The organism is Arcanobacterium buesumense, from assembly GCF_012563545.1.
GTDB lineage: Bacteria > Actinomycetota > Actinomycetes > Actinomycetales > Actinomycetaceae > Arcanobacterium > Arcanobacterium buesumense.
In genome coordinates, this window is record NZ_CP050804.1 from 692057 (window position 1) to 749727 (window position 57671).

At 47.5% G+C, this 57671-nt stretch carries 52 protein-coding genes and 1 tRNA gene (2 of these 53 running past the window's edge); 40 read left to right on the top strand and 13 right to left on the bottom strand.

Going from position 1 to position 57671, the window contains the following annotated elements:
* Positions 1–787, top strand: partial view of a tRNA (adenosine(37)-N6)-dimethylallyltransferase MiaA gene (miaA, locus tag HC352_RS03105; RefSeq protein ID WP_168917533.1) — the 3' portion only. Its footprint begins 155 nt before the window's first position; 787 of the gene's 942 nt are visible here — the last part of the coding sequence; its start codon lies off the left edge, out of view; its stop codon occupies positions 785–787.
* On the opposite strand, the gene HC352_RS03110 is transcribed toward miaA, so the two are convergent.
* Positions 753–1532, bottom strand: a complete 780-nt coding sequence (locus tag HC352_RS03110; RefSeq protein ID WP_369801272.1) for a class I SAM-dependent methyltransferase — start codon at positions 1530–1532, stop codon at positions 753–755. The two genes, miaA and HC352_RS03110, sit on opposite strands and share 35 nt — an antisense overlap.
* Between HC352_RS03110 and hflX the strand changes: the two genes are divergently transcribed.
* Both hflX and HC352_RS03120 read left to right on the top strand, forming a co-directional pair.
* Positions 1491–2996, top strand: coding sequence for a GTPase HflX (gene hflX, locus HC352_RS03115; protein ID WP_168918590.1), 1506 nt, complete (start codon positions 1491–1493; stop codon positions 2994–2996). The two genes, HC352_RS03110 and hflX, sit on opposite strands and share 42 nt — an antisense overlap.
* Positions 2989–4926, top strand: a complete 1938-nt coding sequence (locus HC352_RS03120) for an ATP-dependent DNA helicase (RefSeq protein ID WP_168917534.1) — start codon at positions 2989–2991, stop codon at positions 4924–4926. Before hflX ends, HC352_RS03120 begins: the two co-directional genes overlap by 8 nt.
* Positions 4927–4936: 10 nt before the next feature.
* On the opposite strand, the gene lexA is transcribed toward HC352_RS03120, so the two are convergent.
* Positions 4937–5659, bottom strand: a complete 723-nt coding sequence (gene lexA, locus HC352_RS03125) for a transcriptional repressor LexA (protein WP_168917535.1) — start codon at positions 5657–5659, stop codon at positions 4937–4939.
* Between the two features lie 257 nt (positions 5660–5916).
* Here lexA and HC352_RS03130 point away from each other — a divergent pair, with 257 nt between their 5' ends.
* Both HC352_RS03130 and nrdR read left to right on the top strand, forming a co-directional pair.
* A complete protein-coding gene (locus tag HC352_RS03130; protein ID WP_168917536.1) occupies positions 5917–6555 on the top strand; it encodes a LysM peptidoglycan-binding domain-containing protein in 639 nt (212 codons plus the stop codon).
* A gap of 54 nt (positions 6556–6609) precedes the next feature.
* Entirely contained in the window at positions 6610–7077 is a 468-nt protein-coding gene (gene nrdR, locus HC352_RS03135; protein WP_168917537.1) for a transcriptional regulator NrdR, read from the top strand.
* Positions 7078–7186: 109 nt separating this feature from the next.
* Here nrdR and HC352_RS03140 read toward each other — a convergent pair whose 3' ends face one another.
* The gene (locus HC352_RS03140; protein WP_168917538.1) at positions 7187–9259 is read right to left on the bottom strand and encodes an AMP-binding protein; all 2073 of its coding nucleotides are present in this window, start codon (positions 9257–9259) and stop codon (positions 7187–7189) included.
* A gap of 99 nt (positions 9260–9358) precedes the next feature.
* On the bottom strand, positions 9359–11605 hold the full coding sequence (locus tag HC352_RS03145) for a HelD family protein (protein WP_168917539.1): 2247 nt from the start codon (positions 11603–11605) through the stop codon (positions 9359–9361).
* Positions 11606–11767: 162 nt separating this feature from the next.
* Here HC352_RS03145 and HC352_RS03150 point away from each other — a divergent pair, with 162 nt between their 5' ends.
* Positions 11768–12781: a PAC2 family protein gene (locus HC352_RS03150; RefSeq protein WP_168917540.1), complete on the top strand. Its 1014-nt coding sequence runs from the start codon at positions 11768–11770 to the stop codon at positions 12779–12781.
* Here the strand turns inward: HC352_RS03150 and HC352_RS03155 are convergent.
* Positions 12778–13587: a spermidine synthase gene (locus tag HC352_RS03155; protein ID WP_168917541.1), complete on the bottom strand. Its 810-nt coding sequence runs from the start codon at positions 13585–13587 to the stop codon at positions 12778–12780. The two genes, HC352_RS03150 and HC352_RS03155, sit on opposite strands and share 4 nt — an antisense overlap.
* Positions 13588–13654: 67 nt before the next feature.
* On the opposite strand from HC352_RS03155, the gene dinB reads away from it, so the two are divergent.
* From dinB to dnaE, 23 genes are all read left to right on the top strand, one after another.
* Complete coding sequence (gene dinB / locus HC352_RS03160) at positions 13655–14875, top strand: DNA polymerase IV (RefSeq protein WP_168917542.1); 1221 nt, start codon at positions 13655–13657, stop codon at positions 14873–14875.
* Positions 14876–14942: 67 nt separating this feature from the next.
* Positions 14943–15338, top strand: a complete 396-nt coding sequence (locus HC352_RS03165; protein ID WP_168917543.1) for a DUF3040 domain-containing protein — start codon at positions 14943–14945, stop codon at positions 15336–15338.
* A gap of 315 nt (positions 15339–15653) precedes the next feature.
* The gene (gene mraZ, locus HC352_RS03170) at positions 15654–16085 is read left to right on the top strand and encodes a division/cell wall cluster transcriptional repressor MraZ (protein WP_168918591.1); all 432 of its coding nucleotides are present in this window, start codon (positions 15654–15656) and stop codon (positions 16083–16085) included.
* Positions 16086–16173: 88 nt separating this feature from the next.
* Complete coding sequence (gene rsmH / locus HC352_RS03175; protein ID WP_247645223.1) at positions 16174–17208, top strand: 16S rRNA (cytosine(1402)-N(4))-methyltransferase RsmH; 1035 nt, start codon at positions 16174–16176, stop codon at positions 17206–17208.
* Positions 17205–17603: a cell division protein FtsL gene (ftsL, locus tag HC352_RS03180; protein WP_168917544.1), complete on the top strand. Its 399-nt coding sequence runs from the start codon at positions 17205–17207 to the stop codon at positions 17601–17603. The genes rsmH and ftsL overlap by 4 nt, the downstream gene beginning before the upstream one ends.
* 18 nt (positions 17604–17621) lie before the next feature.
* Positions 17622–19511 (top strand): peptidoglycan D,D-transpeptidase FtsI family protein, encoded by a 1890-nt coding sequence (locus tag HC352_RS03185; RefSeq protein WP_168917545.1) that lies wholly within the window; start codon positions 17622–17624, stop codon positions 19509–19511.
* Positions 19508–20995, top strand: a complete 1488-nt coding sequence (locus HC352_RS03190; protein WP_168917546.1) for a UDP-N-acetylmuramoyl-L-alanyl-D-glutamate--2,6-diaminopimelate ligase — start codon at positions 19508–19510, stop codon at positions 20993–20995. Before HC352_RS03185 ends, HC352_RS03190 begins: the two co-directional genes overlap by 4 nt.
* Complete coding sequence (locus tag HC352_RS03195; RefSeq protein WP_168917547.1) at positions 20988–22406, top strand: UDP-N-acetylmuramoyl-tripeptide--D-alanyl-D-alanine ligase; 1419 nt, start codon at positions 20988–20990, stop codon at positions 22404–22406. The genes HC352_RS03190 and HC352_RS03195 overlap by 8 nt, the downstream gene beginning before the upstream one ends.
* On the top strand, positions 22407–23492 hold the full coding sequence (mraY, locus tag HC352_RS03200) for a phospho-N-acetylmuramoyl-pentapeptide-transferase (protein ID WP_168917548.1): 1086 nt from the start codon (positions 22407–22409) through the stop codon (positions 23490–23492). It begins immediately after the preceding gene.
* Positions 23493–23494: 2 nt separating this feature from the next.
* Positions 23495–24976 (top strand): UDP-N-acetylmuramoyl-L-alanine--D-glutamate ligase, encoded by a 1482-nt coding sequence (gene murD, locus HC352_RS03205; protein WP_168917549.1) that lies wholly within the window; start codon positions 23495–23497, stop codon positions 24974–24976.
* Positions 24973–26211, top strand: a complete 1239-nt coding sequence (locus HC352_RS03210) for an FtsW/RodA/SpoVE family cell cycle protein (protein ID WP_168917550.1) — start codon at positions 24973–24975, stop codon at positions 26209–26211. Before murD ends, HC352_RS03210 begins: the two co-directional genes overlap by 4 nt.
* A complete protein-coding gene (gene murG, locus HC352_RS03215) occupies positions 26208–27314 on the top strand; it encodes an undecaprenyldiphospho-muramoylpentapeptide beta-N-acetylglucosaminyltransferase (RefSeq protein WP_168917551.1) in 1107 nt (368 codons plus the stop codon). Before HC352_RS03210 ends, murG begins: the two co-directional genes overlap by 4 nt.
* Positions 27314–28666 (top strand): UDP-N-acetylmuramate--L-alanine ligase, encoded by a 1353-nt coding sequence (gene murC / locus HC352_RS03220; protein ID WP_168917552.1) that lies wholly within the window; start codon positions 27314–27316, stop codon positions 28664–28666. The genes murG and murC overlap by 1 nt, the downstream gene beginning before the upstream one ends.
* Positions 28663–29652 (top strand): cell division protein FtsQ/DivIB, encoded by a 990-nt coding sequence (locus HC352_RS03225; RefSeq protein ID WP_168917553.1) that lies wholly within the window; start codon positions 28663–28665, stop codon positions 29650–29652. Before murC ends, HC352_RS03225 begins: the two co-directional genes overlap by 4 nt.
* Before the next feature lie 119 nt (positions 29653–29771).
* Complete coding sequence (gene ftsZ, locus HC352_RS03230) at positions 29772–30998, top strand: cell division protein FtsZ (protein ID WP_168917554.1); 1227 nt, start codon at positions 29772–29774, stop codon at positions 30996–30998.
* Between the two features lie 110 nt (positions 30999–31108).
* On the top strand, positions 31109–31894 hold the full coding sequence (locus tag HC352_RS03235) for a purine nucleoside phosphorylase YfiH/LACC1 family protein (protein ID WP_168917555.1): 786 nt from the start codon (positions 31109–31111) through the stop codon (positions 31892–31894).
* Between the two features lie 56 nt (positions 31895–31950).
* Positions 31951–32364, top strand: coding sequence for a cell division protein SepF (locus HC352_RS03240; protein ID WP_168917556.1), 414 nt, complete (start codon positions 31951–31953; stop codon positions 32362–32364).
* Between the two features lie 2 nt (positions 32365–32366).
* Entirely contained in the window at positions 32367–32654 is a 288-nt protein-coding gene (locus tag HC352_RS03245; protein ID WP_168917557.1) for a YggT family protein, read from the top strand.
* 175 nt (positions 32655–32829) lie between these two features.
* Positions 32830–33411 carry a DivIVA domain-containing protein gene (locus HC352_RS03250; protein ID WP_168917558.1) on the top strand — a complete coding sequence of 194 codons (582 nt, stop codon included), beginning with the start codon at positions 32830–32832 and terminating at the stop codon, positions 33409–33411.
* Between the two features lie 82 nt (positions 33412–33493).
* Complete coding sequence (lspA, locus tag HC352_RS03255) at positions 33494–33982, top strand: signal peptidase II (protein WP_168917559.1); 489 nt, start codon at positions 33494–33496, stop codon at positions 33980–33982.
* A complete protein-coding gene (locus tag HC352_RS03260; RefSeq protein ID WP_256367958.1) occupies positions 33979–34902 on the top strand; it encodes an RluA family pseudouridine synthase in 924 nt (307 codons plus the stop codon). Before lspA ends, HC352_RS03260 begins: the two co-directional genes overlap by 4 nt.
* The gene (locus HC352_RS03265) at positions 34899–35360 is read left to right on the top strand and encodes a GNAT family N-acetyltransferase (RefSeq protein WP_168917560.1); all 462 of its coding nucleotides are present in this window, start codon (positions 34899–34901) and stop codon (positions 35358–35360) included. The genes HC352_RS03260 and HC352_RS03265 overlap by 4 nt, the downstream gene beginning before the upstream one ends.
* Before the next feature lie 57 nt (positions 35361–35417).
* A complete protein-coding gene (gene dnaE, locus HC352_RS03270; protein WP_168917561.1) occupies positions 35418–38966 on the top strand; it encodes a DNA polymerase III subunit alpha in 3549 nt (1182 codons plus the stop codon).
* 80 nt (positions 38967–39046) lie between these two features.
* On the opposite strand, the gene HC352_RS03275 is transcribed toward dnaE, so the two are convergent.
* Genes HC352_RS03275 through HC352_RS03300 form a run of 6 tightly spaced genes read right to left on the bottom strand, consistent with a single transcriptional unit; the run spans position 39047 to position 43016 of the window.
* Positions 39047–39274 (bottom strand): RNA-binding S4 domain-containing protein, encoded by a 228-nt coding sequence (locus tag HC352_RS03275; RefSeq protein ID WP_168917562.1) that lies wholly within the window; start codon positions 39272–39274, stop codon positions 39047–39049.
* A complete protein-coding gene (locus tag HC352_RS03280; RefSeq protein ID WP_211080707.1) occupies positions 39258–39905 on the bottom strand; it encodes a DedA family protein in 648 nt (215 codons plus the stop codon). The genes HC352_RS03275 and HC352_RS03280 overlap by 17 nt, the downstream gene beginning before the upstream one ends.
* The gene (locus HC352_RS03285; protein ID WP_168917564.1) at positions 39905–40303 is read right to left on the bottom strand and encodes a Fur family transcriptional regulator; all 399 of its coding nucleotides are present in this window, start codon (positions 40301–40303) and stop codon (positions 39905–39907) included. Before HC352_RS03285 ends, HC352_RS03280 begins: the two co-directional genes overlap by 1 nt.
* Before the next feature lie 29 nt (positions 40304–40332).
* A complete protein-coding gene (locus tag HC352_RS03290) occupies positions 40333–41214 on the bottom strand; it encodes a metal ABC transporter permease (RefSeq protein ID WP_168917565.1) in 882 nt (293 codons plus the stop codon).
* On the bottom strand, positions 41207–41929 hold the full coding sequence (locus tag HC352_RS03295) for a metal ABC transporter ATP-binding protein (RefSeq protein WP_168917566.1): 723 nt from the start codon (positions 41927–41929) through the stop codon (positions 41207–41209). The genes HC352_RS03290 and HC352_RS03295 overlap by 8 nt, the downstream gene beginning before the upstream one ends.
* A gap of 4 nt (positions 41930–41933) precedes the next feature.
* Positions 41934–43016 carry a metal ABC transporter substrate-binding protein gene (locus tag HC352_RS03300; protein WP_168917567.1) on the bottom strand — a complete coding sequence of 361 codons (1083 nt, stop codon included), beginning with the start codon at positions 43014–43016 and terminating at the stop codon, positions 41934–41936.
* Positions 43017–43209: 193 nt separating this feature from the next.
* Between HC352_RS03300 and HC352_RS03305 the strand changes: the two genes are divergently transcribed.
* From HC352_RS03305 to dusB, 3 genes are read left to right on the top strand one after another with little or no spacing between them, the layout of a single operon-like run.
* Positions 43210–44604 carry a glycine--tRNA ligase gene (locus HC352_RS03305; RefSeq protein WP_168917568.1) on the top strand — a complete coding sequence of 465 codons (1395 nt, stop codon included), beginning with the start codon at positions 43210–43212 and terminating at the stop codon, positions 44602–44604.
* The gene (locus tag HC352_RS03310) at positions 44594–45814 is read left to right on the top strand and encodes a YibE/F family protein (protein WP_168917569.1); all 1221 of its coding nucleotides are present in this window, start codon (positions 44594–44596) and stop codon (positions 45812–45814) included. The genes HC352_RS03305 and HC352_RS03310 overlap by 11 nt, the downstream gene beginning before the upstream one ends.
* On the top strand, positions 45811–47034 hold the full coding sequence (dusB, locus tag HC352_RS03315; protein ID WP_168917570.1) for a tRNA dihydrouridine synthase DusB: 1224 nt from the start codon (positions 45811–45813) through the stop codon (positions 47032–47034). The genes HC352_RS03310 and dusB overlap by 4 nt, the downstream gene beginning before the upstream one ends.
* 2 nt (positions 47035–47036) lie before the next feature.
* Here the strand turns inward: dusB and HC352_RS03320 are convergent, their stop codons facing one another.
* Complete coding sequence (locus HC352_RS03320) at positions 47037–48062, bottom strand: hypothetical protein (RefSeq protein ID WP_168917571.1); 1026 nt, start codon at positions 48060–48062, stop codon at positions 47037–47039.
* Between the two features lie 34 nt (positions 48063–48096).
* On the opposite strand from HC352_RS03320, the gene HC352_RS03325 reads away from it, so the two are divergent.
* From HC352_RS03325 to HC352_RS03340, 4 genes are all read left to right on the top strand, one after another.
* Positions 48097–49347, top strand: coding sequence for a deoxyguanosinetriphosphate triphosphohydrolase (locus HC352_RS03325; RefSeq protein ID WP_168917572.1), 1251 nt, complete (start codon positions 48097–48099; stop codon positions 49345–49347).
* A gap of 247 nt (positions 49348–49594) precedes the next feature.
* Positions 49595–50698, top strand: coding sequence for a substrate-binding domain-containing protein (locus tag HC352_RS03330; RefSeq protein WP_211080708.1), 1104 nt, complete (start codon positions 49595–49597; stop codon positions 50696–50698).
* 94 nt (positions 50699–50792) lie between these two features.
* Positions 50793–52301, top strand: coding sequence for a sugar ABC transporter ATP-binding protein (locus tag HC352_RS03335; RefSeq protein ID WP_168918594.1), 1509 nt, complete (start codon positions 50793–50795; stop codon positions 52299–52301).
* A 13-nt stretch (positions 52302–52314) separates the two neighbouring features.
* Positions 52315–53973 carry an ABC transporter permease subunit gene (locus HC352_RS03340; RefSeq protein ID WP_168917573.1) on the top strand — a complete coding sequence of 553 codons (1659 nt, stop codon included), beginning with the start codon at positions 52315–52317 and terminating at the stop codon, positions 53971–53973.
* Positions 53974–54041: 68 nt separating this feature from the next.
* Here the strand turns inward: HC352_RS03340 and HC352_RS03345 are convergent, their stop codons facing one another.
* Positions 54042–54380: a rhodanese-like domain-containing protein gene (locus HC352_RS03345; protein ID WP_168917574.1), complete on the bottom strand. Its 339-nt coding sequence runs from the start codon at positions 54378–54380 to the stop codon at positions 54042–54044.
* A 67-nt stretch (positions 54381–54447) separates the two neighbouring features.
* Between HC352_RS03345 and dnaG the strand changes: the two genes are divergently transcribed.
* From dnaG to HC352_RS03365, 4 genes are all read left to right on the top strand, one after another.
* On the top strand, positions 54448–56421 hold the full coding sequence (gene dnaG / locus HC352_RS03350) for a DNA primase (RefSeq protein WP_168917575.1): 1974 nt from the start codon (positions 54448–54450) through the stop codon (positions 56419–56421).
* A gap of 65 nt (positions 56422–56486) precedes the next feature.
* Positions 56487–56560: transfer RNA gene (locus tag HC352_RS03355), tRNA-Ile, on the top strand.
* Positions 56561–56737: 177 nt separating this feature from the next.
* Positions 56738–57349, top strand: coding sequence for a DUF6318 family protein (locus HC352_RS03360; RefSeq protein ID WP_168917576.1), 612 nt, complete (start codon positions 56738–56740; stop codon positions 57347–57349).
* Positions 57350–57351: 2 nt separating this feature from the next.
* Positions 57352–57671 carry the beginning of a PKD domain-containing protein gene (locus HC352_RS03365; RefSeq protein WP_168917577.1) on the top strand. It continues 463 nt past the right edge of the window, so 320 of the gene's 783 nt are visible here — the first part of the coding sequence; the start codon lies at positions 57352–57354; the stop codon falls past the right edge of the window.

Genomic DNA, 57671 nt, shown 5'->3' on the forward strand with positions numbered 1-57671 from the left:
TAAAGCCACGCCGGCTCAGCAATGCGGAATCACCCACCATCAACTAGATGTTCTAGATATTTCTCAAGCTGCATCGGTGGCGGCATACCAAAAATATGCTCGGCAAGATATTCGACAAATCCGCGAACGAGGGCGTATTCCGATGATCGTGGGTGGATCTGGACTGTATGTTAGTGCTCTGCTTGACGAATTAGAGTTTCCTGGAACTGACCCAAATATTCGTGAACAGTTGCAAAACCAGTGGGATCAAGATCAAGGTGCTGAACTGATCGCTGAGCTACGAGAAAAGGATCCAGTTTCGGCAGCAACGATCAATCTTGCGAATCCGAGACGCGTAATCAGAGCATTAGAAGTCGTGCGTCTTACTGGGAAATCATATACTCCAGTATTTCCTCGTCACACCAGTCACTACAGTAATATTATCCATCTTGGGGTGCGTCGAGAGAAAACTGAACTTGATCGCGCAATTATGCAACGCGCGCAGGCGATGTTTGCGGACGGCCTACTTGACGAAACACGTCGTCTTCTAGAAAATGGCCTACGGGAAAGTCCCACCGCGCGCAAAGCCACCGGGTATGCTCAAGCAATCGACGTCATAGATGAAAAGCTCAGTGTTGCCCAAGCGATTGAAAATGTTGCGTTCGCAACGCGTCGACTCGCCAAAAAACAGCGCACGTGGTTTCGCCCAGATCCGCGCATCACCTGGATTGATGTGGCGGATGGAAACTTAGATCAAGCAGTAGCCAGTGCTGTTAATTTTGTTTCTGGTGAGTGCGAAGGACTCTAAAGCCTTTCGCGGAGCCTATTTTTTCCGTAATATAGCCCTGAGAATTCAACCATACGGCTAACGAATCAGCGCCAAGATTTTTTTGAACAACAAAAAAAGCCACACCGTTCGGTGATAATAGCCCAAGCCATTGCATCAGTAATTCATGCAATGCCTTTTTTCCGATACGAATTGGTGGATTCGACCAGAGTAAGTCAATACCAGTATGCTTTCCAGCGGTAATATCTGCTGCTATCTGGTCAAGCATTTTTGGTGCCAAGTCAACACAGACATTGGTGTAGCCAAGTTCTGCAACATTTTGTTCAGTCAGCGCAATAGCTCGCTCATTGACATCACAGGCTAAAACTTGTGCCTGAGGATATGAGTGAGCGAGTGCCAGAGTGATAGGACCCCAACCACAACCAACGTCCACTGCAAGACTCTGCGCAGGAAGATCAATAAGTGGCACTTTGTGAAGAAAAACGGCAGTGCCCTTATCTAACCCAGTAGGTGAGAAAACACCAGCATCTGTTGTGACGTGCCATTCACGCCCAAGTGCCCAATAGCTATACGTCCGCGGGTCTGAAGGGACATGTGGCGAGTCAGAAAAATAATGATCATTCACATGAATAACGATACGTGTCCACTGAGTGAATGTCCACGGTGTAGAAGTGGCAAAGAAGTGAGATAATGAAAGTCGAAGAATCTGTGTTAGGAGAACCCTATTAGTACCCGAAAGCCGCAACAGCAAACTGGAAAGAATCACGATCAAGAATCTCATGCTGGACATGTCGATTTAACGTCATACGAAGGAACAGCACTACAAGCAAATCCCGCATACGGCGGAAGCTGGGCTGGTGAGGCTATAGAACGTGAAGAACGATCCTCATTACGTCGTGTTTCAAGTTTAGCTACTCAACGTGACGAAAAAGTCGACGTCGAATATCGCCAGCTTCGTCTTGAACGAGTTGTGTTGGTCGGATTATGGCGCGAAGGACCATTCGAGGGCGCACAAGATTCGTTACGTGAGCTTGCCGCGTTAGCTGAAACTGCCGGTTCTACCGTGTTAGACGGGCTTATCCAACGTCGTCAATTACCTGATCCAGCTACCTACCTAGGATCAGGTAAAGCTCAAGAATTAGCTGAGATTGTTCAATCCCATGAAGCAGATACTGTGATTGTTGATTCTGAGCTTGCTCCTTCACAACGCCGTGCGCTTGAAGATGTTGTCAATGTCAAGGTCATTGATCGAACTGCACTCATCCTCGATATTTTTGCTCAGCATGCAAAGTCAAAAGAAGGCAAAGCGCAAGTTGAACTAGCCCAACTTGAATATCTCTTGCCGCGGTTACGTGGCTGGGGTGAATCGATGTCCCGGCAGGCCGGTGGCCGAGTGGCTGGTGGTGCCGGCATTGGCTCGCGTGGTCCAGGCGAAACCCAGTTAGAGCTAGATCGTCGGCGTATCCGCACCAGAATGGCAAAATTACGTGCTGATATTAAGGCAATGGAACCGGCACGTGTTACTCGCCGAGCTTCGCGTAATAAAAATGCGATACCAGCCGTCGTCGTCGTCGGATATACAAACGCCGGGAAATCTTCCTTGCTCAACACACTTACCGGAGCAGGAGTGCTTGTAGAAAATGCGCTCTTTGCTACCCTTGATCCTACTGTGCGACGTACTCAAACCCGTGATGGGCGCCCATATACGGTTACTGATACGGTCGGATTCGTTCGTAACTTGCCCACCCAGTTAGTTGAAGCATTCCGTTCTACTCTCGAAGAAGTTGGATCAGCTGATTTACTATTACACGTTGTAGATGCTTCCCATCATGATCCGATAGGACAGATCGCGGCCGTACATGAAGTCCTAGCAGATGTTCCAGGAGCTAATCTAGTTCGCGAGCTTATTGTGTTATCGAAAGCCGACTTAGCTGATCCGATAGATGTAGCTACATTGCGTTCGCGTTACCCACAAGCAGTTCTTGTTTCGGCAGTGACTGGGCAGGGTATCTCTGAATTGGTGGAGGAAATAGATCAATTATTACCGCGCCCCAATATTCTCATTGACGTAACTATTCCATTCTCGCGTGGTGATATTGTCTCACGTATTCATGCTGACGGAGAGATTTTTTCGGAATCATTTACCGCAGAGGGCACTCATATTAATGCTCACGTGACCAACGAAATCGCCGGAGAGTTAATCGAGGCAGGATTGCTAACTCGTGAGTGAGCTTGATTCGGTACTGAATAGTGTTGTCAATGCGGTGGGCGGAAGCACGCGCGAGGGCCAGGTAAGTATGGTTCATCGAGTGGGGCAAGCACTTGCTGATGACGAACATCTCCTCATCCAAGCAGGCACTGGAACAGGTAAATCTTTTGGGTATTTAGTGCCAGCAATGGCGTGGGCAGCACAAACTGGAAAACGAGCAATTATATCCACAGCTACGTTAGCTCTTCAGCGTCAGATTATGCTTTATGATGCCCCACGAGTCAAAGAAGCGATACAAGAGCAATTAGGTGCTCATGTTGACGTGGCGTTACTTAAAGGCTGGCACAATTATGTGTGCTTGCGTAAGGCGACCGGTGGCTATCCAGAAGAAGGAACACTTCTTTCGCGCGCTGAAGGTGAAGTTGGGGCAACTGCTACTGGTGAGGAAGTAATGCGCGCTCGCCAGTGGGCAATGAGTACTGAATCTGGGGATCGTGATGATCTGGTTCCAGGAGTTTCGGATCGGGTATGGTCCCAGGTTTCTGTGCCAAAACGTGAGTGCATTGGGGAAAAGTGTCCAGTACGGCAAAATTGTTTCCCGTTTTTAGCACGGGAGTCTGCTGAAGATACTCACGTGGTGGTAACGAACCATGCGATGCTAGGTATCGCTGCCACTGGCACTCCAGTTTTGCCAGAAGGTAATGCTTTTATTATTGACGAAGCTCATGAGCTGGTTGATCGGGTTACTAGCCAGCTCACTCGCTCTTTGTCAAAATACGATATCGCTGGGATCGCACGGATGTTACGGCGATCGGGATTATCTGATGCGGATTTAGATGAGTCAGCTGATGAGTTAGGAACATTGTTAGCTGATGTTCCTGAAGGGCGTATTAGCCGCTGGGAAGAAGACCTATTTGACGCTATTGCGCGCCTGGCTGGGCGCAGTCAAGAAGCTGGTGAGAATGTTGCTGGTTTATCAGGTAAAGACGAAGAACAAGCTATCACGAAACAGATCTTGCGCACCCGCTTGGTAGAAGTAGTTGAGCTGTGCCAGGATTTACTTTCCGAGGCATTAACAAATGAAACTTTAGTGGTATGGAAAGCTGATTTCAGTGACGGTACGGGAGTGATTTATGCTGCTCCGTTAGATGTAGCGAGCTCGATAGCAGATGAGTTATTTGACGGAAGAGCAACGATATTAACTTCGGCGACACTTAAAGTTAACGGGTCTTTTGATGTTATGGCTAGTCGTACCGGACTGAATTTTCCAAGTCAAGGACCGTGGGAAGGTCTCGACGTCGGCACTCCTTTTTCGCCGGAAACTCAGGGTGTATTGTATGTTGCCCAGCATCTGCCGGTTCCCAGAAAAGAAGGGTATGGCGATGAACAGTTGGCTGAAATGGTTGAGCTTATTCAAGCTTCACAAGGCGGAGCTTTAGCGCTGTTTACTTCTAAAGTGGCTGCTGAACGGGCGGCGCGATTTGTGCGCGAACGTGTCGATGTGCCGATATTTCTCCAAGGTGAAGACCAGATTTCTACTTTGGTTGCGCAATTTGCGGAAGATGATGCGGCCTGCCTTTTTGGCACAATTTCCTTGTGGCAAGGTGTTGATGTTCCTGGGCGTACGTGCCGTTTAGTGATTATTGATCGCATTCCTTTTCCACGTCCCAATGATCCTCTTATGCAAGCGCGCTCGCATGTAGTTAGTAAAAATGGTGGTAATGGTTTTATGAGTGTTGCGGCTACTCAAGCAGCATTAATGCTGGCTCAGGGAGCTGGCCGGCTCTTGCGTCGCGTTACTGATAGGGGAGTTGTGGCTGTTCTTGATCCGCGGTTGCGCACTGCTCGATATGCAAGTTTTTTGTTAGCCTCGATGCCACCTATGTGGCCAACGACGGACCCAGCTACAGTGCGTGGTGTGCTACAGCGTCTTGCCCAAGATAATAACTAGTGTATGAAGACTATAAAGAACGCAAGACGGTGACTATACGGCCAATAATATGTGCATCATCGGCTGGGATTGGGGAATAATCTGGGTTTCGTGGCAGAAGCCATTGATGCCCGCCGGATCGTGAGAGTACTTTCACAGTTGCTTCTCCATCGATCATAGCCGCGACTATTTCACCTTGTTCGGCGTCAGGTTGACGGCGAACAACTACCCAATCACCGTCGCAAATGGCGGCATCAATCATAGAATCGCCGCTAACTTCGAGCATGAATAGTTCACCGGTACCAGTTAGTTGCCGGGGAAGGGCGAAGGTATCTTCGACATGTTGTTCGGCCAAAATAGGAGCTCCAGCAGCAATGCGGCCGACAAGCGGAACTGTGACAATGTTGCCTTCGAGATTGGGTAAGTTGGACTCTGACAAAGATGTCAGAGGGTTGATAGGCGTTGCAGATGAGCTCTGGTGTGACACGAGTGTTGCATCAAATTCTCCCGTTTGAGTATTGAGTCGTCTGCCCAGTTCAGTGAGATCAAGCGTGCGAGAGCGGCGCTGATCATAGGAGATAATACCTGCTTGGAGAAGTGAATCGAGTTGGTGTTTAACTGAAGAGGGTGATTTAAGACCAACCGCATCGCCAATTTCGCGCACTGTTGGCGAGTAGCCGCGTTCATCGATTAATTCGCGAAGCGCGTGGACGATGGAGAGCTGCCGCGGTGTGAGGGTGGGGAGTATTGGCATAGCTTTTCTCATTTCGCGAAGTGTGAGGTAGGTTTCTGAGCCCTGATCTGCCTTCACAACTTTATTGTGATGCTACTGCGGAGAGTGGACATTAAAGTGTGTGGGAGGCAGATGATTGTCTTATCTCAAAGCCTAATGCAGGACGGATAGATTTTCAAACATTTGTTCGGCTGCGTTCGTACAAATGTTCTAGACAGAATGAAGTTTTTCCGATAGCATTAGAACAGTTGTTCGATTGAGAATCTAAAGGAGCCCCGATGTCAGTTATCGATATCCGAGAGTATGAACGCGTCGCAGCGCCACATAAAATCGAACGGAAGGCATCTTTGCGTGCGGTTCCACAGCAGCAACGTCATATTAATGCGGTCCCTAAATACTCTGCTGGTCCTCAACGCAGTGAAAGGATTCGTCATGTTGTGCGTCCTGATAAACCAATTAGCTCCACCCTTCGTTCTCTTTACGCGGTGCCTACTGCTGCTAGTGCGGCGCAGGTGAGTGAATCGGACGTACATTGGCGTATAGAATCAGCTCGCACTGATGCGAAGTATCAGGTATCTCACCAGGGTGATGAGGGGGATATCCCTCGCCAGATTGTTATGGGTTTGGTCTATGCTCGTCGTTTGCTTGATTCTTTTTCAATACGTCAGGTACTTTCATTTATTGGTGTTATGGCAATGTCAGTCGTTGCTGGCTTAGCGGTGGTAACTATCTTTGGTCTATCGCCAGAAGCTGGCCAAACTCGAGTTGTCCAACCTGGTGATACTCTTGTTTCCATTGCTGAGTCGCTAGAAGCCCCAGTGCCTCAATCGCAAATCGTTTCGGATATCTATGCGCTCAATGTTATAGATGGAAATGTTGTCCAGCCTGGCCAACGTCTTGTGATGCCTAGATATTAATGCCTGTTGTATCCTGCCCTGCAAAAGTTTGGTATATCGCGCTATTATTGCAACATGCATTGTCCTTTCTGTCGCCACCCTGACTCGCGCGTTATCGATACCCGTACCTCTGATGATGGTATGGTGATTCGCCGCCGGCGGGAATGTCCAAAGTGTAAGCGTCGTTTTTCGACATCTGAATCTGCAACACTTATGGTGTTGAAACGTTCGGGAACATCAGAACCTTTTTCTCGAGAGAAGATCGTTTCTGGTGTTGGGAAAGCATGCCAAGGTCGGCCAGTAACAGATGACCAACTGGCAGTATTGGCTCAGCAAGTTGAAGAGAGTATTCGGGCTCAGGGGCTAGCGCAAATTGATGCGCACGATATTGGGTTAGAGATTCTAGAACCTTTGCGCCATCTGGACCGAATCGCCTATTTGCGCTTCGCGTCAGTTTATTCAAACTTCGATTCTCTTGAGGATTTTGAAGAGGCGATAGCTCAGTTACGCGCTGAAGGCGATACACAACTACCCGGCGACTAACGAAGTAAGTGAAGGTGTTGGGGTGCTACGTGCATCGTGGCACCCCAACACCTTCACTTATGATTGTTACTTTTTAAGTAGCGATCAACAAGAAGCGATAATGCTCTTACTAATCTGTTTCATCAGATTCCTGATTCTCCGGCACGGTATCGGTGGGTGCAGCATGATTAGGCTTAATATCAGATTTTGTGGTAAACAATTCCGATCTATAGTGAGCTACCCAATTCTTGAAATTTTCGACTGACAATCCGGATTGGCGAGCTGTTGTGTCAAGCTCTTCAACGAGGGTTGTTTTGTCAGCTCCTTTATTCATTTTATCAGCGAACTTTGCGCGCAATGCTTCAAAGGTCTCTGAGTTTTGCTCGGTCCAATTCTTCCAATCTTCTTTCGATGCCTCGGCGCGCTCACGCAGATTAGCAAGATATTCATCAATAATTGACGAAGCTGAAGAAGATGCTTCAGAGAGTTTTTCCCGCCACTGTCCAGAATTTAATTCAAAAGACGAAAGCTTTTCCCGCACGGATCGGCGCATTACTTTGCCTATTTGTGATCGCGGAAGTTCATCCAAAATAGCAATTGATTTAGGAATAGCGTAATGGGCTAGTTTATCTTCAGTCCATTGGCGCACTGCCTCTATATCGACCTTAGAACCTGGCTCAAGAACTAAAGCGGCGACAACCGATTCGGAAAAAGAATCAGTAGGCATGCCAACAACAGCTACATCGACAACACCGGGCATTTGCCGAACAGCTTCTTCTACCTGAGACGGATAGACGTTAAAGCCGCCGTTAATAATCATTTCTTTGCGACGATCGGCCATAACGATAAAACCATCATCCCAATAGCCTAAATCTCCGGTTCGCAGCCAACCATCAGGAGTGAACGCATGAGCAGTTTCTTCCTCATCTCGTAAATATCCTTGGAAAACCTGCGGTCCGCGGGCGCATATTTCACCGACTTCATGTTCGGGGAGGATTTCACGGGTTGGATCATCGGGATCGATGATCTTTACTTCGGTTGATGGGAAAGGGATGCCTAGCGTTGAAGGCCGCCGATCAGGGGATACTGGCGAAGCGGCAATAACTGGGGAAGCCTCGCTCATTCCATATCCTTCGATAATGTAACCTCCAGTGGCCTTCTCCCAACGGGCAGCTAGCTGCGGATCTAATGGCATAGCACCGGATACGGAAAAACGAATCGTCGAAAGATCAACTTTTTTACCTTCGTCAAGAGAGTCCAATATTTTCTTATACATTGGCGGTACGCCGCCAAAGAAAGTGATGGGGTGACGGGCGTGTCCGGCAAGTAGAATATCGACATCAAAGCTTGGCGTCATCACAATGGTTGCAGCTGAGTTGACACACACACTCAGAGATAGTTGTAAGCCGAATGCATGGAAGAAAGGTAATACTGCCGCAACGGTTTCTTTGCCGCGTTCATAAGTAATAAGCCAGGCTTCATTTTGCTTTGCATTCGCAACGATGTTGCGATGAGAGAGCTTAACCGCCTTGGGCGTGCCAGTAGTCCCGCCAGTTTGTAACAATACAGCGATCGAATCTGGAGAGACATTCGAGGCCTGTGCGATATTAGATGGGGTTGCATACTTGACCTGATTGTCCCAAGAATGGACCCCGGCAGGGACGCGACCGCGTAGCTTGGCGCGTTGCTCTCGAGCAGCCTTAATAGGTAGCTGTAACAGAAATTGAGATTTTGCTGGCAAAGCTTTCACAAGATTGACTGATAGATACGTCCGGCCACGGAAATCCCCGTCGCACAAAAGGCGCTCGATAGTTTGTTCCCATGCGATAACAACAGTAGAACCGACAAGTTCAATCTGATCGTTGAGCTGGGCGACAGGAGCTAATGGATTATGTTCGGCTATGGTGGCTCCCAGAGCGGTAATAGCGTAGAACGCAACGAAATGCTGTGGACAGTTAGGCAAAATAACAGATACGACATCACCTTCGCGCACTCCGCACATTTTTAGAACGGTGATTGCTCGCTCAACTTCGTTAGCGATTTCTTCATAGGTCCACTCGCGGCCTAGGAAATCTATGGCGACACGCTGTGGGAAGTCTGCTACCGCATCAATAAGCATCCGCTCGACAGTGTGATCGGGGATCGGCACGGATGGGTTGACGCTGTGAGGGTAATGCTCATGTGCTCGTTGCATATGGGTCATATCCGGGCTCCTTTGATGAGAGTTAGTGGATTATGGCAATCGCTCTATGAGTAAAGCTACCATACCGTAACTTGTGTGTGAAGTCTTATTTTATGCGTGTTATCTTAAGGAAGGTGGTAGTTGCGCGTCAGTAACTACCACCATGCGCCTCGTGGCGCGGGTCATTGCCACATACAAATCACCCGGTCCGCGCTCGCCAATGACCAATGGGTTGACCACAATGACAGTATCGAATTCCAGCCCCTTGGACTCGCGAGCGCTCATAACGTGGATACGTTGAGATACATCGGATCCAGTCCGATCAATGCCCCACCGAGATAATTGTTGAGCTGCGAAAACTGTTTCTTTAACATCACGAAGTTGATCGGTGTCGGCAATAATGGCCAAGGTGCCATGCTCAGAGCCATATTGGGTATCTAAGAGTTCGGATTCATGAGCAATTCGTTCGATGAGTACTGTGGTTAAAGAGTCACTTTCAGTGAGGTCATATGCGTAGGTATCGGGAAGATCACGTACTGCTTGGACCGGGCGTACGGGATGGCCAAGGTCAGCCATAAGATCAGTAGCGCGTTGGAGAAGTGATGCTGGTGTTCGGTACGACATTGTTAATTCGTCAATTCGGCTAAATTCGCCTAGTGTACCGAGTGCCTGGGCCCAACCACCTTGCGGGGCGCCTTGTGGACGTTGGTCAACATCCCCGACAATGGTCATTGATCGGGCTGGATTGCGTCGTGCAATCATTCGCCACTGCATATCAGATAATTCTTGAGCTTCATCGACGACGACGTGGCCATAGGTCCAAGTGCGATCCGCGGCAGCGCGTTCAGCCAAGGTATCTCCTGACGTATCGCCATAAAGACGTTCAGCCACATCATTAGCACGGACGATCCCGCCACCGAGGTCCATCGCGTTCATAGTGTCAGCAACGTAGGCTTGATGGCGGCGACGTTGTTGCTCGAGAGCTTGTTCTTGAGCCAATTCGGCGCTGGAAGAAAACTCACCTAAGTGTTCGGCGAGTTCATCGAGAATTGGAATATCTGCACGAGTAAAACCTGCAGACCTATCGCGGCGCAACAGGGCACGTTCTTCTTCGGTTAGTTCTGGTGCGATACGTGCTAGTAGCTCGGGGTAATGATAAATACGTGCGAGCAGGGCAGTAGCTGAGCTTGGCAACCAATGAAGATTAATTTCCCGGCGGGCATCAATGGATTCGATAATATCGCCATATAAGAAATCGTTATGTCCAAGATCAACCTCAAGTTGTTGGGCGAGTTGTTGAGCGAGCTGTTCGACTAGGTACTTGGCATAGGTGTCGCGAGCTTGATTGTGAGGTTTGTTAGTTCGCCGGGCGCGACGCTGAGCGGCTTCGACCATATCTGGTGTCAGTTTGAGTTTCTTACCAGTAATAACGATATATGCGGTTTCGCGGCGCGGTTTTTCAACAATTCGGCGGACAGCGCGCTGTGCGAATTCTGCCCACCTCCTATCACCTTTGAGTTTGGCGACGTTGGCGGGTTCTGTTGCGCTAACACGCACATGTGGTAACAGATCGTCAACAGTGGTTGAAACGACGTCGGATTCGCCAAGAGCGGGGAGTACTTGATCGATGTACCTTAAGAAAATTGGCGAAGGGCCAATAATAAGAACTCCTGATCGGGCAAGGCGCTCGCGGTGGGTGTAGAGAAGGTAAGCTGCCCGGTGAAGAGCTACTGCAGTTTTACCGGTTCCTGGTCCACCTTGAACTACGAGGATTCCGTTGACATCAGAGCGAATAATTCGGTCTTGTTCAGTTTGGATGGTTGCGACGATATCACCCATTCGCCCATCGCGTGCTTTACTCATAGCAGCAAATAGTGCGCCTTCTCCGGTGAGGTTAAGATCAGCAGAATCTGCACCGGCATCAGTTAAGAGTTCATCTTCGACGCCAATTACTTCGCGCAACCGCGTTTGGATGTGTCGACGACGGCGAATATTACCCGGATGGGCTGCAGTAGCTTGATAAAAAGGTTCGGATTGCGGTGCTCGCCAATCGGTGAGGATAATGTCATTATCGCTATTGCGTAATGTGGTTCGTCCAATCCGAACAATCGCGCCGTCATTAGTGTCTAGACGGCCGAGAACTAGTCGGTTTTCAACATTTCGTAGGCGGGTTAGATTATCTTCGTAGTGACTGGCGAATGAATCACGTTCGGATACTTGGCCCGGAGTACCCCCGCCACCTTGCGCGCGAACTTTCTTTAGTTGCTCACCGTAATAATTTACTTGAGTATCAAGCGCATCATATGCTTGGTAAACAAAATCTTGTTCTTCGGCAATTGCTTTGGTCTGCGTCGTTTGATTCGTCACTGGTGTCCTCCGATAAAATCAAGTCCCATAATTATTCCCCATTTTTGTGGTCCGCGCATAGCGAACCAGTCTATTGAGATTAGCGTTCTCACTATTCAATACAGGCGCAAAAGCGATCGATGAATTAAGGTAGAGACTAAGAAGAGCACATGAGGAGGGTCGATGTTGAATTACGCCAGATATGCAGAGAACCTAGGCGAACTTAAAGTTCCTACCCTGGTTATTGCCCTAGTTGATCATCTGGTTGATCCGGGTGCTATTGGTCAGGCAGTTAATGCGTGTATCGACTTATTGGATTCTGTCGAGGTAGCTGCCTTTGATTCTGATCCGCTTTATGATTATCGCGCTCAACGCCCTATCGTGACGTACAACGATGGTGTTCTCTCATCTAGTGCAGAACCAGGAATGTCACTCGATCTTGTGACTGATGTTAATGGTCAAACATTCCTTTTCCTCCACGGAACTGAACCCGATTTCCACTGGCCGCGATTAACCGCAGACGTTATGGAGATTATGGGGAAACTCGGTGTGGAAAAAGTCTTTTCGATCCATGGAATGCCGGCACCAATTCCGCATACGCGCCCGGCAGATATGCTCATTAGAACGACGACACATGTTGATAACCCAGCTGTTGTCCGCGGGCAAGTCACTCACCCAGCGTCGTTATCTGACTATATCGAATATCAACTAGGACAAAGCGGGTATCAGGCGATAAATATTCGGGTGCGCGTACCACTATATATGTCTCGTTCAGATATGCCTTTCTTCTCTGGTGCGCTCGCGGTAGTACGTCAGTTAGCAGCTCTCGGCGGGCCAACGATCCCGCTGGGCGATCTGGAACAGCATGAAGATCAGCAAGGGCTAGAACTGGCAAATATTGCTCAGCAAGATGATCAGTTTGCTGCGATGGTGGCCCAGTTTGAAGAAGAATATGATTCTTCGGAACAAGGGTTTGTTAAAACTCATGACGAGACTGGGCCGTTGCCTACTTCGGAAGAAATTGGTGCCGCGGTAGAAAAGTTCTTAGCGATGCAAAACTCCAATCCGCTGGAAGGTGTTCGCCCGGTTCAAGAGCCGCCGCAAAAAACGAAGGCTAAAGATGCCGATGCTCAAGATTTTCGTACTCATTTGCGAAATTCTCTTGCTCAACTTTTTAATCGTAAGCAAGAAGATTAATCAGTTTGCCACCCGGCTTCCTCATCTGTGAAAGGCGGATGCCCAATAGCTTGCCGTTCGATTTGTTCTTGCGGAATTAAGCGAGCTGGCATGGCTAACGCGCGAAGGTTGCGATCGATATTGGCTGTATCAATCGGATGATGGCTTGCGAGTAAAACAATGTTGCCCATGCGGCGTTTTTTCACAATAGCTGGATCCGCAATTGCCGTTATATGGGCAAATGTTTCGCGAGCAGATTGAACTTCACGATAGAGCGGGACTAACCCGTGCTGACCGGCAATATTCACGCAATATACACCGTCTTCACGCAATAGCCGTCCGGCACTAGCGTAGGCTTGGCTGGTTGCTAGATGAGCAGGAACTTGACCGCCTGCGAATGCGTCACGAATGATGACGTGCCAGCTTCCCTTATTAGTTTCTAAGGTCTGCCGGGCATCTTGGGTACGAATCCGTAATTCGGGGGAAGAAGGAAGATCAAAATGTTCCCGCGCAACTAAGGCAAGTTCTGGATCAATTTCGATTGCCAATTGCCGAGACTGCGGGTACTGGGCTGCGAAACAGCGAGCTAAGGCGCAACCAGCCCCGCCCAAATGTAAAATCCGAAGACTGGCAGGGGGCTGATAGGTGGCGGTGACGGCAACAGAAATATGTTGCATGTACTCAAATTCAAGATAAGTTGGATCGGATAAATCGATAGCCGAAGATTCAACGTCATCGATAAAAAGGGTACGTATAGTATCGCGAGTTTCAATACGCAAAGTCGACATTGATGTTTGAATGATTTCACTGGTAGGTTTGCGTGCCATTCTTTCAGCATAACGATGCATACCGCGCTACGCTAAAGATAACTCGTTGAAAGAACAGGAGGCGAATATGTCACGTGCACCGCGTTCTTCTGCTGCCCGGCGATTTTGGGGTGACGACGATTCGCAAACTCCAATCATGCATATGGACCTAGACGCCTTCTTTGTATCTGTTGAACTTATTGAACGGCCTGAGCTCGTTGGTCGGCCAGTTGCTGTTGGCGGCCAAGAACGTGGTGTTATTTCGGCTGCCTCATATGAAGCGCGTGAATTTGGAGTTAATTCTGCCATGCCGGTAGGACAGGCTAAACGGCGGTGTCCGCAACTGATAATCTTGCCGCCGAATCATGAAAAGTATGAGGAAATATCACGACGAGTGATGGATTTTTTGCGCACAATCACTCCGCTTGTTGAACAGCTTTCCGTTGATGAAGCGTTCCTTGATGTGGCCGGTGCCAGAAAGTTGTTTGGTAGTCCAGTTCGTATTGGTCACTATATTCGTCGCCATATTCAAGAAACTGAAGGTATTGTTGCTTCGATCGGTATAGCCGCAAGTAAGCATGTAGCAAAGATCGCTTCGGCCCACGCTAAGCCCGATGGGCTTTTGCTTGTCCCGCGGGATCGGACACTTGATTTTCTCCATACTCTGCCAGTAGGTGCACTGTGGGGCGTGGGAGAGAAGACTCGAGAAAATTTAGCCAAGCGTGGAATTACTCATGTGGCAGATATTGTTACCATTGGTCAGCAACGGTTGAGCGCTATCGTCGGGCAGGCTAATGGACAACATCTTTACAATTTAGCCCTAGGCCAAGATAACCGCCGCGTTGAACCTCAGCGCGAAGAAAAATCGATATCGCGTGAACAAACTTTTTTTGAACCGATTATGACTAGTTCGCAGGCTCATAAAGTTCTCTTATACCAATCTCATGATGTTGCTTCTCGGTTGCGAGCACACGGTAGTTATTCTAGAACGCTATCTTTGAAAGTTCGGTACTCAGATTTTTCTACCCTTACTCGTTCGATTACCTTGGGAGCGCCAACTAATACTGGGGCAGATGTGTACGAAGCTGTGTGTGCTTTATTCGATCAACTGTACGCCGAAGGGCGGGGAATTCGGTTATTAGGTGTTCGTGCTGGTCAGCTTTCTCGTTACGATGGTGGTGTACAACTGACCTTAGGTGACGATGGGCGGCGTTCGAAAGCTGAAGAGGCGATGGATTTAGTGCGTGCCAAATATGGGCGAAGTGTGTTGAAACACGGTTCACTATTGGAAAAAGATTCGGAAGTTTAGTTCAACTCTTGATACTGGCGTTACTTCGGGTATTGTGAAGATATACGGATATAGAAGGGAACCATTTATGGCTCTGTCGGATTATGAGCGTAAAATGCTTGAACAACTCGAAGCTCAGCTCAAGGGTGAAGACCCTAAGTTAGCTGAGTCCTTGGCCCCAGAAGATCTTCATCAGACCCGCATGGCGCTTTCTGCACGTCACCTAGTTTTAGGCCTTATTGCGGCTGTTAGTGGCCTGGGGATCGTCGCTGCTGGCGTGGCGACGGAGTTTATATCGGTTGGTGTAGTTGGTGCCGTTGTTGTGTGGCTAGGTTTAATGTACATCATTCAAGGGATGTCTCAAGTCACCGTAGAAACCGGTAAGGCTAGCAAGGTTCATAAGCCTACTGGGCGGCAAGCACAGGACTTTATGGAACGTCAAAAACGAGCGTTCGAACAACGTCGTGATGAAGGACGGATGTAACTGTTATTTTTTCCGTCTTTAGGGCGGTCGGAGAAGGGCCGGAGCTGAAAAAGCTCCGGCCCTTCTCTATTTTTTAGCGTTGACTTATTGGTGCTCCACTTTTCTCCACTGGGGATATGAGAGCGGCATTTTTGAGCGATAAAATTATTTGAATATCGGATAATATTGACATTAATATCTCCTTTAACAATATTCACTCCACTCGACTTTTTCCAATAAAATCAAAGCAATGTGATAATAATTTCGCATTTCATAAACAATAGTGGTGGGTTTTGGGGTAAAGTGGAGACAACGTTGTGAGGAGGGGGGTGAATGATGTTCCTTGGTACATACGAGCCACGGCTAGATGACAAGGGGCGTCTGATCCTGCCTGCCAAGTTTCGTGATCAATTAGCAAATGGTCTCGTCATTACACGAGGTCAAGAGCATTGCTTGTACGTGTTTCCATATGCTGAATTTGAAAACATTTTGGAACGCTTACGGCAAGCACCGATGACTTCAAAGGAAGCGCGAACATACACTCGCGTATTTCTGTCAGGCGCTAATGATCAGGTTCCTGATAAGCAAGGACGAATTACATTGCCGGCAATGCTGCGAAGCTATGCCGGATTGGAGCGCGATCTTGCAGTTATCGGATCTGGTGATCACGTAGAGATTTGGGACGCTAAGGCGTGGGAGACCTTCTTAACAACGAGTGAAGATGAATTTGCTGATCGAGAAGACGAACTAATTCCAGGCGTTTTCTAGCACGGTCTAGTGGCCCTCTTCCAACCCTCCTGAGGTAATTCCCCGATTTCAGGCGGTTGGCGGGGGACCAGTAGGTCCGTGATGAAGTATGGAAAAGAAGGGATGTGTTATGCGAGTAACTGCAGACAATAACGCGTTGCACATTCCTGTGCTAGTGCAAAATATTATTGACCTTTTTTCCCCCGCTTTCACTAATGATCAGCCAGTACTCATCGATTGCACCTTGGGTATGGGGGGGCACAGTGAAGCTCTATTACGTGCCTTTGATAACCTGTGCATCATTGGAATAGACCGTGATGAGCAAGCTATTGAGTTAGCTTCAGCGCGTTTAGCACCATTTGGTTCTCGGTTCATTGCTGTTCACACCACCTACGACGACGTCGATCTCATTGCTGAGCAATATGGTCACGATGGCTGTGTTGATGCTATTTTGATGGATCTCGGAGTATCGTCATTGCAACTAGATGAAGTTGACCGTGGCTTTTCTTATGCTCACGATGCGCCCCTAGATATGCGGATGGATACCACCCGAGGGGTAACTGCAGCTCAACTTCTTGCAACGGCTTCTCATGCTGAACTCTCACGAATTTTACGTGTCTACGGTGAAGAAAAATTTGCTTCCCAGATTGCGCGAGCTGTGGTCAAGCGTCGGCAGACTTCGCCACTAGAACGAACCGCAGAACTTGCTGAGCTCGTCCGTGAGACGATTCCCGCTCCGGCTCGCCGGAAGGGCGGAAATCCTTCCAAGCGCACATTCCAAGCTTTACGTATCGCGGTAAATAATGAACTCGAAGTTCTCGAAGCTGCGGTGCCTAGAGCGTTAGAAGCTCTTCGAGTGGGTGGACGTATCGTCGTCGAATCATACCAATCACTCGAAGACCGCATAGTTAAAGAAGCGTTTAACGTGGGACTAATTTCCACATCGCCGCCAGGTCTGCCTATGGAGTTGGAAGATCACGCACCGTATCTTGCGCCATTAACACGCGGAGCGCAAAAAGCAGATCCTTCTGAACAAGAGCAAAACCCGCGTTCGGCATCAGTGCGCTTACGTGCTGTCGAGCGTTTGCGTCCCACCCCAGCACATATTTATCAGCCCCATCGTCGTCAAGGAAGTGCATTATGAGTGTTCTAGCACGAGCAGTACAGCGTAATAGTGCACCCGCATCACGTCCGATTATCGAGGTGCCGGGATTAAGCGTTGTACCAACTCCGGCCGCTGCTCGTGGATTTTTTGGAACAGTTTTATTGTGCGCAATTTTATTTTTTGGGGCACTTGCCACAGCTTTTTATCTCAACACGCTGATGGTAGCTGGAGCTTACGAGCTTAAAGATATTAATGTAAAACATAACGAGGTGGCGGCACGCGAAGCGACGCTGAGAAGTGAAGTCATTTCCGTCTCCTCACCTGACCAATTACGGCATGCCGCTCAAGGAATTGGGATGGTGTCAGCTACATCACTTCTTCATATAGATATTGAAACAGGAGCGGTGACAGCACCAACTGAGGGCAATCAGTGAGCATGATGAGGAGTAAGAATGACGTCTCGATACGAGGAGTTCGAGCAGCTTACGCTTACTGAACGTTTAGCCGCTAGTTATCGCGCGGGAATGGGTAGTGGGCGTGGAGGCGGAGTTGCTGGCCGAAAACTCACAAACTCACGATTAACTTTGACGATTATCGTTATCCTTGCGGTCGCCTTAGTTCTGGGTGCTAGGTTATTTTATCTGCAAGTTGTAGTTGGCCCGCAGCTTTCGCAAACAGCGCGGTCGTTACGCAACCATGCTGAAACATTAGAAGCACGCAGAGGCGATATTGTCGACGTTCATGGTGCAATTTTAGCCACCTCGGTAGAACGTTATAACGTACGTGTTAATCAGGTGGAAATTGCAGATTATCGAGAATACGACGACGATGACAACCTCGTCGGCGTTGGCGCTGCGGCAGCGGCTAAAAAAGTCGCTCCAATCCTTGAGATGGATGAAGCTGAACTTGGAGGTATTTTTCTTGGTGGTGAAGAAAAATACCAATGGGAGCTCGTCAAGCGTGATATTTCGCCTGACACATGGCGTGAAATTAGCCAACTAGGAATTCACGGCATCTACCCAGATCCCTATATGCAACGAGTTTACCCAAATGGCTATGTTGCCGGAAATATTTTGGGATACACCGGAGTAACAGCAGACGATGACACTCTGGCTGGACGCGCCGGTATTGAATCAACCTATAACGAACTTTTAGCTGGAAAGAACGGCGAACTTAAAGTCGAAGTAGGTCCCTCCGGGACTGTCTTTCCACAATCGCCACGTAAAGAAATACCGGCGGTTGACGGCGGTAAAGTACAACTTACTATCGATCGAGATCTGCAATTAGCTACCCAAGAAGCATTAGATAAGTCCGTAAAACGTACCCATGCTGAATGGGGCGCAGCCGTCGTCGTCCAAATTGGAACTGGTCGGATATTAGCGCTCGGTGATTCTTCCGCTCCAGATCCATCAAACCTTGCCAATGTTGACCCAGCTGACTGGAATTCACGAGCAGTCCAAGCAATTGTCGAACCTGGATCAACTGGAAAAGTTATCACGCTTTCTGCCGCTCTCGATAAAGGAGTTGTCACCCCTACAGATACTTTCGTGGTGCCAGATTCGATTACCATGCCAAATGGCGAAGAAATCTCCGATAATGAAAATCACGCCACTGAAACGATGACAGCTGCCGGTATTATTGCGAAATCATACAACACTGGTTTGGTCCAAATTGGTGATCGAATGGATGACGCATACCGATATGATATGCTACGAAAATTTGGAATCGGAGAAAAAACAGGTATTGAACTACCAGGAGAAACTGCCGGTATCCTCAGCTCCTATGACACATGGGATAACCGTACTCACTACACCACAATGTTCGGACAAGCATGGGCTGCGTCCACACTCCAGCTAGGACAAATGATCTCTATTGTGGGAAATGAAGGAGTCAAAGTGCCATTGCACATTGTTGATGGAACGTATGACACAGATGGTAATTTCCAGCCAACAGTAATTGGCGCATCCCAACAAATAGTTTCAGCTGAAGCAGCGCGCACCGCAAATAAAATGCTCCAAGGCGTCACTCGCAAAGATTCTACTGGACAGCTTGCGTCCGTGCCGGGGTTTAATGTGGCTGGCAAAACTGGTACTGCTCAGGTGCCTGACGAAAATGGAAACTTAACCAAACGTGTGGGTACCTTCGTCGGATTATTACCTGCAGAAAACCCGCAAGTTGCCATTGCAGTTGCTATTTATAATGCTGCGGGAGCTGGCTATGGTGGCCAGACAGCCGCGCCTGTTTTTGCTGATATTGGAAAATTTGCGATGCGCTCAATGGGAGTTGCACCGTCCCAAGAACCATTGGTGAAATATCCGTGGACCCAAAGTGAGATGCCATGATTCGTCCGCGCCATGTTTTGTCCCAACCTTTAGGGAAGATCGTTACTGGAGTTGAACAACGGTATGCGAATATTCCTGTCACCGGGGTGACAACCGATAACCGAGCAGTTATTCCAGGAGACATTTTTATCGCCGTTCCCGGAGCTCACGTTCACGGAGCTAAATACGGTGATGCGGCAATGCATGCTGGGGCTGTTGCGATTATTACCGATCGAGAGGGAGCAGACTTTATCAGTGCCGATGTTCCGGTTATTGTCACTGCTCAAGTGAGTGAGAAAATTGGCCAGATAGCCGCCCGGGTGTACGATAACCCGGCGGATAAACTTACCACCTATGCGATTACTGGCACTAACGGTAAAACAACGACCGCTTATATGATCGATCATATTTTGCGTGCCCTGGGCGAAAAAACAGGCCTGATCGGCACAGTGGCTGTTCATATTGCCGGTCACGAAGTTCCTGCTGAGTTAACCACACCCCAGCCTGCAGATTTGCAAGCCATGCTGGCCGCATTGGTAGAACAAGGCGGAACGAGTCTCGTGATGGAAGTATCGTCTCATGCTATTGCACAAGGCCGAACAAATGCGATCTGTTTCTCAGTTGCCGGGTTTACTAATCTGACTCAAGATCATCTCGATTTCCATCACTCGCTGGAAGAGTATTTCGCGGTAAAGTCTCAGTTGTTCACAGCTGAACATTCACATCAAGGCGTAGCTGTGGCGAGCCAGACGTGGGGTGAACAAATTGTGGCCGCTCATCCAGAATATGTTGAGGCCTTAGTCGTAGGAAAAGAGCAACCAGGTGCGTGGATTATGCATCCGGGGGAACATCAAGCGTTTAATTTAACGAGTCCTACTGGTGAGACGATCTCCACCTATACAGATTTACCCGGTGACTTTAACGTCATGAATGCCGCATTAGCCATTGCGATGGTCAATAAGGGCGGTTACCGTCTAGACGATATCGCTCATGCCTTAAAAACACATCATGGGGTTAGTCCAACAGTCCCTGGCCGGATGGAGACCATTAGCTATGCACCCCGTGTAGTTGTTGATTTTGCACATAACGAAGCTGCACTGACTCAGGCAATAACAGCGTTGCGTCCCCAAACAGCTGGCCGCTTGATCGTGATAACTGGTTCGGCTGGAGACCGCGATACAACGAAGCGACCAGCCATGGCGAAAACTGTGGCACAGCATGCTGATGTTTTGATTATCACCGATGATGATCCGCATTCGGAAGATCCAGCTGATATTCGTGCTCAACTTATTTCTGGTATTCCACCCCATGCGACATGGAAAGAGATTGCTGATCGGCGAGTAGCCATTTTGACGGCAATAGCGGAGGCTGAACCGGAAGATACTATACTGATAGCCGGACGTGGGCACGAACGTTTTCAAGATATCGGTGGAACCTTATTTGAGCTTGATGATCGTGAAATCGCCCGTGAAGGAATAGCTAACCGGAGGCCACCCAATGATTGATACTACATTAGAACAAATTGCGGATATTGTGAACGGTAGCTTCGCAGGTACGCAGCCGGCTGGCGAAGAGGTCGTCACCGCAGTAGCAACTGACAATCGCCACATCAAAGGCGGCGAACTATTTGTTGCTATTAAGGGCGAGCGAGTAGATGGAAATCGATTTGCAAAAGCCGCCCTAGAAGCCGGGGCTACTGGAATTCTCACTGCTGATCGAGATGCAGTGTTAGCAAGTGGAGCAGACCCAAACCTAGTTATTATTGTAGCCGATCCAATTATTGCCCTCGGAAAAATAGCTCAATCGCAAGCACATTTGTTGCGTAGTCAAGGCGCACAAAATTTCGAAGTGGTCGGAGTTACTGGGTCAGTTGGCAAAACAACGACGAAGGATTTGCTCGCAGAAATTTTAGGCTGGCGTGGACCAATGATCGCTCCACCAGGCTCATTTAACAATGAACTCGGCTTGCCCTTAACCGTGTTGCGAGCTGATAGCGCGACGTCAACTCTTGTCTTAGAAATGGGGGCCGATCATATCGGAAATCTGAAATATTTAACGGATATTGTTCAGCCAGATATTTCAGTTGTTTTAGCTGTCGCCCGGGCGCATTTAGGTGAATTCGGCGGTATTGAAAACGTCGCTCAAGCTAAAGCTGAACTTGTTACCGGAACCCGAGAAAATGGTATCGTCATCCTAAATCATGACGACGAACGAGTACGTGCGATGGCTATCCACGCCCCCGGAAAGGTTGTCTTTTTCTCTGCTTCAGGGGCACATCAGTCGGGAGTGTGGGCCAGTGATATTGAGATATCTGCCAGTGGTCATGCCTCATTCATCTTGCATTACGGGGACGAAGAAGGACACGTAGATCTGAGTCTCGTAGGTGAACACCATGTGGCTAACGCATTAGCTGCTGCTAGTGTTGGCCTTGTTATGGGGATGACAGTGAATCAATGCGCACAGCTGTTATCCCAGGCACGTGCTGGCAGCCCGCACCGCATGGACGTGTGGCACTGGCGTGGGGCCACCATCATTGACGATTCATACAATGCAAATCCAGATTCGATGCGAGCTGGACTACGGGGTCTAGCTCATGTAGGTCAGGGCAAACGTACAATCGCTGTGCTCGGGCAAATGCTTGAACTCGGAGCAGCATCACATGACGAACATCGATCGATTGGTCAGGTTCTTATTGAGCTTGGAATTGACGTGCTTATCGCCGTCGGACCTGGATTAGAACCCACTGTTACTGCTGCAAAAGACGGCCAAGTGGTGGTCTTTGACGTGCCAGATGTGAGCAAAGCACACCAGTTGCTTGATACTCTTGTTTCAACAGATGACGTAGTCTTACTTAAAGGTTCTAACGGTTCTGGGGTGTGGCAACTCGCAGAGGCTCTAAAGGAGAAAGATCGCTAAATGCTCGCGATTCTTATTGCACTTGGAATATCGCTGATTGTGGCGTTGCTTGGAACACCTTTGTTTATCAAGGTGTTAGAAAAGCGTTCGTACGGTCAGTTTATTCGTGAAGATGGTCCGACCACGCATCTAGTTAAGCGCGGTACACCAACTATGGGCGGTGTCGTAATTATTGGGGCGACGATTACGGGTTGGGCAGTTGCTAACATCGTGATGCAACGTGTACCTCAAGTATCTGGTTTCCTTCTTCTCGGTTTGATGGTCGGAATGGGGATCGTCGGTTTTCTCGACGATTTCATTAAGGTAAGTAAAGAACGATCCTTAGGATTAACTCCGCGTGCAAAGATGCTTGGTTTAGGAACTGTAGGTATCGTCTTTTCTGTTCTAGCCTTACAATTTCGTAACGATATGAATCACACTCCGGGTTCTACCGCAATATCGTTTGTGCGGGATTTGCCGATTAATCTCTCCGCCGGGGGAGCTATCCTTGGTTTAGTCCTATTCGTGTTGTGGACAAACTTCCTTATCACTGCTTGGTCAAATGCTGTTAACCTGACCGATGGTCTTGATGGCTTAGCAGCTGGCGCTTCCATGCTTGCCTTTGGTGCATACACAATTGTTGGAATATGGCAGTATTACCAAACATGTCAGTCTGTTGTGGCCGGCAGTCCAGGATGTTATGACGTTCGTGATCCGCGAGAAATTGCAATTATTTGTGCCGCGATTGTTGGCGCATGCTTTGGCTTTTTATGGCATAACACCTCGCCAGCAGCAATTTTTATGGGAGATACCGGATCGTTGGCACTCGGTGGCGCATTCGCCGGAGTCTCGATTTTAACCCGAACAGAAATTCTCGCGGTTTTTCTTGGCGGACTGTTCGTCATCATCGTCATCTCTGATGTTATCCAAATCGGGATGTTCAAACTCACCGGCAAACGCGTATTCCGGATGGCTCCGCTCCATCATCACTTCGAACTTAAAGGTTGGAAAGAAGTTACGATTGTGGTGCGGTTCTGGCTCATCCAAGGCTTGTTTATTTCCGCGGGTATGTTTTTATTCTATGCAGAATGGTTGGCACATCAGTGACTATGTCTATCCCTGGCGCTCAACAATTTAACTCCCAACGCATTGCGATTCTTGGTCTGGGCGTTTCTGGGGGGGCAGCCCTGAGTGCTCTTGGCCAGCATACTAGTGCAATTCTTGGCGTGTGGGATTCATCGGCTAAGGCTATTGAACAGGTGGATTCAACAATCCTTGACTGTGCAATATCGGATGCCGAGCCAACTAAACTGATTGCCTCTTTACTTGCCTGGCAACCAGATCTAGTTATTATCGCTCCAGGATTTCCCCAGACGGGTATCGAATGGCAAGAATTGCGAAAAACACAGATTCCGGTGTGGTCGGAGATTGAACTTGCTTGGCATTTACGAGCACAAGATGACGATGGACATTTTGCTCCTTGGCTATGTGTGACCGGAACTAACGGTAAGACAACCACTGTGGATATGCTTCAAGCCATGCTTCGTGCTAGTGGTAAGCGGGCTTTAGCTGTGGGTAATGTGGGCACTGCGGCAGTAACAGCAGTTAGCGACCTTTCTGACCAAGCACCAGAAGTGTTTGTATGCGAGCTGTCATCTTTCCAGCTTGCGGCTACGTATTCGATGGAGCCTACCGCCTCTATTGTTCTCAATATCGCTGACGACCACCTTGAATGGCATGGGAATCGTACCGAGTATGCGCGTGCAAAAGCTAATATCTATGAGCGTACTCACCGCGCATGTATCTTCCCAGTAGGGGACAGCAATGTACAAGCAATGGTTGATAATGCAGACGTAGTTGAAGGTGCTCGTGCTATTGGGCTATCGCTGGGAATACCATCGCCTGGCGAATTAGGTTTAGTTGATGATGTGGTTGTGGATAGAGCTTTTGTACGTCAGATGTATTCGCAGGCAGAAGAGCTTTTTACCCTTGCTGATGTTGCGCATTTGGCTCCGCCAAGTTATGACCTCCCAGTGCATATCGTGAAAGATGCCATAGCAGCTGCGGCTTTAGCGCGTGCTATTGATACTCCGTCGTCAGCTATCGCTGCGGGACTTCGTGAGTTTCATGCGGATCGGCATCGAATCGAGTTTGTTGCCGAACACGGTGGTGTTACATATATTGATGATTCGAAAGCGACAAACGCACATGCAGCCCAAGCGTCACTTTTGGTTCAAAAGCCAGCTAATACGGTTTGGATTGTTGGCGGGTTATCAAAAGGTGCACAGTTTGATACGCTCGTTGAACGGGTTGCCGATCGGTTAGCCGGTGTTGTTGTGATCGGCCTTGATCAACGTCCGTGGCGTTCAGCATTAAGCGCGCTCAAAGCGCCCGTAACGTATATTGACGAACAGAGCCAGAATCCAATGCGTGAGGCAGTCACACAGGCAGCTGAGTTAGCTCAACCGGGAAATACTGTTTTGTTAGCACCAGCTTCTGCTTCGCAAGATCAATTTACTAATTATGGCGAACGCGGAGCGATATTTGCTGATATGGTCCGTGAATTGATTGTTACTGGCGGGGAGAAATGATGAGACAGAACGAGCCAGTGGAGGGCTTATCAGCAAAAGATCTGGTGCGTCGTAATGTTATTCTTCAATCTTTGCTTCTGATGATTGCTTCGGCGCTTATGCTGATTACTATTGGTGTTTTCATGGTATTTTCGGCAACAGCCCCGTCGTCGATTTCTGCGGTGTCGCGCGACCCGTCAACTCAACTTTTTGCGGTAGCTTTGCGCCAAACCATTTTTGCGGTATTAGGTATAGTTGGTGCAGGTTTCCTGGCGTTTATTCCGTATAAACTGTTGCAACGAGTTGCGCTACTGCCGTTGCTACTAGGCGTTGTGTTGCAAACTCTTGTTTTACTACAAGATGGTGATGGAGTTGCTGGTAATAACAACTGGCTAAGAATTGGTAACTTTGCTTTGCAGCCCTCAGAGTTTTTAAAACTGGCACTCATTATTTGGCTGGCTATGATGCTGGCTCGGCTAACCGTTGATGAGATTCAACATTACAAAACGATCATTATTCCAGTGCTTGGCTTTGGCGCGTCTATGGGTGTTGTTCTATTAGGCGGTGACGTCGGTACTGCTCTGGTCTTCGTTCTCATTGGGGCAGGAATGTTCTGGCTTGCTGGCTTGCGCAGTGGTCAGCTTGTACCACCAGCGTTTGTCTTCGGTTTTTTAGCAACTATTTTGATTGTTATCCGTCCATCGCGGTTGTATCGTGTGGGTGACTATTTCACTAATTTGTTAACTCTTCCGGACCAAATTACCCCAACTCAGTTAGATTATGCGCTTTTTGCATTCGGCTCTGGTGGGGTGACTGGTGTCGGAATTGGTGCTGGTAAAGAAAAATGGCGTGATTTGGCCGAAGCTCATACTGACTTTATTTTTGCAGTGATTGGCGAAGAGCTTGGAATGATCGGTGCGTTTACTATCATTTTGCTCTTTTTAGCATTGGGATGGTCGCTTATTCGTATTGCTATGAATCACCATGATCGTTATGCTCAATTATTGGCTGTCGGGGCGTTGTTGTGGTTATGCGGCCAAGCTTTCGCCAACATGTGGGTGGTTACCGGACTTTTGCCAGTTTTTGGTGTGCCGTTACCCTTTGTATCTATGGGCGGTTCGTCGATGATGGCGACGGTGTGGATGTTAGGCGCTGTCATAGCTACGACGCTTGACGTTCCGGGGGTGCGTGAAACATTCACTGCGCGCCGTGGATTAGTTCGACAAGCACGTGCTCTAATTCGGAGGAAATCATGACATTACGTGTTGTTTTATGTGGTGGAGGAACTGCTGGGCATGTCAATCCTTTGCTTGCTACGGCACGAGCAATCCGGGAAAGTGATGCGCAGGCACAGATTACTGCGGTAGGAACTGCAGGCGGGCTTGAAAATGATTTAGTCCCATTAGCTGGTTTTGATTTGCGGTTAATTGAACGAGTGCCTTTCCCACGCCGCTTATCGGTGGATGCGTTACGGTTTCCGGTTCATTTTCAGCGAGCAGTTCGCCAAGCGCGGCAGATTCTACGTGATACCCAAGCAACATGTGTTGTCGGTTTTGGCGGCTATGCGGCTACTCCGATGTATTGGGCTGCTCGTCAAGAAAGAATTCCGATTGTGGTTCATGAGGCTAATGCAGTTCCCGGGTTGGCTAATAAATTGGGCGCACGCTGGGCGCAGGTGGTTGGATTGACGTTTCCTTCCACGCCGTTAGTTGCTCGAAAAGGTAGAACGGTGACAGTGGGTTTACCGTTGCGTTCCGAAATTGCGCAATTAGCTACAAGCGATGAAAAAACCCGGCTTCGTCGTCGGCAGGAGGCAGCAGCTCGTTTTGGTCTTGACCCACTCCAGCCTATTATTGTTATTTCTGGAGGGTCTTTGGGAGCTTTGCGGTTAAATGAAACGATGCAAGTTGCTGGGCCTGATTTAAATGCTCAGATTTTACATTTGACCGGAAAAGGCAAGGACGACGACGTGCGTGCTGCTGTAGGAGAGCGCGCGCATTATGTTGTTCTTGATTATTTGACCGATATGGAAGAAGCCTACGCAGTGGCTGATTTGTTAATAGCGCGTTCTGGAGCAGGCATGGTTTCTGAAGCTGCGACATTGGGTATTCCAACTGTTTTCGTGCCGCTACCAATTGGGAATGGCGAACAAGCGCGTAATGCCCGTGATGTGGTTAGTGCCGGTGGCGGCGTGTTGGTAGATAACGCTGATTTTACACCGCAATGGGTTCTTACCCATCTTCCTTCGCTACTTGAACCGGAGCGTCGTTGCATGATGAGCATTGCGGCGAAGTCGGTTGCTCCTTCTGATGCGGCAATGAAGTTGGCACAGTTCGTGGCTGAAATTGTGGAGGCGTAATGAAGTTTCATCTTATTGGTGTTGGCGGGGCAGGGATGAATGTCGTGGCCCGTTTACTCAGCGCAGAAGGCCATGAAGTATCGGGCTCTGACCGTGATTTTTCGGCTGTTTTACAAGAATTAGCAGCGGAAGGAATCACAACCTTTGTGGGGCATAACACCAGTCATGTGCCGCAGGATGCAATTGTTGTGCGTTCGAGTGCTATAAAGAACACTAATCCAGAGTTGGCTATCGCATTTCAACGTGGTCAAGAAGTTTGGCATCGGTCGGAGGCGTTAGCATTTGCCGCCGGTAAACGAGATTTTATTGCTGTTGCTGGAGCGCATGGAAAAACGTCGACGTCGGCAATGATTGCGCGTGCATTATCTGCTTTGGAAGCTTATCCGTCTTGGGCTATTGGAGGCCATCTTGCCGGTGACGAGCCAGGTGGACATCTAGGTTCTGGAACGGTACTTGTTGCGGAGGCTGATGAATCGGACGGATCGTTTTTGAACTATGAACCACGGATTGCATTAGTAACAAATGTTGAACCTGATCATCTTGATCATTATGGTTCTGCCGAAGCTTTTGCACAGGCTTTTGTTAAATTTGCGCAACGGATAAAACCGGGTGGGTTGCTGGTATGTTGCACCGATGATCCGGGGGCAGCGCAATTGGCATATGCTGCACGTGCTTTAGGAATTCGCGTTACGACATATGGAATTAAGCCCTTTGAAGGTGACCATTGCTTAATCACCGATATTGTATCGTCTAATGATGCTGTTAGCGCACATGTTATGCGGGGTGAACAACTAGTAAAGATCGCGTTAGCGGTTCCCGGTGAACATATGATGCTTAATGGTGTAGGGGCATGGATAGCATGTTGCGATCTTGGTTTTGCCCCTGAAGATGTCGCACGGGCTCTAGCACATTTCCGCGGTACAGGACGGCGGTTTGAGCTTCGTGGTGAAGTGCGCGGAGTGCGAGTTATTGACGATTATGCTCATCATCCTACGGAGGTTGCTGCCACGCTCAACACGGCACGTTCAGTAAGCCAGGGTGGCGTTAGGGTAGTGTTCCAACCTCATCTTTACTCTCGAACAAAGAATTTTGCCAATGAGTTTGCTCATGCACTTGATCTTGCCGATGAGGTCATCGTTACTTCGGTATATGCAGCTCGTGAAGTACCTGCAGATGGGGTCGAAGGTGATGCTATTGTTCGTTACTCGTCCAAAGCGATATATGAACCAGATATGGTTACAGCGGGTCGTCGCATTGCTTCCCAAGCAGTTCCAGGCGATCTTATTCTGACGATGGGAGCCGGAAGTATTACGACGTTAGTTCCGACGATTTTGAGTGAGCTAGACCGATGAGAACCCCGCGCCGGCCTCGTAAACCGACTCCGCTAGAACAAGCGGCAATACCTGAACGCATGCATGGCGGAGAAGCGAAACCGTATGTAATATCCGATTCAGAGCAAGATTATGTGCCCACTGCCTTAGTAGATTCAGAGGATTTTGCTGCCCAAGAATATGATGACGAGGATGATTATGGGTCCGACGGCGAGGCAGCTTTGGTGGGGGATGAACCCGGTGTTGAGGATGCGTCAGGCGTTAGAAAACCGGTAGAACTCAGCGAACGTTGGCAAGAACGGCAAGCAGAGAAACGCCGCATTCGTCTCAAGCGAGTTATTTCGATCGGCGGGGTGCTGGCTGGGGTTGCTTTGACGGTCTGGATATTTTTGTTTTCCCCGTTATTTTCGTATGAGTTTCATGACAATGATATCCAGGGGCTGACTGAAGATTCTATTGTAGATCGGGCGAAGCTAGCCGATATTTTGCGATCATATAACGGCGAACAGATTTTTCTTTTCGACGATGCTGAATTAGAAGCCTCAGTTATCAATGCTCTTCCTGAGGTATCCAATATATCATCGTCGTATAAGTTTCCGAATTCTCTCACTTTTAATGTTGAAGCTCAGATTCCGGTTGCTTGTATCGTCACTGGCTCTACATGCCAAGCTGTGGCCGAAGATGGCACAAAACTGACTATTCCTGCAGATCAACTCGCTAACTTGCCAAAGATAGGCGATTTACCCGCTGAGCTGGATCAAGAACTTGCGATGTCAGGATTAATGAGTGTGCTTGAGAGTTTGTCTGATGACGCTCGATCCTTGGTTGGCCAGCTTATTATTGATCGGCATCAACTCATTACGTTAACGTTGAGTGATGGCCGTACCGTTGTGTGGGGGACGGCGGAAAAAAATGAGCAAAAGAGCAAGATTCTCATGGCATTACTTGGACAAGGCAGTCATTTTATTGATATTTCTGCACCCTCTGCACCAGTGACAAGTAACTAATTTCGCAACACACCTACGAGAGTCTTGCAACTAGGCCCATAATTCTTTAACTTTTGCGCGAGGTTGGAAGCTTAAAACCTCAAGTTTTACTTGAGGTTTTTTGGAAGGAAACGAGAGATATGTTTAATAGCAATGCAAACATCAAAGTTGTTGGTGTTGGCGGCGGCGGTGTTAATGCCGTTGACCGGATGGTTCAAGATGGGCTAGTCGGTGTCGATTTTGTTGCAGTAAATACTGACAATCAGAGCTTGGCAAAGTCTGAAGCAGAAACTAAGTTGGATATCGGACGCGATATTTCTAACGGTTTGGGAGCCGGGGCGGATCCAACGGTGGGTCGTCGCGCGGCAGAAGAAAATGCAGACACTATCCAAGAAACGCTTAAAGACGCTGATATGGTGTTTGTGACAGCTGGTGAAGGCGGCGGTACTGGAACAGGTGCCGCACCAGTAGTTGCACAAATTGCACGCGATTTAGGCGCGTTAACTATTGGTGTTGTTACTCGTCCATTCACTTTCGAAGGACGTCAACGTGCTAATAATGCCGACTCCGGTATTGCTGCACTGCGTGAGGCAGTCGATACGTTGATCGTTATTCCTAATGATCGACTTTTGCAGATTTCTGAGGAATCGCTGTCGATTATTGAAGCTTACCGGCTAGCAGATCAAGTGCTTCGGTCTGGCGTTCAGGGGATCTCGGATCTTATTACCAAGCCTGGTTTGGTGAATTTGGACTTTGCTGACGTTAAAGCCATTATGAAGGATGCTGGTACAGCATTAATGGGCATTGGTGTGGCTACCGGTGAAGATCGCGCAATGCGGGCTGCTGAGATGGCTATTTCCTCGCCATTGCTTGAAGCTCGGATTGATGGCGCACGCGGAGTCTTACTTGCCTACACCGTTTCGGAAAGCTTTGGTCTACATGAATTAGCACAGGCTTCTGACCTTATTAAGGAATCCGTTGCTGATGACGCCAATATTATTGTCGGTGTTACGATTGACGATAATGTCGGTGATGAAGTGCGACTTACCGTTATTGCAGCCGGTTTCGATCAAGAAAATGACTACCTATTAGCTCAGACTCAGAAACGTGCCCCAGGGGAAGTTCAGCAAGAGCCGCGAGCAAAGCATGTCATGACTGAGCCAGTAGCTCCTCGTGAAGAAGCTGCCCGACCAACCGTTACTGGAACACCTGTTCCGCCTCCGGTTGCTGAACCTGTAGCAACACCGGTGCCACCAGTCGTGCCGGAGCAGCCAACATCTCTTGATGTTCCACCCACTCTTGAAGAAGAGAAGTTTAACCGTCGTCCTGATTTAGATATTCCAGATTTCTTGGTTAACGGTAACTAATTTCTTTTCCGTGTTCCAACCTCAAGGGCTGTAGTGCAGTGGTGCATTACAGCCCTTGTAGATTTGTGGCCACTAATGAATTACATAGCTAAAATGTCTAGGAGATGCCTATGAGTACTGTGCATAATTTGGGATCGAGTATTTCATATATGTTTACGACCATTGAGGGTGGTGTTTCGTGTCCGCCGTATAGTGAAGCTAACCTTGGTTTCCATGTCGGCGATGATCCTATTTCAGTAGCTGAAAATCGGCAGATTTTGTCGCGAAAGATTAATACTGAGCTTGTGTGGATGAATCAGGTTCACGGTTGTGATATTCGTGTTCTTACTGATTTAACGCTTGTAGAAGTGCCACGCGATCGTTATGGGTTTTTGACTTTAGATAATGTTGATGGGGTGATGTTTGACAGTGATCGTATTCCCGCTACCGGCATAGCCTTAGCTGTCATGGTGGCTGATTGTGTACCGGTGCTCATCGCTGATGTAGTGACTTGTAGAATTGCGGCAGTACACATGGGACGTGCTGGGATGTCTGGCCGGATTTTACATCGTGCTATTTCAATGTTCTTAGAGAGGGGCTCAAATCCCGCTAATCTGCGTATTATTTTTGGTCCGCACATTTGTAGTCAATGCTACGAAGTTCCGGAAGAGTTACGTGCACAGATGCCAGTAGCTGCTCGTAGTTATACCCGATGGGGTAGCCCGAGTGTGGATATTGCGGGTGGGGGAATTGCACAAGTGCACGAATTAGGCTGTAGGGCTGAAGTGAGCAACGAGTGTACATATGAAAACGAGCATTATTTTTCTCATCGCCGAGCTATGAAAGAAGACCACCAAACGGGGCGCTTTGCTGGAGTTATCTATATTAAACCTAACGACACGCCAGTAAAATACTAGGATTTTCCGGCTATAACACTTACCTTTAGGAAAGGTAAGGAATTAAGGAGTCCATAATGGGTATTTTTGATCGGATCGCAGCCAAGGCAGCACCATATGAAGATGATGCGGAATATGATGCATACGATCAGTATGATGGTGAAGGCTATTTCGAAGAGGATGATTCGCAGGTAGCTCCACTACATTCGATTCCTTCGGTGCCAGAAGTTGCGCGTATCGTCACCGTGTGGGTGTCCGATTTTAAAGAAGTTAAGGACTTTGCAACTGAATACCGTGCAGGTTTGCCAGTGATCTTAAATTTGTCGGACGCGACAAATGATGATCGTAAGCGGATTGTGGATTTTGCACTCGGTCTCGTTTTCGGTTTAGAAGGCGCTTTCTCGCGCATTTCTGAGGATGTCTTTTTGCTTACGCCACATTCCGTTAAGCTCGATTCTATGGGTGCGGAAGAACCGCATAACTTCGGCTGATAATGTCCTTTCTTCTTATTGCCGTTATATGGTTATGTAGCGCCTATACTTTTGTGCTTTTCGCGCGTGTTGCGCTCGATTTGATATTAACTTTGGCGCGTGACTGGCGGCCTTCAAGTGGCGTGGTTATCGTGATTAATGCGGTCTATTATTTAACGGATCCGCCGTTACGGATAATTAATCGATTTATTCCACCACTGAGATTAGGTGGAATTGCATTGGATGTGGGATTCATTCTATTGTTCGTGGCGGTTCGCTTAATTCAGAATATCGCGCTCGGCTTATTGTGATGATAATTATAGGTATTTCTACCTAAAATTAGACAATTTTGTCGGTGTAATACCTTTTTTGTTTATTAAAAAGTTATGAAATTTCTTCTAAATTACCCGTGGAGTGCATTCCTCTAGTAATCTATCGTGGTAGGTACTCAAAACGGAGTACATGAATTTTTAAACGAGGTGAATAATGGCTCAGCTTACTGAACAAGATGTGGTGAACAAACAGTTCAAGGAGCCCGCTTCCGTCGCGGACGGCTACGATCAGGATGAGGTCGACTTTTTCTTAGATGAAGTCGCAGAGACTATCGCAAAGCTCACTGCTGAAAAGGCAGAGCTAGAAGAGAAGCTTGCTCGGGCTCAGGCACGAGTTATCGAGCTTGAAAATGCTCAAGGAATGGCTCAGCCACAGGCTGGCGGTGCAGCTCCATCTGATGCTACTTCCACAACTGCATTTGCTCCAGTCTCAGTTGATAATGAAGCGGCTCAAGCAACATCTGTTTTGGCGATGGCAAAGCAGTTGCATGACAAGTTCGTTGCTGATGGCAAGGCTGAAAATGAGCGGTTGATTGCTGAAGGTGAGGCTGAGAAGATTCGAATCGTCACCGAAGCAGAAGATATTCACAACCGTACTTTGACAAAGCTTGAAGAAGAGCGTTCTCTCATTGAGCGCAAGATTGCTGAACTTCGTGATTTCGAACGCGATTATCGTACTCGCCTCAAGAGCTACTTGGAGTCCTTGTTGCATAACGTTGATTCGAATCAGCAGTAATTCTTACTCGACTTCTGGGACCGGCACATATGATTGCCGGTCCCTTGTCGTTTCATTACTCAACCTTTGTTAGAATCACTGGGTGACGAAAAAGAATCTTGCATATGCAGTAGTAATTGCACTTATCGTGGTAGTAGCTGATCAGGCTTCGAAACAATGGGCATTACATGCGTTAGGTGATGGGCAAAGTATTGCATTATTAGGTGATGCGCTCAGTTTACATTTAACATTCAATCCCGGTGCTGCATTTTCCTTTCTAGACGATGCAACATGGATTTTTACACTTCTTAGTTCAATTTTTGTTCTGGGAGTGCCGTTCCTTGTTCCGAAGTTTTCGTCGGTTCCTGTGTTGTATACCGGTGCGCTGATTTGGGGAGGTGCTTTAGGAAATCTCATTGATCGACTTATGCGCGCCCCAGGATTTCCACAAGGGCATGTTGTGGACTTTATCCGCTACTCGAATTGGTTTATTGGCAACGTTGCCGATATTGCATTGGTAGTGGGGTTCGCACTATTGATTCTTTTGGAGATACGTGGTTCAACCACGTTCACGAAACAGGAGAAGAAGTGACTCATACTTACGTCGTTCCCGACGGTTTTGCTGGGGAACGTCTTGATGCCACATTGGCAAAGATGACCGGGTTGTCCCGGTCCAAAGTTGTTGAGCTGATTCTTGGTGGGGATGTCCAAGTGGATGGAACTATACCGGGAAAATCAGATAGGGCGCATGGCGGGAGTATCGTCGTCGTCAAGATTCCGGCACCACCTTCAACTGAGCCAGAACTCACGCCAGTTGATGGAATGGGAATTTTGTATGAAGACGAAGATATTATTGTTATCGATAAACCGGCTGGTGTTGCAGCACATGCTTCGCAAAACTTTGAAGGACCAAATGTTTTAGGGGCACTTTTAGCTTCCGGGATACGTTTGACGACGTCGGGGCCACAAGAGCGAATGGGGATTGTCCATCGTCTAGATGTTGGAACAACTGGAGCGATGGTTGTGGCTAAATCTGAGCTTGCGTATACGATCCTGAAACGAGCATTTCGAGACCGGACAGTAACTAAAATTTATCATGCCCTCGTTCAGGGACACCCTGATCCGATGCGTGGAACTATTGAAGCACCAATAGGGCGCGATCATCGGCATCAGTGGAAAATGAATATTCGAGCGGATGGCAAGCACTCAATCACTCACTATGACACAATCGAAGCGATGGCTGGGGCAAGTTTGCTCGAAGTACATTTGGAAACTGGTCGCACCCATCAGATACGAGTCCATATGAGTGCGCTCAAACATCCTTGTGTTGGTGATGACATGTATGGTGCAGACCCTCGCCTTTCTCAGAAACTTGGGCTCGACCGGCAATGGCTACATGCGGTCCGTCTTGGGTTTGATCATCCACGAACTGGTCACTATTTAGAAGTTGAATCTCAGTATCCTACGGATCTACAACATGCATTGGATGCAATGCGAGAAGGTATTTTATGACTAAGGTTCAACGATTGAGATGGAATGATGATCTAGCTGAACTTTACCGGCTTCGTCTTGATGTTTTTGTCACCGAACAACATGTTCCACAAGAACAAGAGATTGATGAACGAGATACAATGCCAGGCACATATCATGTGTTGGTTTGTGATCCGCATACTAGACAAGCGATGGCAACTGGGCGCGTTTTTCGTGACGCTTCAGGAATAGTCCATATAGGGCGAGTGGCTGTTCGTCGCGGAACGCGTGGTACGGGTCTTGGATCGGTTGTTATGAGTGAACTTGCTACTATTGCGTTAGAAGAATTCGCTAGTGAAGGGAAAGTCACGATTGAACTGTCTGCTCAACTCAGAGCAATCGGCTTCTATGAAAAATTAGGCTACCGCATCATCAATAATGAGGTATATCTCGATGCTGGTATTGAACATAAAGATATGGCGCAAACATTTCATCGCTAGTGAACTCACAGTGATAACAAGCAGGCATGTGTGACGGGTAGTCAGTAGACTAGAGGCATGGCTGGAAAAAACTTTGCGCATTTGCATGTTCATACTGATTATTCGCTTCTTGATGGTGCAGCGAAAATCAATAAACTCGTTGCCGAAGTGGCACGTTTAGAGCAACCAGCTGTTGCAATAACTGATCATGGTTATCTGTTTGGCGCCTATGAAATGTATAAGGCCGCTACCGCAGCAGGGATTAAGCCAATTATTGGCTTAGAAGCGTATATGACTCCAGGAACATCACGCTTTGACCAAACACGACAACTATGGGGAACACCTGATCAACGTGCTGATGACGTTTCAGCACGTGGCGCATACACCCATATGACGCTGTTATCAGAGAATAATACTGGGATGCATAATCTGTTCCGCATGAACTCGTTAGCGTCCCTTGAAGGCCAAATGGGTAAATGGCCACGCATGGATCGAGAACTACTAGAAACGTACCATGAAGGGCTTATCGGCACTGCTGGATGCCCGTCTGGCGAGATTCAGACCCGATTGCGTTTAGGACATTGGGATGAAGCTTTAAAGGCCGCCGGGGAGCTCCAAGACATTTTTGGCAAAGATAATTTTTATGTCGAAGTCATGGATCATGGTTTAGAAATTGAACGGCGCGTCCAAAACGATTTGCTTAAAATAGCACGCATGATTGGTGCGCCGCTGATTGCTACTAATGATTCGCATTATGTGAAGCGTGAAGATCGAGATATCCAAGATGCGATGCTGTGCATCAACTCAGGATCAACCCTCATGGATCCTGACCGATTCAAATTTGACGGTGACGGATACTTTATTAAGTCTTCGGAAGAAATGTGGCGACAATTCGAAGATTTACCAGAAGCAGTTGAAAATACATTGCTAGTGGCAGAACGCTGTAACGTGTCATTTAAAACCACTGCAGATGGTATTAGTTACATGCCGGCATTCCCAGTTCCAGCTGGCGAAGATGAGACATCATGGTTTATTAACCAGGTCGAGGCCGGGTTATTGAAGCGTTACAACGGGTCAATACCGGCGCATGTACGCGAACGCGCCGATTATGAGGTAGGTGTTATTACCTCGATGGGCTTTCCGGGATACTTCCTTGTTGTGTCTGACTATATTAAATGGGCGAAAGAACACGGTATTCGTGTCGGACCTGGACGTGGTTCAGGTGCTGGATCAATGGTTGCCTACGCACTGGAAATTACTCAGCTCGATCCAATTAAGCATGATTTGCTTTTCGAACGTTTCTTAAACCCAGAACGCGTATCGCTTCCAGATATCGACGTCGATTTCGACGATCGTCGGCGTGACGAAGTTATTCGTTATGTGGAAGAAAAATATGGTTCGGATAAAGTTGCGCAAGTTGTCACCTATGGCACGATTAAAACAAAGCAAGCATTAAAAGATGCGGCGCGTGTGTTAGGAATGCCGTTCCAGATGGGTGATCAGCTCACAAAAGCCTTGCCGCCAGATGTACAAGGCAAATCGATCGCAGTTAAAGACATTTATAACCCGCAAGCTGCTCGTTATAACGAAGCAGGGGAATTCCGGGAATTTGTTGATAATAATCCGGAAGCAAAACGAGTTTTTGATTTTGCTTTGGGACTTGAGGGTATGACACGGCAAACTGGTGTGCACGCGTGTGCTGTGATTATGTCATCTATTGCTCTTACTGATGTCATACCTATTATGAAACGGCTTCAAGATGGTGCAATTATTACCCAGTTCGAATATCCACAATGTGAGGAATTGGGTTTGGTTAAAATGGACTTCTTGGGACTGTCCAATTTGACAGTAATCGAAGGGGCATTAACCAATATTCGCAATAATGGTAAACAGGCACCAGATATTGATGTGATACCGCTTGATGATAAAGAAACTTATGAGTTATTAGCGCGGGCTGAGACGTTAGGCATTTTCCAGCTAGATTCGCCAGGTATGCGTCAGCTTCTCAAACAAATGAAACCGGATACTTTTGCCGATATTTCGGCAGTTTCTGCGTTGTATCGACCTGGGCCAATGGGGGCAAATTCGCATACGAATTATGCGCTGCGGAAAAATGGTTTACAGGAAAAAACGCCGATTCATCCAGAACTTGCTGATGCTTTGGAAGATATTCTGGGTAATACTCACGGGCTCATTGTCTTCCAGGAACAAGTGATGCGTATTGCTCAAAAACTTGCCGGATTCACTCTGGGGCAAGCAGATATTCTGCGAAAAGCAATGGGTAAGAAAAAAGCTGATGTTCTTCAACAACAGTTCAAAGGCTTTGCCCAAGGAATGCGTGATCATGGATACTCTGATAATGCGATCAACACGCTGTGGGATATTCTGGTTCCGTTTGCTCAGTATGCCTTCAATAAGTCGCACTCGGAAGCTTATGCGCTAGTTACTTACCAGACTGCTTTCCTTAAAGCGCATTACCCGAGTGAGTACATGGCGTCGTTGCTAACGTCTAACCAAAATAACAAGACTAAAGTAGCGACATATTTGGCTGATTCTCGCCGCATGGGTATCCGAGTTAATGTTCCGGATGTGAATAAGTCGATGGATGTGTATTCTGCGGTTGGTGATGAAGTCCGGGTTGGCCTTGGATCAGTTCGTAATGTTGGAAAGAACGTTGTGGATGGAATCATAAGTACCCGGAAAGAAAAAGGTGAGTTTACGTCATTCCAAGACTTCCTTGATAAAGTTCCGGCAACAGTGCTCAACAAACGAGCAATTGAATGTTTGATCAAAGCTGGTGCATTTGATTCACTGGGATACTCTCGTCGAGCTTTAGTCTCCATTCATGAAGAAGCTATCGAAGCCGTCTTGCCGGTGAAACGTAACGAAGCTGGTGGTCAATTCGACTTGTTTGGTGGCTTAGGGGAGGACAACCCTATTGCGCAATCATTCACAGTTAATATTCCTGATCTACCGGAGTGGGATAAGAAAGAAAAACTGAATATTGAGCGAGATATGCTCGGATTATATGTTTCCGATCATCCGCTTTCCGGGTTAGAAGCTTTCCTGGATCGGGTCGCTGACCATACAGTTTTGGGGATTCAAAATGATGAAAATCCACTTGATGGGCAGACGGTGACAGTTGCAGGACTCATTACATCGGTTCAAACACGTATTTCGCAGAAGAACGGAAAAACCTGGGCGACGGCTACGATTGAAGATTTTACCGGCTCGATCGAAGTGAATTTCTTCCCGGCAACATACCAGTCTGTTTCGCACTTTTTACTTCCAGACACAGTAGTGACTATTAAAGCTCGAATGTCAGTGCGAGATAGCGGTGTTCAACTTAATGCTATGGATATGAATGTTCCGCAGCTTGCTGGAATTACTGAAGATACTCCGCTAGATATTCAAATACCAGAACGCATGCTTACCCAAGATATGATGGCACGGCTATCTGATCTGCTTTGTCAGTACCCTGGAAAAGCTCCGATTCGAGTACACGTGCGGCAACTAGGGAAAACAACGGTTGTTCAACTGCATGATGGGTACAAGGTCAATGTTAATCCTGCCTTGCTTTCGAACCTTCGGGTTCTTCTCGGCAAAAACGCCTTGCTAGCAGAGTAATAATACGAACAATAGTGGGCAGGCATCTCATCGCGAGATGCCTGCCCACTATTGTGGCGTTAATTTGCTACGCGTAAGTCTTAAGCTTGGCAGACCCGGGCGCGCATTCGAGGACCGCCGGGATATGCCACTTCAACAAGATCACCGTCATTGAGCTTGGCAGAACGATGTGTATTAACCTGACCATTAACTCGAACGAAACCTTCTTGTATGACTTCTCGGGCCTGTCCACCCGTTTCCGTCAATCCAGCAAGTTTAACAAATTGGCCAAGCTGGATGGGCAAGCGGACATCAAATTCTTCTGTCATGAGTTTCTCCATTCGGTGATATGGACGTTGGATCTTCGGCAAGTGCATCAGCAAGATCTCCTAAAGGACTAGGAGAGACGTCATTTTCTTTAGCTACCTCGTTTATGATGTCATCTCCAGCGCGTTTACGCCGAATGACAAAAACACTATAGACTCCAAGGATTGCGATGATCATCAGAAGGCTCCACGGTGAACCGGTAACAGAAGCCATAGCAGCTTTCCAGACGGTCCATCCAATGGTGGCGTAAATTGTCGCCCAGGCCAGCCCTCCAGGAATCATAGCCGCAGTAAAAACGGTCCACGGCATCCGAAGAATTCCGGAAGATAGTAGAGCAATTGTTTGGAATCCAACAGTGAGAAACGAGAAAGTGACAACGGGCCAGCCACGTCGTTGAACAGCGTCGATACCACGTACAATCCGTTCAGAGGTTAGCCAAGCTTCAAAACGCTGCGACCAAAGCCCTCGTCGTGGATCACCTACAACCTTGCTATAGACAATGTAAGCAACGCAGCGACCCAGCCAATACGTTCCTTGGGCCCGGAAAAAAATAACGACGCATAAAAACGAAAAGACGATAATGAAAGGACCATGGGAGAGAAAGTCCGATAGGTATGACACTATGTTTTCCATTATTTTGTGTCTTTTGTGGAACATTCGGCGCACAGTCCGAATATCTCGAAAGAGTGTGATACACGGGTAAAACCGTGTTGACTAGCAACACCATCAGCCCATTCTTCAATCCCGGACCCAGAAATCTCGACTGTTTTTCCACACGAACGGCATACCATATGGTGGTGATGGAAAGTTTCTGCACAGAACCGGAAAAGCTGTGTTTCAGAATTCTCTAACCGTAAAACATCGACATCCCCGCTTGCCGCGAGAGCTTGGAGATTTCGATACACCGTGGCAAGGCCAATTGCTTCGCCCGATTTTTCCAGGATGTCGTGAACTTCTTGCGCAGAAAGAAAATTATTTTCAGTACGCAAGAGTTCCCAAATAGCTTGACGTTGTTTCGTCATGCGTTGCATTATGACCCCTTTAAGCGATTAGATACACGTCACTTGTGGTGCATCAATGGATACCTCGATGGCTCTTGTGTGCCTAATAACTTAAGTATAGCCGGTCGGAAGATAGCGACAAGAAGATACAGGCTGACAGCGTACAAAACGATAGTTGCCCCGGGAGACCATGGATAGTAGTAGGTGGTTATGAGTCCACTAATAGCAACCACTACGCCGATCGCCATTGCAAGGTGCATGGTATGTCTAAACGAATGGGTAAGAATTTGCGATATTGCAACTGGAATAATCATTAATGCAGATACCAGCAATGCGCCCACAACGCGCATCGCCACAGATACAGTGAGTGCAGCTGTTACGGCGATAAGCGCGGATAAGAAAACTGTTGGAAGTCCGCTAGCACGAGCGTGTTCTTCGTCGTGACACAGGACGAAGAGAGCAGGACGCAAGCCTAATCCAACGCCCATAATGACTAGGCACAAAACAACTGTCAGTAAAACATCAAGCTCGGTCACTGTTGAGATTGAACCAAAAAGGTATGACGTAAGGTTTGATGTGGTTCCACCGGCAATCCCGATGAGAATAACTCCGCCAGCTATTCCACCATAAAAAACGAGGGCTAAGGCAACATCAGCTGATGAGTGCCCATGATTCCTCATCCATTCGATTAAAAGGGTGCCAAGGATAGATGCGATAATTGCACCTGGAACTGCCCACGCGTCCCGATTTGTTGCCTCTGCGGCATTGGCTGCTAGCCAGCCTAACGCAACGCCGGTGAGGGCAATATGCCCGATGCCGTCACCTAATAATGTTAGCCGGCGTTGGACGAGATAGGTGCCAACAATAGGGGCTGAGAGACCAACGAGCACGGCAACAATAAGTGCACGAACCATCAAAGGTGAAGATAAGAAATCAAGCATGGGTGTCCTCGCATTCACATGCAAGCGGATCAGGATGAACGTTGTGTAAAGGAGCAACGGTAGGAGCTAGTCGGCCTTGAGATACGATATGAGTTGAGTCAATTATAGTATCGAGGTTATAAATATCGTGCAGAACCATGACAATCGTTTTTCCGCGAGAACGCAGAGTTATCAAGGTGTCAATAATGTGTTTTCGAGATTCTGAATCGATTCCTGCAAAAGGCTCATCAAGAACAAGTAGATCAGGATCGCGCACAAGTGCTCGTGCAATAAGAATACGTTGCTGTTGCCCGCCAGAAAATGTTTGGACTGACTCATGTGCCCGATGCGCCAATCCCACAGTAGTCAGTGCTTCTAATGCACGATCCTGAGCCCCAGCTGGATACCGAAAGTGCCAACCATAAATCAGGCCAGACATGACTGTTTCTAATGCGGTTGCAGGAACGCTAGCAGCTTGGGTGACTCGCTGAGGAGCGTAACCGATTCGGCTCCATGGAGCTTTACTGCCCAGGGGATCACCAAATATTTCTATTGTTCCGCGACTATGGGGGATCGCACCAACGAGGGCACGAATAAATGTTGATTTTCCCGAACCGTTAGCGCCCAAAATCGCAACTGTTGATCCGGTCTTGATCTCCAGATCAATACCATGCAGGATAGGTTTTCCATCTAATGCCACATGTAGATCATGGACGCTAACGGCAGGAGTGATCATTGTATTACTTCGTACATCTCATTGAATTGGACAGAGCGGTTAAGTTCTTTTCCATCATACCGATATAGTCAGTTGAACCATTGGCGGTGGCTGCTACATCGAGGATGGCAAATTGTGCGCCGGTCTCTTTAGCCACTGTTTGTGCAACCTTCGTTTCTCCGGTGGTGGGAGTGAAGATTGTATTGATTTTTTCTTCATCAACCAGCGTTTTCACTTCAGCAATACGTGCTGGGGATGGCTCGAATTCGGGGTCGATGCCAGCTACGCCGATTTGCTTCAGCCCGTATTCGTGCGCAAGGTATCCGAATGCGGCGTGGGTGACGACGAAAGACTTTGTTTCACACGTACCACTGAATGTTTGAGAGAATTTCTCGTCTAGGTCGGTTAGTCGAGTGACGATGGATTTGGCGTTTGCTTGGTAGTCGTCCGCATGCGCCGGGTCTTTTTCTTCAAGCGTCTTAGCGATGGCTTGTGCAGCGTCTGCCATGCGCTCAGGGTCAGTCCAGAAATGCGGATCATAGATTCCATGATCATGTTCGTGCTCGTCGTCGTCTGCGTGCTCGTCGTCGTCTGCGTGCTCGTCGTGGTCTGCGTGCTCGTCGTCGTCTGCGTGCTCGTCGTGGTCTGCGTGCTCGTCGTCTGCGTGCTCGTCGTCGTCTGCGTGCTCGTCATGGGCATGCTCCCCGCCGGTCTCTTCGTTCTTCAACAAATTAACAAACTCGCCAATGTTGATTGCATCAATTTTCGCAGATGCCACAGCGTCGTCAATTGCTGGTGAGAGTTTAGCTAAATAGAAAACAACGTCAGACTTTTGCATATCCGCAATTTCTTTCGGAGATAACTCAACGCCATGAGCATCTGCACCCGGAGGAGTTAAATCAGTAATCTCAACATGGTCTTGACCAATTTCATTAACGAGAAACGTCAACGGGTAGAAGCTGGTTGTTACCGAGACTTTTGCGTTTGCGGTGGAAGCTTTGGAAGATGAGGGAGTGGCGTCAGAACATCCGATGAGGGCAAAAGCTGAAGCACTTGTGATAGCAAGTATTTTACTGAGCATAGATACTCGATTGTTTTTCATGATCATAAATATATTCAATCCTAGTTGAGAACAATTGTCACCAAAGGGTTGCCTGATAACTGTAAATGTGGCCCCTTTAACTTTGCTAGTCGCAAAATGATCGTTATGCGTGAAGATAAAGAAACGTAATCCACGTAGAATAGAGAAACGAACTTATAACTGCATCATCCAGATGCAGACATCTGAAAGGAGTAGCCGCATGGCCAAGAAGGCCCCATCGCGACTAGATAATGTTATTTCTCTCGCTAAACGACGTGGATTCGTTTTTCCTGCCGGTGAGATATACGGCGGAACTCGTTCCGCTTGGGATTACGGTCCGCTAGGCGTAGAGCTAAAGGAAAACATTAAGCGCCAATGGTGGAAAACAAATGTGACCGGTCGGGAAGACATGGTGGGTTTGGATTCCTCTATTATTTTGCCGCGTGAAGTATGGGTGGCTTCCGGTCACGTTGCCACCTTCTCTGATCCGCTCATTGAATGCCAGCAGTGCCATAAGCGACTACGCGAAGACGATCTTATCGAGCAATACGCCGAGAAGAAGGGGATCGCTGAAGCAGACGTTTCCATGTCTGAGATTGCCTGCCCAAATTGTGGTACGCGCGGTCAATGGACTGAATCTAAGCCATTCTCTGGTCTACTCAAGACATTCCTCGGCCCAGTTGATAACGAAGAGGGCTTGCACTACCTGCGCCCAGAAACCGCACAAGGCATTTTTGTTAATTTCCTTAACGTATTGACCGCTTCACGTAAGAAGCCACCATTTGGTATCGCTCAAGTTGGTAAGTCTTTCCGTAACGAAATTACGCCAGGAAACTTCATTTTCCGCACTCGTGAATTTGAGCAGATGGAAATTGAGTACTTCGTCAAGCCTGGGGAAGACGAAGAGTGGCATCAATCATGGATCGATGCTCGCCTTGACTGGTACGAAGATCTCGGCATTTCACGGGATAATTTGCGTCTCTATGAGCATCCGCAAGAAAAGCTTTCGCATTATTCCAAGCGTACTGTTGACATTGAATACCGCTTTGGTTTCCAAGGTTCAGATTGGGGCGAGCTAGAAGGCATTGCCAACCGCACTGACTTTGATCTTTCCTCCCACTCCGAAGCTTCTGGAAAGAAACTGGAATATTTTGATCAAGCAACAGGCGAACGTTACACGCCATACGTTGTCGAGCCTTCGGCCGGGCTGACCCGCTCGTTGATGGCTTTCTTGACTGAAGCATACACCGAAGACGAAGCTCCAAACACCAAGGGTGGCGTTGATAAGCGAGTTGTTCTCAAGCTTGATCCGCGCCTTGCTCCAGTTAAGGTGGCAGTTCTGCCTTTGTCACGTTCAGCTGATCTTTCCCCAGTAGCCCGCGAATTGGCTGCCAGCCTTCGAAAGCACTGGAATGTTGAATTTGACGATGCAGGAGCAGTGGGTCGCCGTTACCGCCGACAAGACGAAATTGGTACGCCTTACTGCATCACTGTTGACTTCGATTCTTTAGAAGATCATGCAGTCACAATCCGTGATCGGGATACCATGGAACAAATCCGTATCCCAATCGCAGACGTTGAGTCTCACCTCGCAGGTAAACTCATTGGCTGCTAATGACTCTGTGGCTGGTGGAGCGCAACGTTCCACCAGCCATTCTCATGTGCACACTCACTCTGCGAACTTGAATCTTTCTTCAGCAGATCGACGTCGAGTGAGCGTTCTGCTTGCGAGTATTGTTATACCGCTCGCGTTGCTGACTGTTCTTGGCTTGTTTTTGTTGTGGCCTACGGGGCAGACTCCAGTTGGTTCCCGTCCCGAATTTGACGCTGGTGTGGAACAAGTTATTGGTGAAATCGCCTCTATTGGGAAAACGGATCAAAGTCGTCAAACGCCGGTGACTATGATTGTTGATGGGGTGGAAGTGGGTGTCCATGTTCCTTATGAGTACATTAAAAATGGGCTTGACATCGGTGACCGTGTTAAAGCATTGTTCTCACCTGGACTTGTTAGTACTGATACGCCATATATTTTTATCGATTTTGTTCGTACAACGCCGGTATGGCTGCTGATAGCAGGCTATGTCTTCGTCGTAGGAGTGGTAGCACGCGGTAAAGGTTTAGCTGCACTTTTGGGCTTAGGAGTCTCATTAGCCGTTGTTGGATTTTTCATGCTGCCCGCTCTTATGATTGGAAAGTCGCCACTCCTTGTTGTTTTAGTGGGTGCAGCGGCTATGATGTTCACATCTATCTATCTGGCGCATGGAGTTTCAATTCGTACGACGACGGCAGTTTTGGGAACGCTCGGTGGTCTGATTATCACTGGTATTATTGCTTGGATTGTTATCGATTACGCAAATCTTACTGGTACGTCAGGCGAAGAATCCATTGCGTTATATGGCCAGCTTGATTATCTGCAGATGAATCAGATTTTATTGTGCGGAATGATTTTGGCCGGTCTTGGTGCACTTAATGATGTGACGATTACTCAAGTGTCCACAGTATGGGAATTGCATGCGGCGAATCCGAGTGCTGGACGTACTAAAATATTTGGCCAAGCTATGATTATTGGGCGTGATCATATCGCGTCAACCGTATATACATTAGCTTTCGCTTATGTTGGTTCGGCGCTTCCATTGTTGATGAGTGCCGCTCTTATCGATAGAGGTTTTGTGGACTTTTTGATGATTGGTCAGGTTGCTGAAGAAATCGTGCGAACCTTGGTTGCCTCTATCGGTTTAGTGCTGGCTATTCCAATGACGACGGCGATTGCCGCAATGTTTGCACCAGTGGCACCCGCGAAAAACCGGGAAGTGGCGACGATATGACAGTTCGTATTGGTGATATTTCGTTAGCGTCGCCAGTTATTTTGGCTCCCATGGCTGGGGTAACTAACCCGCCTTTTAGACAGCTATGCAGAGAATTTGGTGAAGCAGGTGCCCGAGCTGCGGGGTTAGATATTGCAGATAACGGTCATACGAATGGGACGGAAAGCTATGCCGGACTGTATGTATGTGAGATGATCACATCGCGTGCGCTTATTGAGCAGAACCGAGAAACTCTGACAATGATCCAACCTGATCCGGCTGATCCGGTTCGTTCGATTCAACTTTATGGCGTTGAACCAACAAGCATTGCAGCTGCTGTAGAGATTCTGGTTCGTGATCGTTGGGCTGATCATATCGATTTGAATTTTGGCTGTCCGGTACCGAAAGTAACTCGTAAAGGTGGGGGATCGGCACTTCCTTGGAAACATAATCTTTTTTCTCGTATTGTTACTGGCGCTGTTGAGGCTGCACATCGTGCATCGCGTGACAGTGGGCGGGATTTTACGGTGCCGGTGACGGCAAAATTCCGTATTGGTATTGATGATGATCATCAAACATTTCGTGAAGTGGCGCAGATGAGTGAGGACGCTGGAATATCTGGATTAACTCTTCATGCACGGACAACTGAGCAACATTATTCTGGAAAAGCTCGTTGGGAGTTTATTAGTGAGCTAAAAGAGTTAACGACATTGCCGGTGTTTGGTAATGGGGATGTTTTTGGTGTTGACGATGCTGTCTCGATGATCGAGATGACGGGCGCTGATGGAGTGAGCGTGGGACGCGGATGCCAAGGGCGCCCATGGCTGTTTTATGATTTAGTTGCGGCTTCGTATGGTTCATCGGCCCGTTATCGGCCTTCATTGCGCGAAGTCGCTAATATTATTGTTCGTCATGGAGAGCTCTCGGTTCTGCATTTTAATGATGAACATCGGGCGATGCGGGAATTACGTAAACATGTCGGGTGGTATTTGCGAGGGTTTGCTGTTGGCGGGCAGATGCGTCACCAATTAGGGCTGATTGAATCAGTAGAGCAGTTGCGTGAACTACTCGATACGTTAGATCTGGATCAAGCTTATCCGCAAGCAGCCGAAGGGCCACGAGGCCGAGCGGGGAGTGCCAAGCGTCCTCATCTTCCAGAATTTTGGTTGGATTCTCACGCATTATCCGCAGAGCAAGAAGCGAAGATTCACGAAGCTGAAGTCAATGTTTCTGGTGGTTAAAGCTAACGTAGTTTAATCCAAGCTACCTCGCCGGAAGGTAAGTAAAGATCGTCATTCGGGGATTGACTTGGCTTTTGGTGGGACATAGCAAGAACGCTTCCGTCAGTAGGCAGTGGCTCGTTGTGAGACCCAAAGTTCATTCTTACCTCAATGGTATCGACGAACATACGCAGTATACCGTTTTGGAGTTGGCGACGGTCGATCGCAAGACTCGAATTTGCCAAATAGTAGGCATTTCGGAGTCGTAAAATATGGCGAGGCGCCGGAGGAATAGTTATACTCTGCTGGTCAATGTGAATTAATCCGGGGAGAGCTAGTGTTAAAAGCACGATGCCAGCTGGTGAAAGATAGCTGCTTGCTGTATGGATTGCCGGAGCTGATAAATCCCATGCTGGTAGTGTACCGGTAGACTCGAAAAGACGATAAAGATCAACAAGTTGTGGGGCTATGTTGTCAATAGTTAGCGGCAGAGCTAGCGGGCGGCTACGTACGATATGGACGTAGGCATCGTGTACTTGGTTAGAGAGTTCGTCAAACTTTTCTGCATCGTCATCCCACAGTCCTAACGACAATACTGAATCTGGGTGGGCAAGGGAAACTTTAGCTTGTATTTGGCCAAGAGTTAAGTCGTTGACGGTTGTGATATGTTCCTTGAGATGATGCAACCCCAATTCGATTCCCCAGGCACCTTCAGCTAGCCATTGGTCAATGACTTCTGGTGCGACATGTGAATCAGCGATATTGGGTAAGATCCGCAGGCCGCGTTTTTGAGCACGGTGAATTGAATCAGAAATCGGGTAGGGAGTGATATGAGCAGGCAGTGTTAGGACATTGACTCCTAACCGGCTAACATAAGAAATAAGATCACGAACGGCGTCCGATGATGATGTTTCAGACGGGGTTGCGTGATACCAGACGGAGTGTTTTGCCCACGCGTGGGTTGTGCCCGAATCTCGGTGAATTACGGTGACTGATTCAGCAAGCGGCGTGGTAGGTATCTCACCTGCGGTCATCGTAGTGTTGCCCATAGTTTTATAGCATCCTGAGAGGTAGGGTAGTTACGTGATTCAAGCCTACACCGCAAGTGATAAAGAGCGTTGGGTAAGTGAAGGAACTAAAAGTTCTGCCCGTACAGATTTTGAACGCGATCGTGCACGCGTTTTGCATTCGGCTGCTTTGCGCCGATTGGGAGCTAAAACTCAGGTTATGGGCCCAGAATCAGATGATTTTATACGTACCAGGCTCACGCACTCGTTAGAGGTTGCGCAAGTTGGTAGGTCGCTTGCAAAGAATCTTGGTGCTGACGAAGACGTCGTTGAAACGGCATGTTTATGCCATGATTTAGGTCATCCACCATATGGCCATAATGGAGAGAAAGCACTTGACGAACTTGCTCAGTCATTTGGCGGTTTTGAAGGTAACGCGCAAACTTTGCGTATTTTGACACGTCTTGAACCGAAACGTTTCCATCCGGATGGCCAGCCTGCTGGCTTAAATCTCACCCGGGCGATAGTAGATGCAACAGTAAAATACCCTTGGACGCGTTTTGCTGGTCCACAAGGAAGGAAGTCGCCAAAGTTTGGTGCTTATGATGACGACGTCGCCGCATTTCGATGGGCACATCAAGATTATGGGTTACGACGTTCAGCAGAAGCGCAAATGATGGATTTAGCGGATGATATCGGCTATTCAGTGCATGATGTTGAAGATGGTGTTTTCTCTGGCTATGTATCTCCGCATATTTTAGCCGCTAGTAACGATGCAGAAATTACTCGCGTAGTTGATTCTACACTTGCTTGGTATAAGCCAGATTGTACTGCAGATGAGCTGGGAGCGGCCGGCGTGCGAGTGTTAAATATGCTTGCTTGGCCACTTGAATACTCCGGTTCTCAACGGGATATGGCGGGTTTAAAAGATTACACCTCGGATCTAATTGGACGTTTTATTTCGTCAGTGACTGAGGCGACGCAGGAACAACATCCCCAAGCATTGATGCGCTATACCGGCAATGTCGTTGTCCCGCGGTTAACTGCATTAGAAATCTTATTTGTTAAAGGCGTGGCAGTTCATTACGTTATGGCCCCTCGGGAAAAAGAGGCACCATATTTTGAGCAGCGAACAATTCTTTTCGATCTCATGGATGCAATCGTGGAAGATCCAGCGCACCGTATGGAGCCGATATTTGTGGAATTATGGCGTCAAGCAGCAGATGAAAAACAACGTCTGCGCGTCATCATTGACCAGATTGCTTCCTTGACTGATCAATCTGCGCGGCAGTGGCATTCTCGCTATTGTGGGATGTTGCGAAACTAAGGCATTTTCCTGTTGCTGTGATGAACATCTAAATGTATTCTTTGTACTGCTGGTAGCAATGATGCACATAATGTCGTGTGCTGATCGCGCTAGAAAGTCAATGGAGACTATAGAAAAGGTTCACGATGAAGAACATTAAGAAATCTTTAGCAATTTCGCTCGGAACGCTTATGGCATTGTCAGCTTGTAGTGGGGGAACAGCAGATTCGGGTGCTTCCTCAAGCGTTGAAAATAGCCAAAACCCCTTGTGTGGTTCAACCGCCAACCATCAAATTCTTCCACTGGCGATCTTGATAAAGAGGCACTTAATTTCAACGAAAATACGTATTATGTTGGCTTTGACGCATCTCAAGGTGCCGAGTTGCAAGGGCAGATGGTTGCCGAATTTATTGAAAAGCATAAGGACACCATTGACCGCAATGGTGACGGCAAGATTGGTTATGTCCTAGCTATTGGCGATGTTGGGCATAATGATTCTATTGCCCGTACGCGCGGTGTTCGAAAAGCGCTTAATACAGCAGTTGAAGAAGGCGGCAGTATCCTATCTGACCCAACAGAAACCAATGCTAACGCTGTAAAAGAAGGAACCTTAGGAAGCTTTAAAGTTGTTGAGCTAGCTTCTAAGGAAATGAAGACTGGTGCTGGAGCAACATGGGATGCAGGTACTGCTGGCGATACCATCACCGCATGGAGCGGTAAGTTTGGCGATGATATTGATCTTGTCATTTCTAATAATGACGGCATGGGTATGGCTATGTTCAATAAGTGGTCCAAGGCGCAGAAAGTGCCAACCTTTGGTTACGACGCAAACTCCGACGCGGTAGCTGCTATTGCTGATGGGTACGGTGGAACTATTTCTCAGCATGCTGACGTTCAAGCATATTTGACATTGCGTGTTTTACGTAATGCTCTCGATGGCAAGGATGTCATGGAAGGTATCGCGAAGGCTGATGAAGCAGGCAATGTTTTGTCTGATCAAGACTACAAGTACGTTGAAGAAGAGCGTTCTTTCTATGCTTTGAATGTTGCAGTCAATGCCGATAATTATCAGGACTTCTTAGACTCAACTGTTACTTACAAGCCAGTTAGTAACCAAGTAACAGCTGATACGAAGAAGGTATGGCTAGATATCTACAATTCGGCAGATAACTTCCTGGGTTCAACCTACCAGCCGCTGTTGCAAAAGTACGATAAGCTCCTAAACCTCGACGTGGAATACATCGGTGGTGACGGCCAGACCGAATCTAACATCACAAACCGGTTGGGTAACCCTGGTTCCTATGATGCATTCGCAATCAATATGGTGAAGACCGATAACGCATCGTCCTACACCTCACTTCTTACTCAGTAGTTTTTAGCGAACAAATAGCTGAAGCTAAGAAGCAATGGATTGGGGCAATCGGAGAGTATCTTTGATTGCTCCAATCCGAGAAAGAAAGAATGTTATGGTAACAGGCACTGATGATGTAGTTTTGACAATTCGTGGTATGTCAAAATCGTTCGGTCGTAATCGTGTACTTGAACATATCGATTTTGATGTTAAGCGTGGATCCATTATTGGTTTGATGGGTGAAAATGGCGCTGGCAAATCTACAATGATGAAATGTCTTTTTGGTACTTATCAAAAAGATGAAGGAGAAATTACTCTTGACGGCCATCCAGTATCATTTTCAGGGCCGAAGGAAGCCCTTGAAAATGGAATTGCTATGGTTCATCAAGAATTGAATCAAGCGTTAGAACGTTCGGTTGTCGATAATCTTTTTCTTGGGCGATACCCTAAAACTTCATTAGGGACAATTGACGAAGCACGCATGCGTCGTGAGGCAGCTGACCTATTCCGTCAGCTAGGAATGACCGTTAACTTAACTCAGCCAATGAGAAAAATGTCAGTCTCTCAACGGCAGATGTGCGAAATCGCGAAAGCTATTTCGTACCATTCTCAGGTGATTGTGCTTGATGAGCCAACCTCATCATTAACTGAACCTGAGGTTCGCAAACTGTTTGAGATGATGCGTAAGCTACGTGATAGTGGTATTTCGTTAGTGTATATCTCGCATAAAATGGATGAAATCTTTGAAATATGTGATCAGGTTTCCGTCCTTCGCGATGGCAAGCTGGTAATGACAAAAGATACTGCTGACACTAATATGAACGAGTTGATTACTGCGATGGTTGGCCGTTCTCTCGACAATCGTTATCCTGAAGTCGACAATAACCCAGGAGAACCAATCCTTACGGTTAGCCATTTATCAACAAAATATGCGCCATATATAAATGATATTTCTTTCAAAGTACGTGAAGGAGAAATCTTTGGATTATATGGCTTGGTTGGTGCTGGAAGAACTGAGTTACTCGAAACTATTTTTGGCGTTCGAACCCGAGCGACTGGCCGAGTGTATTATCGTGACAAGTTGATGAACTTTAATAATCCTCGGGAAGCTATTGATTCTGGTTTTGCGTTAATTACCGAAGAACGAAAAGCAGATGGATTATTTCTTAAAGGTGATCTCACGTTCAATACAACGATTGCTAACTTGCCAGCTTACAAGAAGAATATTGCACTGTCAGATCGTAAGATGCAAGCAGCAACAGTCTCTGAAATTCGTACTATGCATACGAAAACTACTGGTCCAGATGAATTAATTTCAGCTCTTTCTGGTGGAAACCAGCAAAAAGTTATTTTTGGTCGCTGGTTAGAGCGGGAACCTAAAGTTTTCATGATGGACGAGCCAACACGAGGTATTGATGTTGGAGCGAAGTATGAAATATACGAGCTGATTATCCAGATGGCTAAGCGGGGAAAGACAGTGATCCTTGTTAGCTCGGAGATGCCAGAAATTTTGGGAATTACTAATCGTATCGGCGTTATGTCTGCCGGACGTTTGGCAGGAATCGTCACAACAAAAGAGACTAACCAAGAAGAGCTCTTGCGACTGAGCGCAAAGTATCTGTAAGAAAGGGAAGGCAATGAGCATCCTAACCTATGAGAAGGAAGAAGAACTTCTCGCTCCGATTAAAGAATATGTGGGCAAAATCCAAGCTGAAATAGATGCTTTGCGTGAAGATGGCACCACGAAAGCAACTCGGCTACAACACCAACTTCGTAATATGAAAAATGACCGGACACTATCAAAAGAAGAACGTGTCCAGCTACGTCGTCAAGATGAAGCTGCTTTAGTAGAAGCTAAACGTGTTCAGGCAGCTAATCGCTCACGAATTAATGAATTGGTTGCTAAAGCAGAAAAATATATTGACGAGAATTTTGATAAGCAGTACCTGAATGAAGTTGAATTAAGCGTCGAAGCTGAAAAGAAAGAAGCAAAGGCAGAATATCAACGCCAACTTGCTCTTATCAAAAAAGAGCATGAACAAGCAGTAGCGGAACTTCGAAAGAATCCGACGATTGATCTTAAGCAAGAGCTTAAAGATGAAGAGATGGTCTTTAAGAATAAACAGTATGATGCAAAAGTTTCTATGCAACATCGTTTGCAAGCCGCAAAAGATCGGCGTCATGCAGCAGTCGCCGAAAAGTATCATATGATCGACCTATTGCGTAATTCGAATTTCTCTTTTAAACAATCGTTGTCGCAAAAGATTGAGAATTATCGTTATTCGTTTAACCGGCGGCAATTCTTGCTTAAAAACGGATTGTATATCGTTATTGTATTGATCTTTATTGCAATGGCGGTTCTCGCTCCGGTGACTAAAGGTGTAGATCTCTTCACCACTCAAAATATCTTAAATATTTTGCAGCAGGCATCGCCACGCATGTTCCTCGCGCTTGGAGTAGCCGGGCTAATTTTGCTTACCGGAACCGATTTGTCTATTGGACGTATGGTCGGAATGGGCATGGTTATTGCTACTGTTATCATGCATAAAGGACCAAATACGGGTAGCGTATTTGGGCATGCTTTTGACTTCACCGGGATCCCAGTTGGTGGCCGTATCATCTTTGCACTTATTGCCTGTATTATCGCTACAACAGCATTTACAATGGTTGCTGGCTTCTTTACCGCTAGATTTAAAATGCATCCTTTCGTTTCGACGATGGCTAATATGCTCATTATTTTTGGCTTAGTAACTTATGCAACCAAGGGGGTAAGCTTTGGTGCTATTGAGTCAGATATTCCAAAAATGATTGTTCCAAATATCTCTGGTTTCCCGACTATTATTTTGTGGGCAATTGCTGCCACCGTTGTTGTTTGGTTTATTTGGAATAAAACAACTTTTGGCAAGAACCTGTACGCCGTTGGTGGAAATCCAGAAGCAGCAGCGGTTTCTGGCATTTCTGTTTTCAAAGTAACTATGGGGGCTTTTATCCTTGCTGGAATCTTGTATGGTTTTGGATCATGGCTTGAAGCAGCACGTATGTTTGGTTCTGGTTCGGCGGCTTACGGTCAAGGCTGGGATATGGACGCAATCGCCGCATGTGTGGTTGGTGGAGTATCTTTTACCGGTGGTATCGGTAAAATTTCTGGAGTTGTTACTGGTGTTATGATCTTTACTGGTCTGACATATTCGTTAACGATTTTAGGTATTGATACTAACCTCCAGTTCGTATTCGAAGGCATTATTATTCTTGCTGCAGTTACATTGGACTCCTTGAAATACGTTCAAAAGAAGTAATTTGTCAAGGAAATATGGATGGCCTACACATAACGTGCAGGCCATCCATATTTTTACTGGGAATTAAATTATTTATCAAAAGGGAATCCGGAACGTTTCCAACTATCTAACCCACCGTGAACTGAGGTTACGTCAAATCCAGAACGTCGCATTCTTTCAGCTGCCGATAGTGAACGCACTCCATTGGAACACACTAGAATCAGGCGCTCATTGGTAGTCAATCCCGAATCTGGACGCATTAGCTTGGCTTGGGGAATATGCTCACTTGTTGGAATGTGTCCTTTATTCCATTCAATAATGTCACGGATATCAATTATCCGTACGCCATCTGCGTGCTCTTGCATCGCTTGTGCGGTAGTAATTTGCGGTGACTTGCCGTTTGGAAATATGAAATCAAAAAAGCCCATACCTTTTATTGTATTAGCGAACACCTCTTCTATGTTCATACTTGACACAGCCAGCTAAACTAGAGCCATGGGCGGAATGATAAAACGATCAGTGATTGACGATGTTCGTGATAAAACACGGATTGAAGATATCGTTGGTGAGTATGTGACTTTAAAAACAGCGGGTGTAGGGTCAATGAAAGGGCTATGCCCGTTTCATGATGAAAAAACACCGTCTTTCCACGTCCGTCCGCATGTGAATCGTTGGCACTGCTTTGGTTGCGGCCAAGGCGGGGACGCGATTTCTTTCATTGAAAAAATAGAACACGTTTCATTCGTTGAAGCCATCGAGTTTCTCGCTAGAAAAGCTGGCATTGTTATTGAATACGAAGATAGTGGGCGTCCTAACCGCGACGATTCACGGCCACGTGATGTCACACGCGCGAGACTAATTGATGCTCACCGTGTTGCAGAGGAATTCTATGTTCAACAACTAGCGACACCGGCTGGTCAACCGGCCCGGGATATGTTGGCTGCCCGCGGTTTTGATGACCAAGCTATTGCTGACTTTCGTGTCGGTTATTCTCCAGATTCGTGGGATGGATTGTTAACTGAATTGCGACGCCGCGGATTTTCCGATAAAGAAATTATTGCTTCGGGCTTAGCATCGCAAAAAACACGGGGGCTTTATGATCGATTCCGTGGCCGTGTCATGTGGCCAATCCGATCGATAACAGGCGATCCCATTGGGTTTGGTGCTCGAAAACTATTGGATAGTGATCAAGGCCCGAAATATCTCAATACGCCAGAGACGATGATTTATAAAAAATCTGGTGTTTTATATGGCTTAGATATGGCTAAAAAAGAGATTTCAACACAACGAACTATCGTCGTCGTCGAAGGCTATACCGATGTTATGGCTGCTCATTTAGCGGGTGTGACTAATGCGGTCGCAACGTGTGGTACTGCTTTCGGTTCCGAACACGTCAAAATTGTTAGGCGGTTGATGGGAGATTCAGCGAATCCAGCTGCTGGCGTGATGATGAGTAACGGACATGCTTTTGGCGGAGAAGTTATTTTTACGTTCGACGGCGATGTTGCAGGTCAAAAAGCTGCTTTGCGTGCATTCCAAGAAGATCAGAGTTTTGCTGCGCAGACATTTGTAGCTGTGTCGGAAAACGGCATGGATCCGTGTGATTTGCGAATGGCTGGAGGAAATGAGGCTGTTCGTCAACTTGTTGCTAATCGTAAACCTCTTTTTGAGTTTGTGATCCGGTCAATTCTTAAAGAATTGCCACTAAATTCTGCTGAAGGGCGTGCTGCTGGATTACGGGCTACTGCGCCGATTGTCTCTCAAATTCGGGATCGAGTCTTGCAGTCTGAATACTCCCGCCAACTGGCGGGCTGGTTGGGCTTGGATGAGGCACTTGTACGTGATTCTGTGCGCCAAGCTGGGCGAGCGGTATATGCTAATTCGCAACGTATTGAGCGGGTTGAAGAGCCTCTCCCACGGCCGATTCTTGAACCGAGAGAGCAACTACGGGATCCTGTTATGCGGATCGAACGGCAAGCCTTAGAAGTTATGCTACAGCTTCCTGGAATGGCTCATGTTGCACATGCTGACCAGATTCCGTCTCGGACATTTCGCACGCCGATCCATCAAAGTATTTTTGATGCTATTAATGCAGTGGGAGGTGTAGCCGCTTACGATGATAGATTCACAACATTAAAGAACTCTGGTATGGATGAGAACGCGGCGTCAATTCGAGCCAGTGCGTGGTATGTGGAGCAGGTAGAAAGCAATGCTGATGAGCTAGTTAAGGGAGCAATCCGTCAGCTGACAGTTGCGCCATTACCGGAAAACGGTGGGAGAGAATCCTGGCCATATGTGCGCGGGATTATCGTCTCGCTGATTCGTCAGGGTATTACTCAGCAGATTGCAGATGTTCGCAGACATATGCAATCTCTCGATAGTGATTCTCCGCAGCAAGAAGAACTTTTTGAAGTGTTGATGCGCTTGGAAGCTGCTCGGCGTGCATATGACGAAGAAGATACTCTGTGAGATATAAAGTGATTATGGGCTAGATTTTCGATTCTGGCTAACTTTTAGGTACGATTGTGTTCGTCGCCCCTGTAGCTCAGCTGGTTAGAGCAGGGAACTCATAATTCTTTGGTCGCGGGTTCAAGTCCTGCCGGGGGCACGAATCCCGCAGTTCGCATTATGTTGAACTGCGGGATTTACTTATTTCGGCTTGCCTTTCAGAAGGCTGTGGATAACTTTGTTCGTTGATGTACGAAAATTGTTACATTTGTGCTGTCCGAACGTATATAAGGCGATTGAAGTCTTTTGTTATCTGCTGAAAACGAGGTAGAACGGAATGGGAGAAAAGGCAGCGAAAAGTATATTCTGCAAGGTATGGAAGGGGCTGGTACTGGTTTCCAGCTGTGTTGTTTTAGCATCGTGTGTTTCCGCAGATATGAAACCTGAGAGCCAGCTAGAAAAAGATAGAGAAATCGTAGCTGAACAGCATATTATTCCACCACGGCCGATTCTTGACCGGCCTGCAGAACCTGAACTAACTGGTGATTCACGTACTGATGCAGTTGCGGTCGCTCAACATTTCGTCACGTTTTATCCCTACATGCTTAAAACAGGAGACACGTCTTATTGGGAAAAGCATTCCGCTCCGGAGTGCGAATTCTGTCAGAAAGTATTAGCTGCATCTAAAGCAAGAAACGAAACTGGTGCTTGGATTGACGGGGAAATGAGAATTATAGATCAAGTAAACGGAATTGTGGATGAAGAAAAAGACAAATACGAGATTCAATTTTTAATTGAGCGTACACATGTCGTTGAGTACGGGGAATCAGATGAAAGGGAAAATGATCGTCAGTATCATGTTGTGATTTCTCTTGAAAAGAATAATTCTTGGTCAGTAAAACAATTTCAAATAGGAAATCCATCCGGTTTCAAAGGCAAAATTGGTTAATTATGACTAGTGAAAGCTTATTCTTGGGGTTCATGTGTCTTTTCGTGATGGGTACAGATACATGGGCAGATGTTAATGAAGACACAGTAGTAGTTCATGCTGAAAAAGAATTTACTTTGAGCTCAGATAGTATTCTGGGTCACAATAGTCATGGTGAGAATCTAAATCCTACAACCAGCGTCTTGGCTCAATCTCCTTCACTCTATACCCTCGCTGACTTTTGTGCTGGTAAGCAATTTCCATCCTCCTTGAAAGCGGGATGGGGTATAGGTAATGTGCGTGAATTGGAAGCTAGACGTGAGGAATTATGTGCTCAGCGCGA

Bases quoted from the DNA above. Each gene is read 5' to 3' on its own strand.
- lexA (WP_168917535.1), bottom strand. From the start codon at position 5,659: ATGCCAATACTCCCCACCCTCACACCGCGGCAGCTCTCCATCGTCCAC.
- HC352_RS03130 (WP_168917536.1), top strand. From the start codon at position 5,917: ATGTCAGTTATCGATATCCGAGAGTATGAACGCGTCGCAGCGCCACAT.
- nrdR (WP_168917537.1), top strand. From the start codon at position 6,610: ATGCATTGTCCTTTCTGTCGCCACCCTGACTCGCGCGTTATCGATACC.
- HC352_RS03140 (WP_168917538.1), bottom strand. From the start codon at position 9,259: ATGACCCATATGCAACGAGCACATGAGCATTACCCTCACAGCGTCAAC.
- HC352_RS03150 (WP_168917540.1), top strand. From the start codon at position 11,768: ATGTTGAATTACGCCAGATATGCAGAGAACCTAGGCGAACTTAAAGTT.
- HC352_RS03155 (WP_168917541.1), bottom strand. From the start codon at position 13,587: ATGGCACGCAAACCTACCAGTGAAATCATTCAAACATCAATGTCGACT.
- dinB (WP_168917542.1), top strand. From the start codon at position 13,655: ATGTCACGTGCACCGCGTTCTTCTGCTGCCCGGCGATTTTGGGGTGAC.
- HC352_RS03165 (WP_168917543.1), top strand. From the start codon at position 14,943: ATGGCTCTGTCGGATTATGAGCGTAAAATGCTTGAACAACTCGAAGCT.
- mraZ (WP_168918591.1), top strand. From the start codon at position 15,654: ATGTTCCTTGGTACATACGAGCCACGGCTAGATGACAAGGGGCGTCTG.
- rsmH (WP_247645223.1), top strand. From the start codon at position 16,174: ATGGAAAAGAAGGGATGTGTTATGCGAGTAACTGCAGACAATAACGCG.
- ftsL (WP_168917544.1), top strand. From the start codon at position 17,205: ATGAGTGTTCTAGCACGAGCAGTACAGCGTAATAGTGCACCCGCATCA.
- HC352_RS03185 (WP_168917545.1), top strand. From the start codon at position 17,622: ATGACGTCTCGATACGAGGAGTTCGAGCAGCTTACGCTTACTGAACGT.
- HC352_RS03190 (WP_168917546.1), top strand. From the start codon at position 19,508: ATGATTCGTCCGCGCCATGTTTTGTCCCAACCTTTAGGGAAGATCGTT.
- HC352_RS03195 (WP_168917547.1), top strand. From the start codon at position 20,988: ATGATTGATACTACATTAGAACAAATTGCGGATATTGTGAACGGTAGC.
- mraY (WP_168917548.1), top strand. From the start codon at position 22,407: ATGCTCGCGATTCTTATTGCACTTGGAATATCGCTGATTGTGGCGTTG.
- murD (WP_168917549.1), top strand. From the start codon at position 23,495: ATGTCTATCCCTGGCGCTCAACAATTTAACTCCCAACGCATTGCGATT.
- HC352_RS03210 (WP_168917550.1), top strand. From the start codon at position 24,973: ATGATGAGACAGAACGAGCCAGTGGAGGGCTTATCAGCAAAAGATCTG.
- murG (WP_168917551.1), top strand. From the start codon at position 26,208: ATGACATTACGTGTTGTTTTATGTGGTGGAGGAACTGCTGGGCATGTC.
- murC (WP_168917552.1), top strand. From the start codon at position 27,314: ATGAAGTTTCATCTTATTGGTGTTGGCGGGGCAGGGATGAATGTCGTG.
- HC352_RS03225 (WP_168917553.1), top strand. From the start codon at position 28,663: ATGAGAACCCCGCGCCGGCCTCGTAAACCGACTCCGCTAGAACAAGCG.
- ftsZ (WP_168917554.1), top strand. From the start codon at position 29,772: ATGTTTAATAGCAATGCAAACATCAAAGTTGTTGGTGTTGGCGGCGGC.
- HC352_RS03235 (WP_168917555.1), top strand. From the start codon at position 31,109: ATGAGTACTGTGCATAATTTGGGATCGAGTATTTCATATATGTTTACG.
- HC352_RS03240 (WP_168917556.1), top strand. From the start codon at position 31,951: ATGGGTATTTTTGATCGGATCGCAGCCAAGGCAGCACCATATGAAGAT.
- HC352_RS03245 (WP_168917557.1), top strand. From the start codon at position 32,367: ATGTCCTTTCTTCTTATTGCCGTTATATGGTTATGTAGCGCCTATACT.
- HC352_RS03250 (WP_168917558.1), top strand. From the start codon at position 32,830: ATGGCTCAGCTTACTGAACAAGATGTGGTGAACAAACAGTTCAAGGAG.
- HC352_RS03265 (WP_168917560.1), top strand. From the start codon at position 34,899: ATGACTAAGGTTCAACGATTGAGATGGAATGATGATCTAGCTGAACTT.
- dnaE (WP_168917561.1), top strand. From the start codon at position 35,418: ATGGCTGGAAAAAACTTTGCGCATTTGCATGTTCATACTGATTATTCG.
- HC352_RS03275 (WP_168917562.1), bottom strand. From the start codon at position 39,274: ATGACAGAAGAATTTGATGTCCGCTTGCCCATCCAGCTTGGCCAATTT.
- HC352_RS03280 (WP_211080707.1), bottom strand. From the start codon at position 39,905: ATGGAAAACATAGTGTCATACCTATCGGACTTTCTCTCCCATGGTCCT.
- HC352_RS03285 (WP_168917564.1), bottom strand. From the start codon at position 40,303: ATGCAACGCATGACGAAACAACGTCAAGCTATTTGGGAACTCTTGCGT.
- HC352_RS03290 (WP_168917565.1), bottom strand. From the start codon at position 41,214: ATGCTTGATTTCTTATCTTCACCTTTGATGGTTCGTGCACTTATTGTT.
- HC352_RS03295 (WP_168917566.1), bottom strand. From the start codon at position 41,929: ATGATCACTCCTGCCGTTAGCGTCCATGATCTACATGTGGCATTAGAT.
- HC352_RS03300 (WP_168917567.1), bottom strand. From the start codon at position 43,016: ATGATCATGAAAAACAATCGAGTATCTATGCTCAGTAAAATACTTGCT.
- HC352_RS03305 (WP_168917568.1), top strand. From the start codon at position 43,210: ATGGCCAAGAAGGCCCCATCGCGACTAGATAATGTTATTTCTCTCGCT.
- dusB (WP_168917570.1), top strand. From the start codon at position 45,811: ATGACAGTTCGTATTGGTGATATTTCGTTAGCGTCGCCAGTTATTTTG.
- HC352_RS03320 (WP_168917571.1), bottom strand. From the start codon at position 48,062: ATGGGCAACACTACGATGACCGCAGGTGAGATACCTACCACGCCGCTT.
- HC352_RS03335 (WP_168918594.1), top strand. From the start codon at position 50,793: ATGGTAACAGGCACTGATGATGTAGTTTTGACAATTCGTGGTATGTCA.
- HC352_RS03340 (WP_168917573.1), top strand. From the start codon at position 52,315: ATGAGCATCCTAACCTATGAGAAGGAAGAAGAACTTCTCGCTCCGATT.
- HC352_RS03345 (WP_168917574.1), bottom strand. From the start codon at position 54,380: ATGGGCTTTTTTGATTTCATATTTCCAAACGGCAAGTCACCGCAAATT.
- dnaG (WP_168917575.1), top strand. From the start codon at position 54,448: ATGGGCGGAATGATAAAACGATCAGTGATTGACGATGTTCGTGATAAA.
- HC352_RS03360 (WP_168917576.1), top strand. From the start codon at position 56,738: ATGGGAGAAAAGGCAGCGAAAAGTATATTCTGCAAGGTATGGAAGGGG.